General features: G+C 48.3%; 50 protein-coding genes and 1 tRNA gene (2 of these 51 cut by a window edge). 10 read left to right on the forward strand and 41 right to left on the reverse strand.

The window, feature by feature from the left end; translation table 11 throughout:
- The 6 genes from RQP52_RS20705 to RQP52_RS20730 all read right to left on the reverse strand — a co-directional run.
- On the reverse strand, positions 1–748 hold the 5' portion of the coding sequence (locus tag RQP52_RS20705) for an SPOR domain-containing protein (RefSeq protein WP_315953619.1). Its footprint begins 599 nt before the window's first position; 748 of the gene's 1,347 nt are visible here — the first part of the coding sequence; it begins with the start codon at positions 746–748; its stop codon lies beyond the left edge, outside the window.
- A gap of 153 nt (positions 749–901) precedes the next feature.
- Positions 902–2,290: a UDP-N-acetylmuramate--L-alanine ligase gene (gene murC, locus RQP52_RS20710; protein WP_315953620.1), complete on the reverse strand. Its 1,389-nt coding sequence runs from the start codon at positions 2,288–2,290 to the stop codon at positions 902–904.
- 7 nt (positions 2,291–2,297) lie between these two features.
- A complete protein-coding gene (locus tag RQP52_RS20715; protein ID WP_379170969.1) occupies positions 2,298–3,683 on the reverse strand; it encodes a bifunctional folylpolyglutamate synthase/dihydrofolate synthase in 1,386 nt (461 codons plus the stop codon).
- A 61-nt stretch (positions 3,684–3,744) separates the two neighbouring features.
- The gene (locus RQP52_RS20720) at positions 3,745–6,414 is read right to left on the reverse strand and encodes a valine--tRNA ligase (RefSeq protein ID WP_315953622.1); all 2,670 of its coding nucleotides are present in this window, start codon (positions 6,412–6,414) and stop codon (positions 3,745–3,747) included.
- 533 nt (positions 6,415–6,947) lie between these two features.
- On the reverse strand, positions 6,948–8,057 hold the full coding sequence (locus RQP52_RS20725) for a LysM peptidoglycan-binding domain-containing protein (protein WP_315953623.1): 1,110 nt from the start codon (positions 8,055–8,057) through the stop codon (positions 6,948–6,950).
- 110 nt (positions 8,058–8,167) lie between these two features.
- Positions 8,168–9,064 carry an RluA family pseudouridine synthase gene (locus RQP52_RS20730; protein ID WP_315953624.1) on the reverse strand — a complete coding sequence of 299 codons (897 nt, stop codon included), beginning with the start codon at positions 9,062–9,064 and terminating at the stop codon, positions 8,168–8,170.
- Positions 9,065–9,329: 265 nt separating this feature from the next.
- Between RQP52_RS20730 and RQP52_RS20735 the strand changes: the two genes are divergently transcribed.
- The gene (locus RQP52_RS20735; RefSeq protein ID WP_315953625.1) at positions 9,330–10,823 is read left to right on the forward strand and encodes a phosphodiester glycosidase family protein; all 1,494 of its coding nucleotides are present in this window, start codon (positions 9,330–9,332) and stop codon (positions 10,821–10,823) included.
- A 93-nt stretch (positions 10,824–10,916) separates the two neighbouring features.
- On the opposite strand, the gene hemL is transcribed toward RQP52_RS20735, so the two are convergent.
- The gene (gene hemL / locus RQP52_RS20740; RefSeq protein WP_157319224.1) at positions 10,917–12,215 is read right to left on the reverse strand and encodes a glutamate-1-semialdehyde 2,1-aminomutase; all 1,299 of its coding nucleotides are present in this window, start codon (positions 12,213–12,215) and stop codon (positions 10,917–10,919) included.
- A 72-nt stretch (positions 12,216–12,287) separates the two neighbouring features.
- Between hemL and RQP52_RS20745 the strand changes: the two genes are divergently transcribed.
- Together RQP52_RS20745 and RQP52_RS20750 are read left to right on the forward strand one after the other, a co-directional pair.
- Positions 12,288–12,503: a cyclic nucleotide-binding domain-containing protein gene (locus RQP52_RS20745; RefSeq protein WP_315953626.1), complete on the forward strand. Its 216-nt coding sequence runs from the start codon at positions 12,288–12,290 to the stop codon at positions 12,501–12,503.
- A 44-nt stretch (positions 12,504–12,547) separates the two neighbouring features.
- The gene (locus tag RQP52_RS20750) at positions 12,548–12,739 is read left to right on the forward strand and encodes a hypothetical protein (RefSeq protein ID WP_315953627.1); all 192 of its coding nucleotides are present in this window, start codon (positions 12,548–12,550) and stop codon (positions 12,737–12,739) included.
- On the opposite strand, the gene hemG is transcribed toward RQP52_RS20750, so the two are convergent.
- From hemG to lonB, 16 genes are all read right to left on the reverse strand, one after another.
- Positions 12,736–14,202 (reverse strand): protoporphyrinogen oxidase, encoded by a 1,467-nt coding sequence (hemG, locus tag RQP52_RS20755; RefSeq protein WP_315953628.1) that lies wholly within the window; start codon positions 14,200–14,202, stop codon positions 12,736–12,738. The genes RQP52_RS20750 and hemG overlap by 4 nt on opposite strands.
- Entirely contained in the window at positions 14,199–15,146 is a 948-nt protein-coding gene (gene hemH / locus RQP52_RS20760) for a ferrochelatase (RefSeq protein ID WP_315953629.1), read from the reverse strand. The genes hemG and hemH overlap by 4 nt, the downstream gene beginning before the upstream one ends.
- Before the next feature lies 1 nt (position 15,147).
- Positions 15,148–16,212, reverse strand: coding sequence for a uroporphyrinogen decarboxylase (gene hemE, locus RQP52_RS20765; RefSeq protein WP_315953630.1), 1,065 nt, complete (start codon positions 16,210–16,212; stop codon positions 15,148–15,150).
- Positions 16,213–16,409: 197 nt separating this feature from the next.
- Positions 16,410–17,405, reverse strand: a complete 996-nt coding sequence (gene hemB / locus RQP52_RS20770; RefSeq protein WP_315953631.1) for a porphobilinogen synthase — start codon at positions 17,403–17,405, stop codon at positions 16,410–16,412.
- Between the two features lie 27 nt (positions 17,406–17,432).
- Positions 17,433–18,965, reverse strand: coding sequence for a uroporphyrinogen-III C-methyltransferase (gene cobA / locus RQP52_RS20775; RefSeq protein ID WP_315953632.1), 1,533 nt, complete (start codon positions 18,963–18,965; stop codon positions 17,433–17,435).
- Positions 18,966–18,970: 5 nt separating this feature from the next.
- Positions 18,971–19,918 carry a hydroxymethylbilane synthase gene (gene hemC, locus RQP52_RS20780; RefSeq protein WP_315953633.1) on the reverse strand — a complete coding sequence of 316 codons (948 nt, stop codon included), beginning with the start codon at positions 19,916–19,918 and terminating at the stop codon, positions 18,971–18,973.
- Between the two features lie 13 nt (positions 19,919–19,931).
- Positions 19,932–20,663 carry a precorrin-2 dehydrogenase/sirohydrochlorin ferrochelatase family protein gene (locus RQP52_RS20785; protein WP_315953634.1) on the reverse strand — a complete coding sequence of 244 codons (732 nt, stop codon included), beginning with the start codon at positions 20,661–20,663 and terminating at the stop codon, positions 19,932–19,934.
- Positions 20,664–20,668: 5 nt separating this feature from the next.
- Entirely contained in the window at positions 20,669–21,499 is an 831-nt protein-coding gene (locus tag RQP52_RS20790; RefSeq protein ID WP_315953635.1) for a cytochrome C assembly family protein, read from the reverse strand.
- A gap of 33 nt (positions 21,500–21,532) precedes the next feature.
- Positions 21,533–22,936, reverse strand: a complete 1,404-nt coding sequence (gene hemA, locus RQP52_RS20795; RefSeq protein WP_315953738.1) for a glutamyl-tRNA reductase — start codon at positions 22,934–22,936, stop codon at positions 21,533–21,535.
- 156 nt (positions 22,937–23,092) lie between these two features.
- On the reverse strand, positions 23,093–23,629 hold the full coding sequence (locus tag RQP52_RS20800; protein WP_315953636.1) for an S-adenosylmethionine decarboxylase: 537 nt from the start codon (positions 23,627–23,629) through the stop codon (positions 23,093–23,095).
- A 136-nt stretch (positions 23,630–23,765) separates the two neighbouring features.
- On the reverse strand, positions 23,766–24,173 hold the full coding sequence (gene speD, locus RQP52_RS20805; protein ID WP_127455282.1) for an adenosylmethionine decarboxylase: 408 nt from the start codon (positions 24,171–24,173) through the stop codon (positions 23,766–23,768).
- Positions 24,174–24,499: 326 nt separating this feature from the next.
- Positions 24,500–25,087: a non-ribosomal peptide synthetase module gene (locus RQP52_RS20810; protein WP_127455281.1), complete on the reverse strand. Its 588-nt coding sequence runs from the start codon at positions 25,085–25,087 to the stop codon at positions 24,500–24,502.
- A gap of 53 nt (positions 25,088–25,140) precedes the next feature.
- Positions 25,141–25,296, reverse strand: a complete 156-nt coding sequence (locus RQP52_RS20815) for a hypothetical protein (RefSeq protein ID WP_315953637.1) — start codon at positions 25,294–25,296, stop codon at positions 25,141–25,143.
- 34 nt (positions 25,297–25,330) lie between these two features.
- A complete protein-coding gene (yihA, locus tag RQP52_RS20820) occupies positions 25,331–25,999 on the reverse strand; it encodes a ribosome biogenesis GTP-binding protein YihA/YsxC (RefSeq protein ID WP_315953638.1) in 669 nt (222 codons plus the stop codon).
- 23 nt (positions 26,000–26,022) lie between these two features.
- On the reverse strand, positions 26,023–28,368 hold the full coding sequence (gene lon, locus RQP52_RS20825; RefSeq protein WP_315953639.1) for an endopeptidase La: 2,346 nt from the start codon (positions 28,366–28,368) through the stop codon (positions 26,023–26,025).
- 148 nt (positions 28,369–28,516) lie between these two features.
- On the reverse strand, positions 28,517–30,235 hold the full coding sequence (gene lonB, locus RQP52_RS20830) for an ATP-dependent protease LonB (RefSeq protein ID WP_315953640.1): 1,719 nt from the start codon (positions 30,233–30,235) through the stop codon (positions 28,517–28,519).
- Between the two features lie 220 nt (positions 30,236–30,455).
- Between lonB and RQP52_RS20835 the strand changes: the two genes are divergently transcribed.
- Positions 30,456–31,148: an N-acetylmuramoyl-L-alanine amidase family protein gene (locus tag RQP52_RS20835; RefSeq protein ID WP_315953641.1), complete on the forward strand. Its 693-nt coding sequence runs from the start codon at positions 30,456–30,458 to the stop codon at positions 31,146–31,148.
- Here RQP52_RS20835 and RQP52_RS20840 read toward each other — a convergent pair.
- The 6 genes from RQP52_RS20840 to RQP52_RS20865 form a co-directional block, all read right to left on the reverse strand.
- Complete coding sequence (locus RQP52_RS20840) at positions 31,135–31,953, reverse strand: divergent polysaccharide deacetylase family protein (protein WP_379170871.1); 819 nt, start codon at positions 31,951–31,953, stop codon at positions 31,135–31,137. The two genes, RQP52_RS20835 and RQP52_RS20840, sit on opposite strands and share 14 nt — an antisense overlap.
- Before the next feature lie 165 nt (positions 31,954–32,118).
- A complete protein-coding gene (gene ispG, locus RQP52_RS20845; protein WP_315953643.1) occupies positions 32,119–33,216 on the reverse strand; it encodes a flavodoxin-dependent (E)-4-hydroxy-3-methylbut-2-enyl-diphosphate synthase in 1,098 nt (365 codons plus the stop codon).
- A gap of 98 nt (positions 33,217–33,314) precedes the next feature.
- Entirely contained in the window at positions 33,315–34,583 is a 1,269-nt protein-coding gene (clpX, locus tag RQP52_RS20850) for an ATP-dependent protease ATP-binding subunit ClpX (RefSeq protein WP_127455274.1), read from the reverse strand.
- Positions 34,584–34,595: 12 nt separating this feature from the next.
- A complete protein-coding gene (clpP, locus tag RQP52_RS20855) occupies positions 34,596–35,186 on the reverse strand; it encodes an ATP-dependent Clp endopeptidase proteolytic subunit ClpP (RefSeq protein ID WP_127455273.1) in 591 nt (196 codons plus the stop codon).
- Positions 35,187–35,385: 199 nt separating this feature from the next.
- Entirely contained in the window at positions 35,386–36,687 is a 1,302-nt protein-coding gene (tig, locus tag RQP52_RS20860) for a trigger factor (RefSeq protein WP_315953644.1), read from the reverse strand.
- Between the two features lie 110 nt (positions 36,688–36,797).
- A complete protein-coding gene (locus tag RQP52_RS20865; RefSeq protein WP_315953645.1) occupies positions 36,798–37,691 on the reverse strand; it encodes a hypothetical protein in 894 nt (297 codons plus the stop codon).
- Positions 37,692–37,870: 179 nt separating this feature from the next.
- On the opposite strand from RQP52_RS20865, the gene RQP52_RS20870 reads away from it, so the two are divergent.
- Positions 37,871–37,944 (forward strand) — tRNA-Arg (locus RQP52_RS20870).
- A gap of 838 nt (positions 37,945–38,782) precedes the next feature.
- On the opposite strand, the gene RQP52_RS20875 is transcribed toward RQP52_RS20870, so the two are convergent.
- The 3 genes from RQP52_RS20875 to RQP52_RS20885 form a co-directional block, all read right to left on the reverse strand.
- On the reverse strand, positions 38,783–38,911 hold the full coding sequence (locus RQP52_RS20875) for a hypothetical protein (protein WP_258567559.1): 129 nt from the start codon (positions 38,909–38,911) through the stop codon (positions 38,783–38,785).
- Between the two features lie 70 nt (positions 38,912–38,981).
- On the reverse strand, positions 38,982–39,095 hold the full coding sequence (locus RQP52_RS20880; RefSeq protein ID WP_082562468.1) for a DUF4023 family protein: 114 nt from the start codon (positions 39,093–39,095) through the stop codon (positions 38,982–38,984).
- A gap of 46 nt (positions 39,096–39,141) precedes the next feature.
- Positions 39,142–39,498, reverse strand: a complete 357-nt coding sequence (locus RQP52_RS20885; RefSeq protein ID WP_315953646.1) for a hypothetical protein — start codon at positions 39,496–39,498, stop codon at positions 39,142–39,144.
- Positions 39,499–39,672: 174 nt separating this feature from the next.
- On the opposite strand from RQP52_RS20885, the gene asnB reads away from it, so the two are divergent.
- Positions 39,673–41,517: an asparagine synthase (glutamine-hydrolyzing) gene (gene asnB, locus RQP52_RS20890; protein ID WP_315953647.1), complete on the forward strand. Its 1,845-nt coding sequence runs from the start codon at positions 39,673–39,675 to the stop codon at positions 41,515–41,517.
- A gap of 48 nt (positions 41,518–41,565) precedes the next feature.
- On the opposite strand, the gene RQP52_RS20895 is transcribed toward asnB, so the two are convergent.
- From RQP52_RS20895 to RQP52_RS20905, 3 genes are all read right to left on the reverse strand, one after another.
- A complete protein-coding gene (locus tag RQP52_RS20895) occupies positions 41,566–42,216 on the reverse strand; it encodes an XTP/dITP diphosphatase (RefSeq protein ID WP_315953648.1) in 651 nt (216 codons plus the stop codon).
- The gene (gene rph, locus RQP52_RS20900) at positions 42,200–42,958 is read right to left on the reverse strand and encodes a ribonuclease PH (protein WP_157319244.1); all 759 of its coding nucleotides are present in this window, start codon (positions 42,956–42,958) and stop codon (positions 42,200–42,202) included. The genes RQP52_RS20895 and rph overlap by 17 nt, the downstream gene beginning before the upstream one ends.
- A 177-nt stretch (positions 42,959–43,135) precedes the next feature.
- Entirely contained in the window at positions 43,136–44,185 is a 1,050-nt protein-coding gene (locus RQP52_RS20905; RefSeq protein ID WP_315953649.1) for a GerMN domain-containing protein, read from the reverse strand.
- 272 nt (positions 44,186–44,457) lie between these two features.
- On the opposite strand from RQP52_RS20905, the gene RQP52_RS20910 reads away from it, so the two are divergent.
- Positions 44,458–45,420 (forward strand): phosphatidylglycerophosphatase A family protein, encoded by a 963-nt coding sequence (locus RQP52_RS20910; RefSeq protein ID WP_157319246.1) that lies wholly within the window; start codon positions 44,458–44,460, stop codon positions 45,418–45,420.
- A gap of 430 nt (positions 45,421–45,850) precedes the next feature.
- Here the strand turns inward: RQP52_RS20910 and RQP52_RS20915 are convergent, their stop codons facing one another.
- Genes RQP52_RS20915 through RQP52_RS20925 form a run of 3 tightly spaced genes read right to left on the reverse strand, consistent with a single transcriptional unit; the run spans position 45,851 to position 48,279 of the window.
- Complete coding sequence (locus RQP52_RS20915; protein ID WP_315953650.1) at positions 45,851–46,828, reverse strand: MBL fold metallo-hydrolase; 978 nt, start codon at positions 46,826–46,828, stop codon at positions 45,851–45,853.
- 10 nt (positions 46,829–46,838) lie between these two features.
- Complete coding sequence (locus tag RQP52_RS20920) at positions 46,839–47,570, reverse strand: class I SAM-dependent methyltransferase (protein WP_315953651.1); 732 nt, start codon at positions 47,568–47,570, stop codon at positions 46,839–46,841.
- A 31-nt stretch (positions 47,571–47,601) separates the two neighbouring features.
- Positions 47,602–48,279 carry a DUF6483 family protein gene (locus RQP52_RS20925; RefSeq protein WP_315953652.1) on the reverse strand — a complete coding sequence of 226 codons (678 nt, stop codon included), beginning with the start codon at positions 48,277–48,279 and terminating at the stop codon, positions 47,602–47,604.
- Between the two features lie 194 nt (positions 48,280–48,473).
- Between RQP52_RS20925 and RQP52_RS20930 the strand changes: the two genes are divergently transcribed.
- Together RQP52_RS20930 and RQP52_RS20935 are read left to right on the forward strand one after the other, a co-directional pair.
- Complete coding sequence (locus RQP52_RS20930) at positions 48,474–48,695, forward strand: helix-turn-helix domain-containing protein (protein WP_145661635.1); 222 nt, start codon at positions 48,474–48,476, stop codon at positions 48,693–48,695.
- Positions 48,696–48,888: 193 nt separating this feature from the next.
- On the forward strand, positions 48,889–49,074 hold the full coding sequence (locus RQP52_RS20935) for a hypothetical protein (protein WP_127455261.1): 186 nt from the start codon (positions 48,889–48,891) through the stop codon (positions 49,072–49,074).
- A gap of 736 nt (positions 49,075–49,810) precedes the next feature.
- Here RQP52_RS20935 and RQP52_RS20940 read toward each other — a convergent pair.
- The gene (locus RQP52_RS20940) at positions 49,811–51,628 is read right to left on the reverse strand and encodes an S-layer homology domain-containing protein (RefSeq protein WP_315953739.1); all 1,818 of its coding nucleotides are present in this window, start codon (positions 51,626–51,628) and stop codon (positions 49,811–49,813) included.
- 196 nt (positions 51,629–51,824) lie between these two features.
- Between RQP52_RS20940 and RQP52_RS20945 the strand changes: the two genes are divergently transcribed.
- A complete protein-coding gene (locus RQP52_RS20945) occupies positions 51,825–56,177 on the forward strand; it encodes a DEAD/DEAH box helicase (RefSeq protein ID WP_315953653.1) in 4,353 nt (1,450 codons plus the stop codon).
- Positions 56,178–56,297: 120 nt separating this feature from the next.
- Here the strand turns inward: RQP52_RS20945 and nirD are convergent, their stop codons facing one another.
- Both nirD and nirB read right to left on the reverse strand, forming a co-directional pair.
- Positions 56,298–56,630 carry a nitrite reductase small subunit NirD gene (nirD, locus tag RQP52_RS20950; protein ID WP_315953654.1) on the reverse strand — a complete coding sequence of 111 codons (333 nt, stop codon included), beginning with the start codon at positions 56,628–56,630 and terminating at the stop codon, positions 56,298–56,300.
- Between the two features lie 25 nt (positions 56,631–56,655).
- A protein-coding gene (gene nirB / locus RQP52_RS20955) for a nitrite reductase large subunit NirB (RefSeq protein WP_315953655.1) crosses the window boundary here: on the reverse strand, positions 56,656–57,671 show its 3' portion. The gene runs 1,405 nt beyond the window's last position; the window shows 1,016 of its 2,421 coding nt (coding positions 1,406–2,421); its start codon lies off the right edge, out of view; it ends in the stop codon at positions 56,656–56,658.

Genomic DNA, 57,671 nt, shown 5'->3' on the forward strand with positions numbered 1-57,671 from the left:
GCAGGAATGTATAGGATTTAGCCGGAATTTGAACCGGTGTGACAGCGCCAGCCGTTACAGGCAGGCCAGCTGCTTGATCTGTGCCTGTCTTGGTAGCACCGCCCGGCGCTTTCGAAGGAACAGCCGCTACATTAGCGGAAGGAACAGCGATCGTAGTCTTGCCGGGTGCTGTGTCCGTCGCGGCACGGTCGGTTGGCGAAAACATCGAGAGGACAAAAAATCCGAAAGCGACTCCCGTCACGACTGCTCCTGCTACGGAAGTTGCAATACGTATCCAAGGCGCGCCGTTTGACTTCGCATATCTAGCGCCAACTTCCGGTTCTATATAAGGCCCCTTATGCGTCCAACTCGACCACTCATCGCGATTTCGCTCTGTTACCGGCTCTGGTCTTTCGACAGGCACCTCTGCCCTCACTTGCTGTTCCCGAATGGCCTGAGACTCGCGGATAATTCGCTCGACTCTTTCGCCTTCCGTCTCAATCTGGCTGTTCCAGTTGCCGAAATCCGTAGTGAACGTGTTCAGCGCATGCGGTTCAAATAAGCTTTCTACTTGCTCTCTCTCAGCTTGTTGATAGGATGTTATCTCCTCTGAGTTTTGCGTATCATTGGGAGAATTCGTTACTACCTTATATTCTTCTTGATAGAGTGGGATCACCTTTTCTTCAGGACCGGGCACTCGCGAGGCTTTACGATTCGATTCTGCCGGCTCCTTGGCGTCGAAACGATACGTGATTCTTGCTTTACTCATTCCATTCACTCCTCATAAAATGTATTTGGAAACGGACCCGCCGTCATCTTGTCCAAATCTTCTGTTACTAGATTATGATTGAGAGAATTGAAATATGTTTGGTTAAGCAAAAAAAGACCGCCTCCAGCCAATTGGCTTACAGCGATCTTTCCTCTAACCGTTCGTCTCGTATTTCTTGCGCAGTGACTTCGCTAAACCGTCGGCGGCTTTCCAGATATCCCCCGCACCCATGGTCAGCACCAGATCACCTGGCTGTACATGATCGATTAAATACCCAAGAACATCTTCCCTTGTGGCAATGTGCTGAACATTAGGATTGCTGTTGCTCTTGATCAATTCAACTAGTTTAGCTGAATCTACTCCCTCAATCCGCTTCTCGCCCGCAGGAGAATAAATATCGGTAATAATCACCTCATCCGCCTCATCAAAAGAGCGGCTAAATTGCTCAAATAGATAATAGGTACGCGTATAACGTTGAGGTTGGAAAACTGCAATGATCCGTTTGCCTGTTGCTTTGGCAGCAGAAATCGTTGCTTGAATCTCAGTCGGATGATGCGCATAGTCATCAATGACCAGGATGTTTTCTACTTCCCCGAGCACCTGGAATCTACGCTTCGCACCCCGGAACTCTTGAATAGCCTCCGCAATCTTCTCAAAAGGCAGTCCCGCTTCCAGGCATGTGATCAATGTCGCTAATGCGTTATACACGTTGTGCTTCCCTGGTACAGATAAGCTAACCTGCCCAAGCAGCGCACCTTTGCTGTGAACGTTAAACGTAACCTTACGGTCACCTAACGAAATATCGCTGGCTACATAGTCAGCGTCATTATCTATCCCATACGTGACGACTTCGCTTTGAATGGCCGGAATCATTTCACGTAAAAACATATCATCTTGACAAACAATCGCTTTTCCACCAGGTCTTACTTGGCTGAGAAATTGCTTATAAGCTTGCTTTAAATTCTCGAAATCGCCATTATAGTTCTCTAAATGATCAGCTTCAATGTTATTTACTAGAGCAAGGGTTGGATGATATTGCAGGAACGTACCATCGCTTTCATCGGCTTCCGCTACAACGAATTCACCCTTGCCTGCTTTGGCATTGCTGCCGACATTCATGATTTCGCCGCCGATAATATAAGTCGGATCTATTCCGCAAATTTCCATAACCAAAGCGATCATCGAGGAGGTCGTTGTTTTACCGTGTGCTCCTGCAACCGCAATGCCTTTGCGTTCGTTCATAAGTCTTGCCAGCATCTGTGAGCGGTGAATGACCGGAATGTTTAATTCCTCCGCCGCTTGCATCTCCACATTATCTTTGGATAAGGCTGTCGAATAAACAACCAAATCAGCACCTGATACATTGCGAGCTTCATGCCCTATGAAAACTTGCGCACCCTTCGCTTTTAACTTTTCCGTTAACTCTTGGTGTGCCAGGTCGGAACCGGAAATCCGGTAACCCATTTCAAGCATGACTTTGGCAATAGCACTCATGCCGTATCCGCCGATGCCTATAAAATGTACGTGTTCTGCTTGACTCACGCCGTTCTCACCATCCTTTTTCAGAATCGGTTTGATAGGTAATCCAAGAACGAACATCAGAGATTAAATACAGCGTGCCGGATACGACCGCCAGATCATCCTGCTCAGTTCTGCTTGTAAGGAGTTCTAATGCCCGCTTCCAATCGCGCTCAACCACGATATCCACCTGACGGTCCATATCATGAAGAAGTTCACGTGCTAGCTCCGCGAGCATCTCGGCATCCCCTTTTTTATGAAAATCGGGTTCCGTAATGATAAGTGTATCCACCAATGGTAGTATATGCCTGAGGTAGCCCGTATGATTCTTTGTCGAAAGCATTCCCATCATGAGATTCAGCTTTCGGTAGCTATAGACGGTTTGAAGCGCAGCAGCAAGTGTCGCGGCACCTTCAGGATTATGCGCACCATCGAGCAACACACGAGGCTCGTTCGAAATCATCTCAAGCCGCCCCGGCCAGCGAGTCTCTTTCAGCCCTTTGTACAAATCCTCATCATCCACGATGCAGGCATAGTATTGACGAAGCACTTCCAGCGTCATCACAGCCACTGCGGCATTCTTCAGCTGATGTTCACCATTCAGCGAAATCGGCACGCCCGGGATCGGCCGGAATGGCCCCGTGAAATCAAAGGTCTGAAGGTCCAATTGACTCGTCACATTCGCGTAATTGAATTGATCTCCAAGCGAGTAAAGCGTCGCTTTCTTGGCTTTCGCCGTTTGTTCGATAACGCTCCAGCCTTCATGAGGCTGGGCTGCCGTAATAATAGGAACACCGGCCTTAATGATACCCGCTTTTTCAGCAGCTACTTTTTCGATGGTATCTCCCAGAATGTCCATATGGTCATGACCAACATTGGTAATGACGGTTACGACCGGATTCACGATATTCGTGCTATCCAGCCTTCCCCCCAAGCCTGTTTCCCATACTACATAATCGGGATAAGCCACTTTGCCGAAATACATAATGGCGAGCGCCGTAGAAATTTCAAACATCGACGGAGCGCCAAGTTCAGTTTCGGCAATCTCGTCAATAACAGGCTTCATGTCATTCACCAGTCTAAGCAGATCAGCGTCCGGAATGTCCTCACCGTTCACTTGGATACGGTTCGTATACTTTTCCAAATACGGGGACGTGAACGTCCCCACATCATACCCGCATGCCCGCAAGACAGAAGTTAAATAAGCGCATGTAGAGCCCTTGCCATTCGTACCCGCCACATGAATGAATTTCAATCTGCGTTCAGGGTGACCGAGTTTCTCCATCAACATCTGCATCCGTTGGAGTCCCGGTTTGATACCGAGTTTCTCCATCCGTCCGACAATCCAAGCGATCGCTTCTTGCGCGCTTTGGAAAGCAGCCGGATGGTTGTCTTTGAATTCGTTCATCGATCTCATCCTCATTTACTATATGAATCACCTTGTATTCGTAACTAGGCAATCGTTGGTTTTATTGAAATTATCCCTTTAATTCCGCTAAACGAGCAATCACTTTATCACGCTTATCCGCATAGTCCGCCAGCTTAGCCTTTTCTTCCTCGATCACCTTCGCAGGCGCCTTGGCCACAAAGCCCTCATTGCCCAGCTTTTTCTCGATACGTTCAACTTCCCCATGCAGAGTTTGCAGCTCTTTATCCAAACGCACGAGCTCTTGCGCAATATCAATCAGCCCTGCAAGCGGCAAGAACAACTCTGCTCCTGTGATGATTGCTGTCATCGCTTTCTCCGGTGCGCCCATGTCAGCGTCGATTTGCAGCAGGGATGTGTTGCAGAAACGCTTCAGGTACTCTTCGTTCCTTTGAAGAATACTTAGCGTCTCACTGCTTGCCGGTTTGATCAACAGCTCAACCTTTTTGCTCATCGGAACGTTAACCTCGGCGCGGATGTTACGAACGGAACGGATGGCATCCATCAGCAGCTCCATCTCGCGAACAGCATCCGGCGATTCGAACGCCTGGTTCTCAGTCGGCCAGGAAGCAAGCGTGATCGTTTCACCTGCATGCGGCAAATGCTGCCAAATTTCTTCGGAGATGAACGGCATGAACGGATGAATAAGGCGCTGTGTGCGATCAAGCACGTAGGCTAATACGGATTGCGTCTTCTTCTTCGCAGCTGCATCTGTACCGTATAGGCTCAATTTACTGAACTCAATGTACCAATCACACAGGTCATCCCAAATGAAATTGTACAGCAAGCGGCCGGTTTCACCGAATTCATAGCTGTCGATCAGGCGAGTTACATCGCGAACCGTTTCATTCAAACGATGCAGAATCCAGCGATCGGCTGTGCCAAGTTGGCCTGTCAGATCGATATCTTCAGCCTTAACGCCTTCAAGATTCATAAGCGCAAAGCGCGAGGCATTCCAGATCTTATTGGCAAAATTGCGAGCCTGCTCCACTCGCTCCCAACGGAAGCGGAGGTCCTGTCCCGGCGTGCTGCTCGTAGAAATCATATACCGCATAGCATCTGCGCCATATTTCTCAATCACTTCTAACGGATCTACGCCGTTGCCAAGCGATTTGGACATCTTACGACCTTCGGAGTCGCGTACAAGTCCATGCATCAGCACGTCTTTGAACGGAATTTGGTCCGTAAATTCAAGGGCCGTGAAGATCATGCGAGCTACCCAGAAATAGATAATATCATAACCCGTTACTAGAACATTCGTAGGGTAGTAACGTTTAAGGTCTTCCGTATCGTTCGGCCAGCCCAATGTGGAGAACGGCCATAGAGCTGAACTGAACCATGTATCAAGAACATCATTATCTTGTTTTAGATTCGTGCTTTGGCAGTGTGTGCACGCTGAAGCGTCCTCACGGGATACCGTAATTTGGCCGCAATCTGCGCAATGCCAAGCTGGAATGCGGTGACCCCACCATAGCTGACGGGAAATACACCAATCACGCACATTCTCAATCCAGTTCAAATAAGTTTTCTCAAAGCGATCTGGTACAAAGTTGACCCCTTTGCCTGATTTTTGCGCATCGATCGCTTGATCGGCAAGCGGCTGCATTTTTACGAACCACTGTGTGGACAAGTACGGCTCGATAACGGCACCGCTGCGCTCACTGTGGCCTACTTGGTGAACATGCTCTTCAATTTTGATCAGAACGCCTTGTTCTTTCAGATCAGCCACGATTTGCTTTCGGCATTCGAAACGATCTTTGCCTTGGTAAGGGCCCGCGTTCGCATTCATCGTACCCGTTTCATCCATTACCAGAATTTGCGGCAGATCATGGCGTTTCCCTACTTCGAAATCGTTCGGGTCATGAGCCGGCGTAATTTTCACCGCACCGCTTCCGAACTCTTTCTCAACATACTCATCGGCAATAACCGGAATCTCGCGATTTACAATTGGAAGCAGCAATTTCTTGCCGATCAAATGCTGGTAGCGCTCATCCTTCGGATGTACAGCAACCGCCGTATCTCCAAGCATCGTCTCTGGACGCGTTGTAGCAACAACAATGGAATCCAGGCCGTCTGTCGTTTTGTAAGACAAATGGTAAAGCGCGCCTTGAACCTCTTTATATTCAACTTCGATGTCTGATAACGCCGTGCGTGCCGCAGGATCCCAGTTAATAATATAGTTTCCGCGGTAAATAAGTCCTTTTTCATACAAGCTGACGAAAACTTCACGAACGGCTTGTGACAACCCCTCATCCAGCGTGAAACGCTCACGGGAATAATCCAAAGAAAAGCCCATTTTAGCCCACTGCTCACGAATGGTGTTCGCGTACTGCTCTTTCCATTCCCAAACCTTCTCAAGGAACTTCTCGCGTCCCAGATCATAGCGGGATTGGCCATCCTCGCGGAGCTTTTGTTCCACTTTCGTTTGTGTCGCAATGCCCGCATGGTCGGAACCAGGCAGCCAAAGCGTGTCATAACCTTGCATCCGCTTCGTACGAACCAAAATATCCTGCAGTGTGAAATCAAGCGCATGCCCGATATGCAGCATCCCCGTTACGTTAGGCGGCGGAATCACAATGGTGTAAGTCTCCGCGTCCGGACGGCCGCCCGCTTTGAAAAACTCATTTTTAATCCAGTAATCGTACCACTTTCGCTCCGCTTCTTTGGGGTCGTACGTGGTAGGCATTTGCAATTGCTCTTTCGTTTCATTCGCTTCGGTCATAAGATTACCTCCATTACTGTTATCTCTGTTAAATAGGCTTTTAAAGGCCTGTCATTAAGCTCGTCTGCTAGGTTAGATCAAACAAAAAAAGCCCTCCGCCCGCAAAGGACGAAAGGCTTGCTTCCGTGGTACCACCTTTATTCCGCGCAGCTTCAATATGAAGCGCGTGGCTCTCAAACAGATAACGGCTGCGGCCGGCAAATGCTAAGTGAGCTACTCCGCGGATCGCGGGCGCTTCCCGTCACATTCACAACTCCAGGGCGACTTCGTTCGGTTGCTTCCTATGGAACCTTTCAGCGCTGCAGTTCCACTCTCTGAAGGGCATTCCGCCTACTACTCCCTATCAACGTTTCCAATATTACTCAAAAGGATTACATCATATGATATCGAACATTTGAAATAGAGTCAATATATCATTCAAGTATTACCGTTTATGAGTAAAATATGCCGCTTTCAAAAAAGATGTTCCACAACAAATGAAGAGCCCCCAGCCGTGAAAACGGCCAGAGGCTCTTGCCTATGTATCCAGCTTATTATCTAGGGAGATAAATAACCTGCCCTACGGAAATCTCTTGATCGCCGAGCCTGTTCAATAGCTGCAGCTCACGCGGGTTGAGCTGATAGCGCTTGGCAATCGTCTCTAACGTTTCTTCTTTTTGAACGATACACATTTTCAGCTTTCTAAACTCTTGCGAATTCGTTTGGTTTTGAAGAAACAGGCGCTTCCACTCAACGGCGTCTATGCGCGACTCCTCGGCGAGAGCAGCTTGCGCTTCCTCCTCAGCCCGCCTCTTGTCCGTAAGGTACGAGCCCGCTTTCGAGAGAAGCGACTTGAGGCCGTACGGGTTGATATCGACAGCCTCATTGGCCTTCTTCCCGAACGCAACTTTGAGATCCTTTTTCTCCTCCGTAACCACCGTGCTGTCCGAATGGGGGCTCACCTTCAATTCCGTTTGCTCAATATTTACGACTGCCGAGCCGCCGTCCTCACAGTCGTCTTCCTCAATCGACGAAGGCGTTGGCTGCAATGGCGCAGGAACGGGCTCTTCATTTATTGGCATTTGTGTAGGCATTTGTGTAGGCGTTGGCATCTCTTGTTCTATTGGCTCTTGAACTTGGGGAGTCGGCTGCATATAAGGCATTGGAATCGGTTGAATCGACGGATTCTCTTGAATCGGCTGATTCGGATAGTTGGCAGGCGGCGGCTCGTACCGTGGGAAATTAATCTCATGCACGAACGTAACTTCCTCTTCCTCCCGCCAGCTCTCGACCGGAGCCGATACAATTTCGACGCCCTGCAGAGATAACACACCGGTCACATTCAAACTTCTCGCTGATAATAAATCAATGTCAAAATTCTCAATATCCACTTGAATGTCTTCTACACGATGAATGCGATTTAGGGGCAAGGTGATCTCTACCGGAATCAAATGTTCAAGTAGCCGCGGGGCTCCCCCTTCTTCGCTGGCATAGTTGCCTGTAAGCAGCAAGTTTCCTTTAAGGATCGCCTGATTATCCAAAGTAAGCACCTGAATGTGAGGAACCAATTCTACATCATTCAACTCTTGTATCCCCGCCAAATTCTCCTGCAAATGTACACGCTCGTAGATATCGAATCTCAGACCTGGTTGTTGTTCAGACACCGGATTAATCCTCCCTTCCATCAAACCCGGATGCCGAAGGCATTCTCGGATTGCTGGTCCATTTACTTGTTTGTCTTTCTAAGTATATGGGTGGTAAGGGCGAGGCATGACTACATTTTTGATGACGACTCGACTTTGTCCAGCAATTGCCTGAAGTCAAGCGGGAGCGGCGCATGAACCTCAATCAACTTTTGTGTAATAGGATGCTCGAATGTAAGTTTCTCCCCATGCAGGGCCTGACGTTGAAACAAACGGGCGGATCCCCCGTATAAGACGTCGCCAACAAGCGGATGCCCTAAGTGGCTTAAGTGTACTCGGATCTGATGGGTACGCCCTGTTTCCAGTTCCAGTTCCACTAGCGCAGCATGGTTCAATTGGCGAAGCACCCGGTAGTGCGTCAATGCTTGATCGCCGCCTGCTGTCACTCTGCGCTTGCCGGATTGATGGCGGTCTTTGCCGATAGGCGCGTCCACCGTTCCTTGCTTTCTGGTGAAAACTCCTTGTGCCAGAGCAACATAACGACGATCGATCCGCTTATCGCGCATCGCTTCATCAAGCAGAACATGTGCCCATTCATTTTTGGCATATAAAACAGCGCCAGTCGTATCCTGGTCCAAACGATGGATGTGCCGCACGGCGCAGGCTTGACCGGTCGATTCATAATAATAGGCTACGGCAGAAGCCAGTGTACCGCCTTGGCCTGCTTCGGAAGGATGTACCGACATGCCTGCCGGTTTATTAACGACAAGGCAGAAATCGTCCTCAAACAGGACATCAACGTCTTGGCGTTCAGCTCGGAAAGCAGCCTCTTCGTTCGCAAACACATGAAGCCTAACCTGATTGTCTTGCACGCGGATACGCCCTTGGGAAGCTAAGCGCAGGAAGTACTTGCGCGGAACCGGCAGTAACGCAGCGATTTCATCTACAGCACCGGGCTTCAAGGGTTTCCATGTCTCACTCGGAAGAGGAAGTTCCAACCATTCCCCGCTGCGTTTCCAAACGGTCATGAACGTGTCCCTCTATGAAAAGAAATGACGATAGCAAGTAGAATCAGTAGAAACAACAAGGTCAAAGCCATTAAATCTATAGGAAAATCAAAAAAGTAGTAGCGTTTCATGAATCAATAACTCCTTATGGGTATTGGATGACGTACATTTTATTTTAACAATTACCAATATCAATTGCATGCAAAAATATGATAATATAACTCTAGTATTGATTTTTTTCGACATTGAATCATCAAATAGAATACTAGAGCAGGAGAGGAACAACTTGGGCAGTTCAATTTTAGAACATTTTCGCAACTATAGCTGGTTGAAGCGCACTTTACTTGTTATTGCTATATGTACATTCCTTAGTTCAAGCTTTTTGTTTCTGACCCCACCAGGGACATTTATTCGCGAGTATTTAGCCAAAACGGTCATCACCACGCAGCACCGGGATTGGGCCTGGATTTTCGTAGGAGCCCAGCGCAGAGACCAGATGGTTCTTGAAATGCAAAATTTAACAGAAGTGAACTCGGTAGAAAAACAAGACTTGCAAGCTGTTCAATTCAATAAGAACCGTTCCATAGAAAGCCTCGTGAAGGTCGAAGATATTTCCGGTCAATTCTGGAAAGGCAAAAAGATGTATGTTTACGATCCGCGTACGATTCGCGTTGTCGTTCCTGCTAAGCAAGGCGAAGGCGAGAGAATCACCTCGATGGTTCAGCGTACAGGCGCTGTCGCAGGCGTCAACGGCGGCGGATTTAACGATCCGGACGGTTTAGGAAACGGATTTGCCCCAATTGGAGCTATTATGTCCGGCGGTGAAATTCTTTATACCGACCAAGAAGGCAGCATTCCTCAGCATATTGTAGGGTTTACCAAAGAAGGTACGCTCATTATCGGAAAATATACAATTGACGATCTATTGAAGCTAGGCGTTACAGATGCGGTTTCATTCTATCCTCGTGTTATCGCAAACGGCAAACCGCTTATTACAAGCGGAGATGGCGGTTGGGGACGCGCTCCTCGTACGGCTGTAGGCCAAAAAGCCGACGGCACCGTTATTTTCATCGTCATTGATGGCCGTCAAACTCACAGTGTGGGTGCAACCCTGAAAGAAGTACAGGATATTTTCCTGGCAGACGGCGTTATTAATGCAGGCTTCTTGGATGGCGGAGCTTCTTCCGAGATGGTTTACAACGATGAGTTGATCACGAGCCCTTCCAGTCGTTATGGCGAGCGCCGCTTGCCGTCAGCCTTCCTTGTTTTCGATCATCCGGATGAAGTAAAAGTGAAAAACGTTTGGGCGGGACTGACCAACATCGATCCAGGCGGCGCTTACGATCACCCTGATTTCTTGAAAGAACAAGCTGAACTTAAGGCACATCCGCCAAAAGCAACACCGAAACCAACTCCTACACCGTCCCAAAAGCCTGAATCCAGCAGTGATCCAGTCAAGAATGGCGGGACAACGCAGAACCCTTCAGAAACAAATAACGGTTCTGGCAAGCCAAATTCGACGGGGAAACCGCAAACTTCACCGTCGACAACACCTACACCAACGCCGACTCCACCAGCGTCATCGGCAACCCCGACGCCTACACCGGGAACAGGCAGCGGCACAACAGGTTCCGGAGGCTCCTCGACAGGAGCTTCCTCAACACCAAAACCGAGCGCGACACCAACGCCGAGCTCGAACGCTGCGCAAGGCCAGCAGGGTAACAATAACGGTGCGAACCCTTCTCAGCCCGTAACTAGTCCTCCAGTGAAAACAGAATAGGTTTGGGCTACATAAGACCGCCAAAGAGGCTGTATCCGAAGTCATCGATCGTAGATGACTCAGATACAGCCTCTTTTGTCGTTCATCCTGCTTTTACAATCTCTTCAACGCCTCACGATGAGCATCAATCGTCGCCGCGATATCTTCATCCGTATGCGCAGTGGATACGAACATCCCTTCAAACTGCGAAGGTGCAACCGAAACGCCTAAATCAAGCAAATGGCCAAAGTAAGCATTGAATTTCGCTAGATCCGACGTTTTGGCCGTCTCATAATTCGTGACCTTCGTCTCGGTAAAGAACGGACAAATCATCGAACCTACGCGATTAATCGTGCTTGCCACACCGAATTCAGCCGCATTGCGTGTAAATCCGGCTTCCAGCATAGCGGATTTGCGCTCCAACTCCTCGTAGACGTTTGGCTCGCCCAATAGCGACAATGTGGCATACCCTGCTGCCATCGCCAGTGGATTTCCGGACAACGTGCCCGCTTGATAGATTGGACCAGCCGGAGCCATTTGCTCCATAATGTCCAAACGGCCTCCATAAGCGCCTACAGGAAGTCCGCCGCCGATTACTTTACCCAGGCATGTTAAGTCCGGTGTAACGCCGTACAGGCCTTGTGCGCAGTTCTTGTGCACGCGGAAGCCCGTCATCACTTCATCGAAGATAAGCAAAGAACCGTATTGCTTTGTAATTTCACGTAGTCCTTCCAAGAACCCCGGTGCTGGAGGGACTACGCCCATGTTCCCGGCAATCGGTTCCACGATCAGAGCGGCGATTTCTTCACCGAACTTCTCAAACACTAACTGCACAGAAGCCAGATCATTATAAGGCACTGTAATCGTATTGCTTGCAACACTGCTAGGGACACCTGGACTATCAGGCAAGCCCAGCGTAGCTACACCGGAACCCGCTTTGATCAGCAGCGCATCCGCGTGACCATGGTAGCTTCCTTCGAACTTAACGATCTTGTCGCGTTTCGTATAACCGCGAGCCAATCGCAATGCGCTCATCGTCGCTTCTGTACCGGAATTCACCATTCGAACCATATCAATAGACGGCACACGATCGATAACCAGCTGCGCCATTTGCGTCTCCAGAAGCGTCGGAGCACCAAAGCTCGTCCCCTTCTCGGCAGTCGCTTTAATCGCTTCCAGCACGGCAGGATGTGCATGTCCTACGATAAGCGGTCCCCAAGAGCCTACATAATCAATAAACGTATTGCCGTCGATATCCGTAACGCGGGATCCAACACCTTTCTCCATAAACAACGGTGTGAGTCCCACCGATTTAAAAGCGCGAACAGGACTGTTGACGCCACCGGGAATGACCTTCTTGGATTCTTGAAAAGCGGCTGCAGAGCGCGTGTCGATTCTGCTCGAATTTTCCATAATTTAATACCCCCCGTTAAACTTTCTATGCTAAAATGTTGACATTATACCTATAAAAAGGCGGTACCTAACATGCTTGATTATATTAAAAAAGTCCCTTTATTCTCTCGGCTGAACGAAAATCAGCAGAACGCGCTGGAACAGATTTGCATAAGACGCTCTTACAAAGGGAATACCGTCCTTTTTTCTGAAAAAGACATCGGCAACGTTTTTTATATGGTTGTCAGCGGGTCCGTCAAAATCTTCACAACCGGCTGCGCGATACGAATCAGCAGGTCTATGATTTAACCTTTTTAGACGCCAGAACGCGGGTCATCAAAAGCTTAATTACAATGGCTAATAAACATGGCATTCGCTCAGAGAACAAAATCACCATCAAGCTTGTGCTCAATTTCGATGAAATTTCGCAGCTCGCCGGTGTGCAAAAAGGCATCCTCCTGCAAGTGATTCGCGATTTAGAGGAAAAACAAATCTTGGCCATCTCCTCTTCCGATTTCAAGTTGGATCTGGCCAAGCTGCGCTAGACGGAGGCAGATGCAACAGCCTGCTCCTTAGCGGATTGATGTATGATACGATCTGCAAGCTGCCAGGCAGCCTCTTTCCCCTGCCTGATGCAGTCAGGAAGTCCAACCCCATGGAAACCTGCCCCTGTCACCAGAACCTGTGGCATTGCGGTACTCAACTCTTCGCGGAAGCGCGCGATCTGCTCCAGATGACCTACCGGGTATTGGGGCATCGAGTGATTGAGACGTGTTACCTCCGTAAACAGCGGCTCAGCCGTTAAACCGAGCAGGTTACGCAGATCATGACGCGCTTTACTGATCAGCTGCTCATCGGACCACGCGGGCCATTCCTGCTCGCCTGAACGGCCGATGTAGCAGCGGAGCAGCACTTTGCCTTCTGGCGCCGTGTGCAGCCACTTGGCGGAGGTTAACGTGCACGCTGTGATCGTGCTGCCCTCATTTCTCGGAACTAGAAAGCCTGAAGCATCCAGTTCAAACGGAATATCTTTCCGATCAAATGCCATGATGACATTCGCTACGGAAATATAATCAATTTTCTTCAATTCGCTTGCTGCAGGGAAGTGACCCAATATTTGGGCAGCCTGATAAGTCGGCGACGTTACAATCACGCCATCGACGATTTCGCTGCTGCCATCTTCAAATTGAACCTCTGCCTGCTGTCCGACCTGACGAATAGAAGCAACCCCTAACCCCTTTCGCAAGTCCGCTGACTCCAGTGCTGCCACTAGGCCCGAAACAAGCGTTTGGAGCCCTTTCTTGAACGTTACGAAAACCGAATTACGAATCGCTGCAGGCAGGTGTGCCGTTTCTTCCGGAACGTTTTTGCGACTCGCCATCATGCCGAGGATCAAGCTGCGATGCTTCTGCTCCATCGTTCGAAATTGAGGAAATGTTGATTTCAAGCTGAGATTGAACGTATCTCCCGCATAAATCCCCGCTAACAGCGGTTCTACAATTCGCTCCAATACTTCTTTGCCTAATCGGCGTTCCAAAAAATGTCCTAAAGACTCATCGTTCGTTATTTCACGCTTAGGTAAGACCAGATCCAAGGCTGCCCTCACTTTGCCAAGCGGAGAGATAAGGCCTGTTTTCATGAACGGAGTCATTTGTGTGGGAATCCCAAGCACTAAACCCGGAGGCATCCGATGCAGCTTGCCTTGACGTACAATATACGTCTTTTTGGCCTTCGGATTCGTACCGGTAAGCTCCTGCTCAAGTCCGAGATCATACGCCAGATCAATAATAGGCCGCTTCCGGGCAAGAAAGGAGTCAGGCCCCTTTTCAATAACGAAGCCCTCCTTCTCGAGCGTGTGAATTTTCCCACCAAACGCAGCCGATTTTTCCACCACAGAAATACGAAATGGCCTACCTTCCGCTTCCAAACGTTTCTTTAGATAAAAAGCAGCGCTAAGTCCTGTAATCCCCCCGCCAACGATCATGTAGTGAGGTGTAGGGGTACTCATGACTGTTTACTTTCTTCCTGCCATTTGGTGTAAACAACATCGCTTAGTGTTTGCATATATAACGGGTCCGTATTAAGCGATTCCGTTCGTTCCAAATGCAAGCCCAGCTCCTTAGCCAAAGCTTGCGCTTCAATATCAATGTCATAAAGGACTTCCAAATGATCGGATACAAATCCGATTGGGCAGAGCAGGACGTTCTTCACGCCTTCTTCTTTATGAATTTGCTTGAGAACGTCCAAAATGTCAGGTCCAAGCCATGGCATTGCCGTTTGGCCTGCGCTTTGCCAACCGAACTGCCAATTGGTCAACTGTACGCGTTCAGCGATAGCTTTGGAAGTCGCAAGCAATTGATCCGGGTAAGGATCTTTCATCTCGAGAATTTTCTCAGGCAAACTATGTGCCGTAAAGATAACACGGATATCATTCCGCTCCGCATCCGGGAACTTCGTTAGCGCTTTTTCTACCCGAGAGCTCAGAGCATCAATCAATTTCGCATGAAGATGGTAATCCAGCACGAAGCTCATCTTAAGTCCAAGCTCCTCTGCCTTGTCCTTCGCCCTCTTTACATAGCCGCCAACGCTCATCGTCGAGTAGTGAGGCGCCAGAACGACTCCTACAGCCTCTGTGATCCCATCTTTGACCATTTGCTCCACACCGTCTTCTACATACGGCTGAGCGTGCTTCAAGCCTTGATAGCACACAAACTCAACTTCCGGATGCTCGGCGCGCAATGTGTCTTCAAGACCTTTTACCTGCTTATTCGTATTTTCGCGCAGCGGAAAGAACCCGCCTACAATCGCTTCATACCGCGCAGTTAATTCGTGCAGCTGCTCAGGTGTAGGCGGATGCCCGCGTCTAATATGCGTGTAATACGCTTCCACCTGATCAAGACTTTCCGGTGTCCCGTAGGACATGACTAATACACCAACACGACGTTTTGTCATCCTAAACACCACTCTTTTCTGGTTGTTGAGTTAACACGGAATGCGAGTACGCATGAATGAATGCCGTCAAATCTTTGAGCTTTTCCAGCGATGCTTCCGGGAACAACCCATGTCCAAGGTTAAAAATATAACCGGGCTTCTTCATGCCCTCATCCATAATCGCTTTCGCCTGCTGCTCGATGACATGCATAGGAGCCGTCAGGATATAAGGATCCAGGTTACCTTGCACCGCGAAGCGCTCGCCTACCCGCTCACGTCCTACCGGGATCGGAATACGCCAGTCCAAACCGATGACATCCGCTTGCAGATTATGCAAATATGGAAGCAATTCGCCTGAGCTTACGCCCGGGAAATAGATTTTCGGCTCCTTCAAGTGAGACAGCTCCTTGAAAATCCGCTCCATTGTAGGCAGTACATACACTTGGAAATCTGCAGGAGACAGCGCCCCTACCCAGCTATCAAATACTTGAACAGCTTTCGCACCGGCGCCAATATGGGATTTCAAATAAGTAATCACCATGTCACCAAGTTTATCCATCAGCGCAAACCAAACAGCAGGTTCAGAGTACATAAGCTGCTTCGTACGAATATAGCTCTTGGACGGCTTCCCTTCAATCAAGTAGCTGGCAATCGTAAATGGTGCGCCCGCGAATGAAATAAGCGGAACTTCAAGCTCTTTGTCTAAAATGCGGATCGTCTCAATGATATGGGACAAGTCCTTGTCCACATCAATAGGACGCAAACGTTCAACATCCTGCGCCGTCCGAACCGGTGTATGAATAACTGGACCAACATCCTTGACAATATCAAAATCAATTCCTAGCGAAGCAACAGGATTCATAATGTCTGAATATAAAATTGCCGCATCAACACCAAGCTTCTTAATGGGCATCATCGTAACTTCTGCAGCAAGCTCCGGTTGTTTACAAATCTCGAGCAGCGTGTACTTTTCTTTAATTTTCCGATAATCCGGATCGTAACGACCGGCTTGACGCATATACCATACCGGCAGCGTATCCACCTGTTCTTTCCGGCACGCTTTAATAAAATTGTCGTTGTAGCTCATGAGGCACCTTCCTCTGGTTTCCATCTATTCTCATTCATTATGCCCTAATTATACCCCTGTCACAACCGACGTAAGCTTACGTTTTGCGACAAATGTATGACAAAAGAACCACCCGCAACTAGTGTGGCAGCGGTTCAATTTCCTCGGGAAACTGCCTGGCTGTGCCTTCTAGGATGGATGGTTCCAACTTTTTAAAATTAGCTGTTTTTCAAATAACGGGCAATATCTTTGGCAAAGTACGTCAGGATAATATCCGCACCGGCGCGCTTGAAGCTCAGCATGGTTTCCATCACGATCGCCTCTTCATTAACCCATCCTTGCAGGGCAGCGGCCTTAATCATGGAGTATTCAGCACTCACATTATAAGCCACGACCGGCAGGTCGAAATTATCTTTGAGCATGCGGATGACGTCCATGTAAGCAAGAGCCGGCTTCACCATTAAGAAGTCTGCGCCTTCCACAACATCGCTTTCCGCTTCGCGCAGCGCTTCTCTTCCGTTGGCAGGATCCATCTGATACGTTTTGCGATCACCGAATTGTGGTGTGGAGTGAGCCGCATCCCGGAACGGGCCGTAATATGCTGACGCATACTTCACCGAGTATGCCATGATGGGTGTATTTTCATAACCTGCTTCATCCAAACCGGAACGAATCGCATGAACATAGCCGTCCATCATATTCGATGGAGCGATAATATCGGCACCGGCTTTTGCTTGGGAAATCGCCGTTTTAACTAGAAGCTCAAGGGATGCATCATTCGCAACGTCGGCTGCGCCTGTAATCGGATGATGATGAATGACACCGCAATGCCCTGTATCTGTAAACTGACACAGACAAGTATCTGCAATAATGAGCAAGTTCGGGTTCAATTCTTTGATAAAACGCGTTGCTTGCTGCACGATACCTTCATCCATGTAAGCGGATGTGCCTTTTGCGTCCTTGTAGTCGGGAACTCCGAACAAGAGAATGGCTTGGATACCAAGCAATGTAATTTCGTCAATCTCGGCTTTCAGCATGTCTAACGACAGATGATAAACGCCTGGCATAGAAGCAATTTCGGACTTGACGTTCGTGCCATGGGTTACAAAAATAGGCTGTACCAGGTCATTAACGGTCACCTGATTTTCACGAACTAAATTACGAATAGCTGCATTACCACGTAAGCGGCGATTACGAACAATGGGGAAACTCATGAGGATTCTGCCTCCTTATTTAATGCCTTATTTAGGTTGAATCATGCTTTGAACAAGTGAAGCAATAGTGGCCTCTTCAGCCATATACGTAATCGGCAGTCCATATTGACGTACCGTTTCTGCGGTTTTGGGTCCGATACAAGCAATTTCAACACCTTGCAGCAGGGATAAAGGCTCTTCAATTCCAAGCTGTTTCAAGGCTTCAATCAAATTCGTAACGGTGGATGAGCTCGTAAAAGTAATAATATGAATGCTATGATTTTGCAGCAGATGAATGATTTCATCCCCGTCATCCGCTGTGAGCACATTCTCATACACATCAACTTCCGTGACTTGCAAACCAAGCTCGCGCATCTTAACGGGTAAATATTCTCGTGCCAAATCAGCTGTAGGTAACAGGACCTTCTGACCCGCTATCAGATCAGCCTGAATGGCCTCCAGCATGCCTTCACCCTGATATTTACTTGGAAGTACATCGGCAATAATGCCTCGCTCAGCAAGCGCCTCAGCCGTTTTGGGACCAACTGCCGCAATACGGGCATTACCCATTCTGCGAACATCGATCCTCCGCTCGCGCAGCCGGTTGAAGAAAAACTCCACTCCGTTCACACTGGTTAATAAAATCCAATCGTAGGTATGCAGGTCATCTAAAGCCTCATCCAATGCTTGCTGGGCTTCAGGTCGACTTGGCGGCTGCAGCTTGATCACCGGGAACTCGACAGCTTCCCCGCCGAAGTCATCGATCAGATCAACCAGCTCGCTTGCCTGGCTTCTGGCACGTGTCACCAAAATCCGACGGCCAAACAACGGCTTCTTCTCGACCCAAGCCAGCTTCTCGCGCAGCTTCACAACCTCACCGACAATAATGACAGCCGGCGATTTGAATTCAGCTTCTCTCACCTTCTCCGTAATGTCGGAGAGCGTTCCTGTGATGGTTGCCTGGTCTGCCCAAGTGCCCCATCTGACCAATGCTACCGGCGTTTCCGGGGGCTTGCCGCAGCGTATTAATTCACGGCTGATTTGTTCGATATTCGCAACACCCATTAAGAAGACCATCGTACCGATTGCTTTCGCCAGATGCTCCCAGTCCAAGCCGGAGTACGTTTTATTGGGATACTCGTGACCCGTAATAATCGCAAAGGACGACGTGAAATTGCGATGTGTTACTGGAATGCCCGCATAAGCCGGAACGGCTATTGAAGACGTTATGCCCGGAATGATGTCGTAAGTCACATCGTGCTCCGCAAGCAGCTCCGCTTCCTCCCCTACACGTCCGAAAACGCTGGGATCGCCGCCCTTTAGACGCGTAACGACTTTGCCTTGCAAAGCCAAATCTACGAGTAAATGATTGATTTCTTCTTGCTTTAAAATATGTTTGTCCGGAAGCTTGCCGACAAAGATCAGCTCAGCATCCGGTCTGCGATGCTTGAGTAAACGGGGATTCGCCAAACGGTCATAGACAATGACATCTGCTTTCTGAATGGCTTCCAAACCACGAACCGAGATCAGCTTCGGGTCGCCAGGACCCGCGCCAACGAGATAAACTCTTCCCTTGTTCAAGTGGCTCACTCCCTTACCTCAGCTAGGATACGTTCAGCGCCTTGTTCGATCAGCTTGCCTGCAATAAGTTCGCCAAGCGCTTCCGGATCACGCCCGGAAGCCGTTTCCTTCAGCATGGTCGCGCCATCCGGCGTTCCGACCATGCCTGTCAGCGTAAGCAGCGGCGCCTCTAGCCCGCTGCCTTCTTCGCTTACGCTCGCGTAAGCGCCGAGCGGCACCTGGCAGCCTCCGTTGAGTCTGCCAAGGAATGCCCGCTCTGCCCGCACCGCGAGCGCAGTAGGCTCATGCTGGAACTTGCCCAGCAGGTCCAGCACGAAAGCATCGCCGCCCCGGCACTCGATGCAGAGCGCCCCCTGCCCTACGGCAGGGAGGCACTCTTCGGGCGGCAAGTACGCGCTGATGCGATCCTGCCAGCCGATCCGGTGCAAACCGGCTGCGGCCAACATAATCGCATCGAAGTTCTCTTCATCGAGCTTGCGCAGCCTCGAATCAATGTTACCGCGGACCGACTCGATGCGGAGGTCCGGGCGGAGATGCTGCAGCTGGCTGGCACGGCGCAGCGAGCTGGTCCCTACAAGCGCGCCCTGCGGCAGCTCCTGCAGGGAGCCATATCCGCGTGTGATAAGCGCATCGCGCGGATCCTCACGCTTCGGTATCGCTCCAACCACAAGCCCTTCAGGAAGCTCGAAGGGCATATCTTTCATGCTATGGACAGCTATGTCGATCTCGCCGTCCGTAAGCGCCTGTTCGATCTCCTTGACGAACAGCCCTTTGCCGCCTACTTTGGATAGGGTTACGTCCAAAATGCGGTCGCCTTTCGTGACAATTTTCTTAATTTCAAATTGACACTCAATCCCGTGCTCCGCAGCAAGTTGCTTCAAGAGCTCTACCGCCTGTCCCGTTTGCGTTAACGCTAGTGCGCTTTGTCTAGTACCTACAATAATGGTTCTCATCTCTACCCGCCTCCTAAACTCGCTGTCCGAAATCTGTAATCGCTGACCATGAAGGCCGGTCTGTATCCACTTGACCCGCTAATCCATTCGGCCAAGGTCCTCTCTCTATCGCCAAGTAAAGCTTGTCCTTCCAACTGTCGAACGTACCGTCGCGAATTTTGCCCAGCACGTCCCAGTCCAGCATTTCTTTGAACATTCGCTGTCTAGCTTGTTTGTCCGCTATTTTACTTTGAACGAGAAGCCGGACCTCGCTGAGAAAATCAAGATAAATGGCGTATTCCTCACCGTAATTGTTATCCAGTTCCCGAGCGATTTTACGTGCTGCTGAAGGACTTGCTCCCCCGGTGGAAACGGCAATCACCAGCTTCCCTCTTCGCACAACCGAAGGTTGTATATACGAGCTAAGCTCCGGCTGATCAACTACGTTGACCAACTTCCCCTGCGCGGTTGCAATTTCATAGACCTGTGAGTTAACTTCAGCGCTATTGGTTGCCGCAACTACCAGCGTAAAAGGCATTAATTCGCCACTGGTCATCATAGACGGATGAAACGTCTGCCTGTGCAGGACTACTTCCGAATGATTCGCCAGTTCGACTAATCCCTCCGTGAATTCCATGCTGATAAGCGTCACGCGTGCCCCTGCTTCGAGCAAGGAGAAAACCTTACGTTCAGCAACGGGTCCACCGCCGACCACCAAACATTGCCTTCCTGCCAGATTCACCATAATCGGATACGGGTACTTCATGTTCATTAACTCCATATCCAGTCGTGAAAACCGGAAACCAAGTTGGAAACAACAAAGTTAATTACGACAATGAAAAAAGCTGCCAGGTTCCAAGCCGCTAATTTGTAGCCGGAAATCCGCATCGACTTCTGTTGAAATAAATAGAACGCATAGGCCGCCAGCACGAAAAATGAATTAATCACCTTCGGATCATAAAGCAAATTGTGATTCCCCTCCAGGACAACCCAAACCACGCCAAGACTTAACGCCATCAGAAGCAAAGGAGCCCCGATAATGACGGAAAAATACGTATAATGCTCAATTTTCTCAAGCGAAGGCAATCGCATCACGGTTTGAGAAAACTTTTTAGCCTTTAACATATTGTGTAAAAACACATACATGCAAGAGAAGATCGCTGCAATGGAAAATGCCACGTAACTGCCAATCGCCAGGGAAATATGTATAAATAAGAGCTCATCGTTGACGTCCCAACCCGCTTTGATCGGCATGACATTCGGGTTTCCAAATATGTTTAAGGCGAGTATGGCGAAACCAAAAACGTTCACAAAAAACACGAACAATTCGATTCGGAAAAATCGGTTGACCAACAAAGATATGGTTACAATCAACCATGAAAACATAAACAGGACGTCAGTTCCGGCAAATGCCCATTCTGTCAAATGGCTGTATAAATTAATAGCTAAATACACGGTTTGCAGGACCCATACAAATAAAAGGAGCCCCGTCCCCATCCGTTTTGCGCTTCGGTTCGCATTTGCGAAATCCGAAAAGTAAAACAATAGGCTCAGGGCATACATATAAATCATCGCATCAAACAACCAGCTACGAGTTACCATGGCACCTCTCCCAGGCGATTAGCGCCTTTATTCTCAAGATTTTGCCAGAATATCCGCGGTATGTAAGCCGCGTACGGACAGCTTCTCTTCCAGAAGCTGTTTCGCTTCCTGCGCTTTCTGCCCGGCTTCCAGCTCTTGTGCTAATTGATTGGCTTGCTCTTGTTGTTCTAATGTCTCTTCCAGTGCAAATAATTTCGTGAAGAGGTCGAGCGCTTCTTCCCCATGGCGTTCTCCCGCCATTTCCTTAATTCGCAGGATAGGGTCGCGCAGCACTTGGTTCACGATACTTTTGGTTAATTTGCGGATCACTTTGATTTCACGTTCATCGAGATCTGGCAGCTTATTCAGCATGCTTTCCATCGTCTCTTCGTGAATCTGACTGGCTTTCGCCTGAAGAGCGTTAATCACCGGACTTACGCCAAGTGTCTTTGTCCATTGTTCAAACACACCGATTTCCGTTTCGATCATCGTCTCAATCTTGGCGGCTTCTTTCTTTCTCTCCTGCAAATGTTTATCAACGATATGCTCCAGATCATCAATATCATAAAGGAACACATTCGGCAATTCGCTAATTTGCGGATCCAAATCACGAGGCACGGCAATATCCATCATGAACAGTGGGCGCGATTTTCTCTTTTGGACATAAGACTGAATATCGTTTTTGGATAAAACATAACCCGGAGCACCTGTCGAGGAGATAATAATATCCACCTCAGGCAAATACGATGCCATTTTGTCCATGGTGCACGGAATACCGTTGAATTTCTCCGCTAACTCGGCTGCACGTTCAAACGTACGGTTAACGACGATAACTTTGTTAGCCCCGTTCGCATACAAATGCTTAACCGTGAGCTCGCTCATCTTCCCGGCACCTATAATCATAACGGTTTTATTGTTATATGTACCAAAAATTCGCTTACCGAGCTCCACAGCGGCATAAGAAACAGAAACCGGATTATTGCTAATGCCCGTTTCGGAATGCGCCTTTTTGGCTAGTGTAACGGATTGCTTAAACAACGTGTTGAAATAAGAACCCGTCGCTTTCATTTTTTGGGACGATAAAAAAGCTTCTTTGACCTGTCCTAGAATTTGGGTTTCCCCTATCACCATAGAATCTAAACCGCTGGTTACGCGGAATAAATGCTCAATCGCCTTCTCATTTTCATGCATATATAAATGTTTCTGAAACTGAGCCTTGGGAACTTGGAACCACCGCTCAATAAAATGTGTTAAATAATGATTGCACATCTGTGGTCGATCCACAACGGCGTAAATTTCCGTGCGATTGCAGGTGGCGACAATTACACACTCTAGGATGCTTTTTGTTTCTTTCAATTCCGCCAATGCGATCGGCAAATCTTGTTCGGAAAAAGCAAACTTCTCGCGAATTTCAACAGGAGCTGTTCGGTAATTAAGACCAACTGTTACGATATGCAAATGTACCACCTGCCCTTCTTTCATTTTCTATGAACATTATAGCACAGCAAACTATTCAATCCGACAAAATTTTTGAATAAATTATGAATGCTTCGCTATGCTCGTTAGTTTTAACAGCATTCGGCTCGCCTATACCTGAATTGGCAAGAAGCCCATTTATTGAAGCAGCTTTTTGCGGAGAAAAGCCGTTAAATTGCTATCGAGCTCCGCCAGTTTCGTATTTTGGGAAGAGACAATATCCCCATTGGAGGCCATGATTTTCTCATAAACCTCATACATGCTTTTATATTGCAGCCCCGCTTCTTTGAGCGTTTGCAGTTCATCAGGCTTTAGTGCCCGTTCACCGCCGATCTGCAGACGCTGCAAGTACTGCGATAGCTGCATCATACTGGACATGGGAGTGAGGTAGTCCGATCCCCCTGCCGCCAGTACAAGCCGTTCATGCGTGTAGCCCGCAGAGTATAAAGCCTGCTGGCTGGCCGCCAGCTCATCTGTCGTTTTGCTTTGCGCGGCTTCCTCCAGGTAGCTCATTAACAGTTCCATCTGAAATAACGAAACTTGATACAGCAGATGGGATGCGTCATGCTCTTCTTTATGATGGCCAAGCATTTGAGACAGTTGATAGATGGGCCAAATGATGAGAAACAGAACAATACTGTACAGGATTGCTTTTCTCGTTAATTTTCGTCTCACTGTGTTAACTCCCCGCTTCCCTTTTTGGACATGTGCCACGTATGTCGCATGTGCCGCAATAACATTGTATGGGAAGAAGGACAAACAAATAACCACGGATTTCTCCGTGGTCATCGTTATTGTTATGTGCAGAACCCTATTTCACAAGCTCTGCTAGCTTAATTTCAGGAGTTTCTACTTGCAATTCACCCATTCCGCGAACTAATTTCTTCGCATGGAATGTTTCTGGTTTCAATACGGATACCATAAAATCAATTGCTAATTGAGGGTCCACTGTCTCACCGCAAGTATAACAGTCAAGCGCGGCAAAACCTCTCTCAGGATAAGTGTGAATGGAGAGATGACTCTCGGACAACATAACAAGTACAGTTGCTCCTTGTGGTTCAAATTGCTTGGATTGTACAGATAGTACGGTTGCTCCGCATACCTCGGCAGCTTCTACCATCTGAGCCTGCAACCATTCTGCATTGTTCAGAAGTTCGAAATCTACCCCCCAAGTATCTACAGCAACGTGTCTTCCGAAAGTTGAGTATTCAGTTTCCATCTTTCGGTTCCCCCTTCCTAGGAATAAAATGTGTGTAAAAATTTCATCCGCTAGGACCTACGTCATTCACTTCCCGAGGGTATTATCTCTCGCAACATTCAATGTCCTGAGTGAATCCTGGTTCCTATATTGTTTCAACGAGAATAAAAATAACATCTATCGACGAGAAATGCAATAGTTTTTTTTGCCAAAGCCCTTCTCATCTGAACACGCAATAACTAATCTATGTAGAAGGCGTTTAACTTGTTCATTCGACTCAAAAAGTCGTAATTTGGACACAAAAAAGACCCTTAATCGGGTCTTCCATTTGCATGTATATGTGGTTGTTAAGCCTCCAAAATAAACAAACGATGTGTGAGCTCATTGAGGCGAGTGTCGATCTGCTGATGTTCTCCTTGATCCTGCACCATATTGCGCAAGTCGAGAAGATGGTTAATTTGGTCGTAGATCATTTCGATCTCTTGTTCGACTTCTCTCTTTTGGAACATTTCCTGCATGAGGCCAATGGTATCTCGGAACTCATAAATGACCGTTATCAACTGCCCTTTAACTTCTTCAATCTTCACAACCGTGCCGCGTTCATAGTAGTATACCATGGTATAACTGGAATAAATTCGGTTTACCGTTGCGCTTCCTTTAAACTCTGATACAGCTTTTCGCATTAAATTAGCCAGTAAAGTATTACTTAATCTGCAGGATCCTGTACATTCATATAGGCCCGATTTCTTCTCAAATGAAAGGACGATTTCTTGACCTGCACCATCTTGAAAAACAACCTCTTGATTGCCATTTTCCAAAACCTTCACTTGCAAAGTCACTTGATGGTCCACGAACATTTGAAAAAACCTGAACATCTCGGCTTCTGTTAACTGGAGGCAGGTCTTGACATATTCAGTCGCTAACCTTTGTGCCATAAAAATCCCTCGATTCTTTGTTTTCAAGCAATGAACAATTACCTTGTTTATTATTATACTACAAGCGGCATTAATATTCCTGCGTGCATTTCATGATAATCCGCCAAATATTCTGAAAAAACCAAGGAAATACGGAATGCCAGTAAATTTTCCCTAGAAAACCTCACTTTCCTGTGTACTTCTTCTTGATTTCCTCTCTCTTTTGGCATCTTGCTCAACTATACGCAAAAACCGCCCTTAGAATCAGGACGGTTCTCGCTGGCTTGCTTCTTCGTTTGTTTCAATCGTTCCAGCCGAGGCTTCAGCTGCTTCTGCTTCCGGCTCTCCATAAGCAATAGCTTGCTCCAGGATCCCCCACAGCTCGTCCTTCCCGAGCGTGAGCTCTGAAGAGAACATCAGCGGCTGAACGCCTTTATCCATTCCCAATGTTTCTCTCACGATTTTGAGATGTTTGGCCCATTGGCTTTTGGGAATCTTATCTGCCTTCGTTGCAACCACGAGAACAGGCACATCGTTATGTCTTAACCATTCATACATCGCTTGATCATCCTTGGACGGCGGATGTCTTAAATCTACCAACTGCATAACAAGTCGCAACGTTTCACGGTTCAATAAATAATTCTCAATGAACTTTCCCCATTGCTCTCTTTTTGTTTTGGATACTTTCGCGTAGCCGTAACCCGGAAGATCAACAAAATATAAGTCCTGATTCACTTTATAATAGTTCAGTGTTTGGGTTTTGCCCGGTTGGGAGCTGGTCCTGGCCAAGTTCTTGCGGGAGATCAAGCAGTTAATGAGCGAGGATTTCCCGACATTAGAACGCCCTGCCAGAGCAATCTCCGGCAAGGCATCCTCTGGATATTGGCTAGGTCCAACCGCACTGATAACAAACTCAGCTTGATTGACTTTCAAGAATGTTCAACTACTTTCTATGGTTATCCGACGTGAGCTGGCGGTCTATTCTTCACAAGTGCATGTTCGAGCACTTGATCCATATGGCTGACCGGTATAAAGGTCATCTCATCGCGGACACTTTCTGGAATTTCGACGATATCTTTCTCATTATCCTGAGGCAGCAGAATGGTACGAATACCAGCACGATGCGCAGCAAGTGCCTTTTCTTTCAGTCCTCCGATTGGCAGTACGCGGCCGCGAAGTGTAATTTCGCCTGTCATCGCCACTGAGCGGGAAACCGGGATATTCGTCAAAGCCGAGATCAAGGCGGTTGCCATCGTTATCCCCGCGGAAGGGCCATCTTTGGGTATCGCACCCTCCGGGATGTGGATATGGATGTCATTCTTCTCGTGGAAGTCAGGAGCAATCCCAAGCACATCAGCGCGTGTTCGCGTATAGCTGAACGCCGCTTGTGCGGACTCCTTCATGACATCTCCGAGCTTACCTGTCAGCGTCAGCTTGCCTGTACCCTGCATCACGGTCACTTCAATGACCAGCGTATCTCCACCGACTTCCGTCCATGCAAGCCCTGTGACCGCTCCGATCTGATCCTTCTCTTCCGCTACATTGTACCGGAACTTAACAGGACCCAAGTAGTCCTTCAGGTTCTCTTCCGTTACATGCACCGGTGTGGATGGGTCGGACACGATTTTCTTGGCTGCCTTACGGTTCATCCCGGCAACTTGCTGCTCTAAATTACGAACGCCGGCCTCTCGTGTGTAATCACGGACGATTTTCATCAACGCTGCGTCATCAACGACAAGTTGATCTTCCTCTAATCCATGATCTCGCTTTTGCTTCGGCAGCAAATATTTCTTGGCTATCTGCATTTTCTCAATTTCCGTATAGCCTGGGATGTACAGAACCTCCATCCGATCTAATAAAGGACGCGGAATATTGTGAACGGCATTAGCGGTTGTGACGAACATGACGTTGGACAAGTCGAACGGAACTTCAATAAAATGATCACTAAAAGTGCTGTTTTGCTCGGGATCCAGGACTTCCAGCAGCGCCGATGCAGGATCACCGCGGAAATCCATGGCCATTTTATCGATTTCGTCTAATAAGAAAACGGGATTATTGGCTCCGGCATTTTTCATCCCTTGAATGATCCTGCCGGGCATAGCTCCAACATACGTGCGGCGATGGCCGCGGATCTCAGCTTCATCCCTGACACCGCCGAGCGAGATGCGTATAAACTGTCTGCCCATTGATCTTGCGATAGAGCGGGCGATGGACGTTTTACCGACCCCTGGCGGACCGACCAGACAAAGAATAGGACCTTTCAGCTTCTTGACTAGCTTCTGCACAGCTAAGTACTCCAGCACGCGTTCTTTCGGTTTCTCAAGTCCGAAATGATCCTCATTGAGAATGTCTTCGGCGGTGCTCAAATCAAGATCATCTACAGTCGATTTGGACCAAGGCAGTCCGAGCAGCCAATCAATGTAGTTGCGAATGACGCCACCCTCTGCAGAGGTTGCCGGCATTTTCTCCAGACGGTCGATTTCTTTCTCAACCTTCTCGCGCACCTTGTCAGGCAGCTCAGCTTCCGCCAATTGGCTCCGCAGCTCATCAACTTCGCCTGCGCGGCCTTCCTTATCGCCAAGTTCCTTCTGGATCGCTTTCATCTGCTCGCGAAGGTAATATTCCTTCTGCGTTTTTTCCATTTGCTTTTTGACGCGTTGACTGATTTTGCGCTCCAGTTCAAGCACTTCTCGCTCATTATTGAGAATATTCAGCATTTTCTCAAGCCGCTCGCGCACATCCACGGTCTCCAGAATGTCTTGCTTATCCTTGATTTTGAGCGACAAATGACTGCAGATGACATCAGCTAAACGGCCTGGCTCATCGATATCAGATACAGCTGCGAGCGTCTCTGGCGTCACCTTTTTGGATAAATTGATATAATGCTCGAATTGATTCAGGACGGTACGCATCAGCGCATCAATCTCTGGATCCGTTATTTCTTGCTCAGGCAGCTCTCTGGCTGTCACTTCGTAGTATTCATCATTCACGAGGTACTCTACAATCTCAGCACGCAACACGCCTTCTACTAAGACACGAATCGTTCCATTCGGCAGTTTCAGCATTTGCCGCACCTTAGCAATTGTCCCGATGCGATAAATATCTTCTTTGGAAGGCTCTTCAATGTTGATCTCAGATTGAGAGCAGAGGAGTATCATGCTGTCATCCACCATTGCCCGCTCTAATGCTTTAACCGACTTTTCCCGCCCTACATCCAGATGTAGAACCATGCTCGGATAAACCAGCAGTCCCCTTAGAGGCAATAGCGGCAATCTGCGCACCTTGATTTTTCCGGGTCCCATCCTCTGCACCTCCATATATAGGGAGCTCTGAGCCCTGCTCAAAGTCTCTCATTATTGTATTCATCCGTTGCCCTTTACATTTTATCAAAACTGCACAGAAAACACCAATTAGTACCTAACGCGGCATGTAAGGTAATCGCAGCTGAATTTAGGAATCAATCGTATGCTGTGAATTCGCATGCAGAATCGGCAAAGTCGATGAAGCAATTGTTCTTTCTGCGGCAACAGGCATAGGAATGACATTGTCATGAAGCTCAATTCCCAGCGCAGCACTCAAAACTTCCTCAATGGATTCCGCAGCAATGACCTCTACGCCTGGCAAATCGGCAAACATCTCCTGCCAATTTTCCTTCGGGATGATGACTTTGGTTGCTCCAGCTTGGAATGCTGCCTCCACTTTCGCGACTACGCCGCCTACCGGTTTGACTTTCCCATGTATGCTCATTTCACCCGTCATGGCCAGTTTGTTATCGACTGGAATCCTGTGTATCGCAGATGCGATAGCTGTTGCCATTGAAATACCGGCAGAAGGCCCGTCAATCGGCACACCACCGGGAAAATTAATATGCAGATCATAATCGGAGGTGTTAAATCCGAGTTTGCGAAGGACTGTCAGCACGTTTTCTACTGAGCCGCGAGCCATGCTTTTTCGGCGAATCGTCCTTGATCCTCCTCCCATTTCTTCTTCATCCACCACACCTGTGATGTTGAATTTCCCTGTACCTGCGACAGCGATCGGAATAGCTGATACTTCAATCTCAAGCAAGGTACCTAAATTAGGACCATAAACAGCTAACCCGTTAACAAATCCAACTTGCGGTTGAGCAGGTATTTTGCGTTCAGGTCTGGGAGGAATTTGTGATGAATTTACAACCCATTCTATGTCGGAAGCCGTAATTTCATCTCTTTTATCCGACAAAGCAATACCGGCTGCAAGTTGAATAACGTTCACAGCTTCCCTACCGTTCGTTGCATACTTCATGACAACCCCGACGGCAGCTTCACATTTCTTAAAGCCGATCTTATCCAAAGCTTTGCGTGCAATCTCTCCGACTTCTTCCGGTAAAAGAGGGCGGAAAAAAATTTCCAGACACCGTGACCGAATAGCCGGTGGAATTTCGCTTGGCGTACGGGTCGTAGCCCCCACTAAACGGAAATCCGCAGGAAGGCCATTTTGAAATATATCATGGATATAACCTGGAATATTCGTATCTTCCGAGCTGTAATACGCGCTCTCAAGAAATACTTTACGGTCTTCCAGCACCTTTAATAATTTGTTCATTTGCGTTGGGTGCAATTCACCGATTTCATCGATGAACAGAATGCCCCCATGCGCCTTGGTCACAGCGCCTGGCTTTGGCTGCGGAATTCCCGCAACGCCCATTGCACCTGCACCTTGATAAATGGGATCGTGAACAGAACCGATTAAGGGATCGGCGATCCCTCTCTCATCGAAGCGAGCTGTTGTCGCATCAATCTCCGTGAACTTAGAATCCGCGCGGAATGGAGATTCTTGATTTTTCTTCGCTTCCTCCAAAACGACGCGGGCAGCAGCGGTTTTACCAACACCCGGAGGGCCATAAATGAGAACATGCTGTGGGTTAGCACCGCACAGAGCAGCTTTCAAAGCCTTCAAGCCTTCCACTTGGCCAACAATATCCTGCATGGAGGAAGGTCTCGTTTTCTCCGATAACGGCTTTGTCAGTGAAATGGATCTAAGCTTTCTGAGCTTCTCCAATTCTTTTCTGGATTCTCTATCGACAGCAGTACGATTCGTCTGTTGGTTACGCAGTAAATTCCAGAAATACAGCCCGATAACAACCGCAAAAAACACTTGAATTACCATTAAAATAATACTTAGACTCATTTGTTTTACCTCCTTAGAGTTTTGCCTAATGCAAAATAGCATCCATAAGTTCGCCTTTGCTTTTGCTTTAGCAAAACGTTCGTAAACCTTAGCGATAACTTCCATTATTCCCGTGTAAAAGAAGGTTAATCCAATCCATGCAAACTTTTGAATGACGTATGTAAGCTCCCTTTATGAAGAAGGATAAGAGATGACCTTTCATGCAAAAGGATGTGGCATTTTGAAGCGCTTATTGACGATCGTCCTACTTTTTCTTTTCCTCCTCGCAGCAGCAGGCTCTGATGCTTATGCTTTTGCAGGAAATCCTCTGCTCCCTTATGCCGATATCATTATTGATGTAGGCCATGGCGGCGTTGATTCCGGAGCTAGATACGGCAAATACCAAGAAAAAGATATGAATTTAGCAATCTCTAAAAAGACGTACAAACTACTTCAGAAAAAAGGCTACCGTGTCATTATCAACCGAACCGATGATTATGCCTTGAGCCAAGATAATAAATGGTCCTTTGGAGGAAGACACCGCAAAGATTTAGCACAACGATCCGGAATAGCCAACACGATTAAGCCTAAAATGATGCTCAGCATGCATATTAACTGGTCGGGTAAACCAGATCGACGAGGGCCTCTTGTTTTTCACCAAAATCGATCCGAAAGTATCCTGTTTGCCAATCTGCTGCAAAACTCACTTAATCGTGTGTACGGCTCAAAGGAATTGCCTATTCTCGGAAAAAAATATTATGTGCTCCGAAATACCAAATATCCGGCTGTGATCGTGGAGTTCGGCTTTATTTCGAATAAATCCGACCGTAAGTTGCTGAGCAGCTCTCACCATCAAGCCAAACTCTCAGATGCCGTTGCCCGGGCTGTAGATGAATACTTTGGGATGGTTAATAATTCTACTATCTCGCGTTAAGATTCACCGTTTGCGAAAGAGGAACGAAGGTTGCTTCCTTTTGAATAGTTGGAATAGCCTCTTTGATGACTTGAGCTGTTTTCTTGCCTGGAGGGCCTACATGCCCAATTGCAATAACCAGCTCTCTGTCTTTCACAAATTTCTTGAACTTTACCATCTGCTTGCTAATGTGGCTGTAGGTATAGAGGTCGTCAAAAAACAGCTGATTTTCCGAAAATGGAACGCCCTTCTGGCCCGCCAATTTCCCTATCAAGCTATGCGGTGTCGTGCGGCTGTCCAGTAAAATGAGATTTTTCTCTTTGCAGATATCAACAAGAATATTCATGACTCTTTCATCGGCTGTCGCTTTAGAGCCCATATGATTATTGATCCCTATCGCATAAGGGACATCCTCTATTGCCGCTACGATCCGCTTATGAATCTCATCGTTGGATAAGTCCGTTGTAATGGCTCCCGGACCAAGCCAACTCTTCTTACCTCGCACCGGCTCCATAGGCAGGTGCAGGATGACCTCATGGCCTTTGTCATGTGCTAATTGAGCGTCTTGCTTGGTAGAGGGCAGAAAAGGCATCACAGCTACTGTAAAAGGGATGGGCAAATTCAACATTTCGGTTGTGCCTTCCATATTGTTGCCAAAGTCATCAATGACAATGGCCACCTTTTTCGTCTTTGATTCAGCAACAGGCTGATTTGGGTTCAGGCTATCAGCAGCGCCGGAATGTACGGGCAGCAGGAACAGCGAAATCCCCATCGTAACTGCCAAGGAAATTCGACGTGTTGCAGCGTTCTTTTTTAACAAAATCATGGTCATTCTCCTTCATCCATAGTAAAACTTACGCGAATTGAGCAAGCTTTCCAGTTCTCTCATTATGCTTCTCTTGAGCCCCAAATATGCGTGCGCTGAATAACAAAAAGCCGTTAAGATCCCCTAGCAAGGGTTCTTAACGGCTTTACTTATGTTAAATAAAAATTAGTGCTTACGACCAGGAATGACGCCTGTTTCTTCATAGGCTTTGACGATGATATCAATTTCTTTCTTCAACTCATCGAGCAGTTCGGCTTCCGGCACCTTACGGATCATTTCTCCATAGCGGAACAGCATGCCTTCACCACGAGCGCCTGCAATCCCGATGTCCGCCTCACGAGCCTCTCCAGGACCGTTTACGGCACAGCCTAAGACGGATACTTTAATTGGCACCTTAATCTTGGCAATATAGTCCTCCACCTCGTTAGCAATCGAGAACAAGTCAATGTCAAGACGTCCGCAAGTCGGGCAGGATACCAGCGTTGCTGCGTTCGTAATTAACCCGAACGTTTTGAGAAGCTCACGCGCCACCTTAATCTCTTCAACCGGATCCGCGCTAAGCGAAATACGCAGCGTGTTCCCGATGCCCATGTTGAGAAGCGTTCCAATACCCGCGGCGCTTTTCACTGCGCCCGTAAAGAGCGTTCCCGCTTCCGTAATACCAAGATGGAGAGGGTAGTTAAAAGCTTTCGCAGCTAGTGAATAAGCGGCAATCGCCATCGGTACATCCGAAGCTTTGAGGGAGACGATAATATCATGAAAATCTAATTCTTCTAGAATGTTGATATGAAATAAGGCACTTTCCACCATAGCTTCCGGCGTTGGATAACCATACTTCTCCAGAAGATGGTTCTCCAGCGAACCTGCATTTACACCGATTCGGATTGGAATCCCGCGCTCTTTACAAGCCTTAACCACGGCCTCAACCTTCTCGCGGCGACCGATATTGCCCGGGTTAATCCGCACTTTATCGATCCCGTTCTCAATCGCAGCAAGCGCTAGACGATGGTCGAAATGGATATCGGAAACTAGCGGAATATGGATCTGTTTCTTAATTTCTTTAATCGCTTCAGCGGCTTCCTTATTGTTCACGGTTACGCGAACCAATTGGCAGCCTGCTTCTTCCAGACGAAGAATTTCAGCAACAGTGGCTTTTACATCCGCTGTTTTCGTCGTACACATGCTTTGCATGATGACTTCATTGCTGCCGCCGATGGTCAAATCGCCTACTCGCACGGGCCGCGTATCTTTTCTATGGAACATTATGGTTTCTCTCCCCATGACACCAAACATCCTCCGCTCCAATTTCCTGCATAAGGAAACCGGATTGGAGGCTGTGTGTTCGTTAATGAAATTATGGGTTACGCACTTTCTTCTTTTTTCTTGCCTGACGCTTGTGAACCGTCTTTCGTTGTCAGCACAGGCGTAAGCTTGTTCTGAACAGTCTCCTTAGAGACCACACAAGAAGAGACATCGGTTCTTGAAGGGACTTCAAACATCACGTCAAGCATAATGCTTTCGATGATGGCTCTCAGACCGCGCGCTCCGGTATTCCGTTTAATCGCTTCTTTCGCAATGGCGTCAAGCGCCTCTGCGTCGAATTCGAGTGAAACGTTATCCATTTCGAGCATCTTCTGGTATTGCTTCACGAGCGCATTTTTCGGCTCGGAAAGAATACGAACCAGTGCTGCTTCATCCAGCGGCTCTAGGGTAGAGATAACCGGCAGACGGCCTACGAATTCCGGAATCAATCCGAATCTGAGCAGGTCTTCTGGAAGTACCATGGACAGATACTCGCCTGGTTTCAAATCTACTTTAGCTCCGTCTGTGCTGAAGCCGATCACTTTTTTACCGATTCTGCGTTTGATAATTTGCTCTAGGCCATCGAAAGCTCCGCCGCAAATAAACAGAATGTTGGTTGTGTCGATTTGAATAAACTCTTGATGCGGGTGCTTGCGTCCGCCTTGAGGAGGAACCGATGCAACCGTACCCTCGAGAATTTTGAGCAAAGCTTGTTGAACGCCTTCACCAGAAACGTCTCTTGTAATAGACGGGTTCTCGGATTTGCGTGCTACTTTATCAATCTCGTCGATGTAGATAATGCCGCGTTCTGCTTTCTCCACATCGTAATCTGCAGCTTGAATCAGTTTGAGCAAAATGTTCTCAACATCTTCCCCTACATAACCCGCTTCCGTCAATGAAGTTGCATCCGCGATAGCGAAAGGAACATTCAAGATTTTGGCAAGCGTTTGAGCAAGAAGTGTTTTACCGCTTCCTGTTGGTCCTAGAAGAACGATGTTACTTTTTTGAAGCTCAACATCTTCCAGTTTGTTTTGTGAATTGATACGTTTGTAGTGATTATAAACCGCTACCGCAAGTGATTTCTTCGCTTGTTCCTGGCCGATGACGTACTGGTCCAAAATGTTGCGGATTTCCTTCGGTTTCGGAACATCCTTCAGATCCAGTTCTTCCTCGTGACCTAGTTCTTCTTCCACAATCTCCGTGCAAAGCTCTATACATTCATCACAAATGTAAACTCCCGGACCTGCAACAAGCTTGCGAACTTGGTCTTGGGATTTTCCACAAAAGGAACATTTGAGTTGGCCTTTTTCATCGTTAAATTTAAACATGGGATCACTCCTTTATTTCAAGTCGTTTCGAGTGATAACCTCGTCGATTAACCCGTATGCTTTCGCTTCTTCAGCGCTCATAAAGTTATCCCGGTCGGTGTCTCTTTCGATCTTTTCAAGCGGCTGTCCCGTACGATCCACATAAATCTGGTTGAGTTTTTGTTTCGTTTTGATAATCCAATCCGCGTGAATCTTAATATCGGTCGCTTGACCTCTTACACCGCCGAGCGGTTGGTGTATCATAACTTCAGCATTCGGCAGCGCGTATCGCTTGCCTTTGGCGCCTGCTGTTAACAGCAAGGAACCCATACTAGCGGCCATACCTACACAAATCGTAGATACATCCGGTTTAATAAATTGCATGGTATCGAAGATACCCATTCCAGCTGTTACAGATCCACCTGGTGAGTTGATATATAAGTGGATATCCTTTTCGGGATCCTGAGCAGATAAAAAAAGCAGCTGGGCAATGACCAAATTAGCCACATCATCATCAATGGCAGTCCCAATGAAAATAATGCGGTCCTTAAGTAGACGCGAGTAGATGTCGTAAGAACGTTCCCCACGTGCCTCTTGTTCAACAACCATAGGAATAAGACTCATTGTACCAACTCCTTTTGTGGCCAAAGCCATGTTTTCCAAATTGGGATTCAGTAACAGTTTAACATGTTTGAGCAGCAAAGTCATTTTTTCAGAAGACTGCTATGTATTCAATGAATTTCTTATGTTTGTAGGCAGTTTGGGGCTAAAATAGGGTAAAAGAAAGGCACGTTGCTTACGTACGTGCCTTTACTTACCTTATTTATACTGCTGCGGAAACATGCTTGCTATTTTCAAGCAAGAAGTCAACCGTTTTTCTAATCACAAGATCATTGCTCAGACCTTCTAGGCTGCCGTTAGAAGCAAACAGCTCACGAAGTTCTGCCGTTGATTTTTGGTAGGATGGTGCATATTTCTCAAGTTCCGCGTCAACTTCTTCGTCGGAAACTGTGATGTTTTCTGCAGCTGCAATGGCTTCAAGAACAAGGTTGTTACGAACACGCTTTTCAGCATCTTCTCTCATTTGATCTTTCAGCACGCTCTCGTTTTGACCGGAGAACTGGAAGTAAATCTCAAGCGTCATGCCTTGGGAGCGAAGACGTCTTTCGAATTCTTTCACCATTACATCAAGTTCTGCTTCTACCATGGATGCTGGAATTTCAAGATCAGCGTTAGCCGCAGCCTTATCAACAACAGCTGTTTCCAGAGCAGCTTCTGAATCTTTTGTTTTGCGCTCTTGAAGACGGTTTTTCAATTCTTCTTTGTACTCAACAAGCGTGTCGAACTCGCTCACATCTTTAGCGAACTCATCATCAAGTTCCGGCAAGTTTTTGCGTTTGATATCGTGAATTTTCACTTTAAACACAGCCGCTTTGCCTTTCAGATCTTCGGAGTGGTAGTTCTCAGGGAAAGAAACGTTAACATCTTTCTCTTCGCCTTTACCAAGTCCTACAAGCTGCTCTTCGAACCCTGGAATGAAGGAGTTGGAGCCAAGCTCAAGGGAGTACTTCTCTGCTTTTCCACCTTCGAATGCTTCGCCATCAACGAAACCTTCGAAATCAAGAACAACTACATCGCCGTTAGCTGCTTGTCCTTCTTCAAGAACAACCAATTCAGCATGACGTTGTTGCAGACGGGAAAGCTCGCTGTCCAGTTCTTCGTCCGTTACGTTAGCATCTACAGCTTCAACTTCGATGCCTTTGTAATCGCCAAGTGTTACTTCTGGTTTAACAGTAACCTTCGCTTTGAATTTAAGAACTTGTCCTTTGCCGAATTGCTCTACGTCTACTTCCGGACGATCAACAGGCTCGATTTTAACCTCTTCAATCGCTTGTACGTAAACTTCTGGCAAAATGATGTCTAGTGCATCTTGGTATAGGCTTTCTACACCAAATTTAGCTTCAAAGATTGAACGTGGCACTTTCCCTTTACGGAAACCTGGTACATTTACTTTCGCGGATACTTTTTTGAAAGCTTTATCCAATGCATCTGCGACGCGCTCTGCGCCAACTTCCACTTCAAGAACGCCTACGTTCTTCTCTATTTTTTCCCAACTTGCTTTCATTTTATGCTTTCCCCTTCCAAAAATGTACGATGACATATTTTCACGTTACGCTCATTATAACCATTCTATTATAACATATAACAAATTCATTTCAAGGCGACCTTTCGCCCCTAAAACGGATCGGGGTTAAACTGCTTCACAAACGCCTGCAGCACGAGATGCGCCCGCTTCCATTGCAGCGCCATCGATCCTACAATCCCGTAATTATCTAGCAATTCCTCTTTGTTAACAGAACCGAATAATCGTTCTTGCAAAATCGCGTGCAAGGCGGATGCCCATACGTCAACGGCTCCTTCTTCAGCTTTCAGCAAGTCTGAATAGATGGCTGTTCCATAGGCATAGGCCAAAAATTCCTGCCAAGTTTGTTTGGCAAAATAAACAAAATCCGGCTGGCTTATTTCACTAATATCCCCGACTCTGCGAATCATATCACGAATTTGGGATGGAAAATCCTCCGGGCATAGCGGTGTCTCCTCGATCTGGACGGCAATCCTGTTCCCGTTTTTGGGAAACTCAATGAATCCTTGCTCCCCCATTTGCTTAAGCGCCTGCAGCGCCTTGAACTGGATGTGCGGGTGCCGAGGCTTTTCGCTAAGCCATTCCTTGATAGCCGATCCTATTACGGGCTGATCGATAAAACCCAATTGTTCAAGACTGCTTACTTGCTGTTCCAAATTACCTTCTTTGAGTAAGTCCAGCAGCTTCAAGGCATATGCACCATCATCTGACGACTTCTCATGTATGTATTGCCTTAATAAATCCTCTTCTTCCTCTAAATCCTCTTCCGATGGACTCGGCATAGGGAATAACTCTTCTGGAAACATGGTTTGCAACCAAATCCGCAATGCTTCCCACTGCTCGATCTTATCCGATTGGGCAGCTGGAAATTGAAGCAGAAATGTTAGCAGTTGAAGAGCATCACTATACTGTTCGTTTCTTAAAAACTTGGTAAGTTCCTCTTCGTAATATTGCTCTGTTTTCGGAAAAAGAATAACATTATTCATCGACAACTCGGTTATGTGGATCACCTCAGAAATCTTGGTCTGCTGGTGACAGTTTACTTGATTGTTCGGGTGATTGCAAAATAATTTTAAAACAAGTGTTGACTTCTCTCAAAAAGATATGATAATATAACTCTTGCTTCGCCAAACAGCTACACGCTGCTAGGTAAGAAGAGGTCCATGTCTCAGTAGCTCAGCTGGATAGAGCACACGCCTTCTAAGCGTGCGGTCGGGGGTTCGAATCCCTCCTGGGACGTATTGCAAGGAGAGAAGATCGCGAGAATTCGCGATCTTTTTTTGTTTTGAGGTAAGCAAAGCTTACCCCTCATTTATTTGTGCCGAGCACTCACCCTATGAAATTTGCTGCCATCGCTTTGAGTGTCTCTTAACAAACTAAAATACGGAGGAGAAGTTAACTTCTCCAACGGTTCTTTCCTCCCCAATGGAGCTACAGGGCGCTATTTCATCAAAATAGCCACTTTTTCATGCGGAGGGGAACTGTGGGTCCCTATTTGTCCGTTTTCTTCGAGAAAACGGGATTAGATGGTCAAATAAGGCCCTGTAGTTCCGCTAAAAGCGGAAAAGGGCTGAATTTGCTAGAATAGCGGCCTGTTGTTCCTCTAAAATGTATCGTTGAACAACTTAACGTTAGTATGAGATGCCAACTCCGCCAAGTGTCACAGTAACGCTGAATTTTTTAGCGGCGACTAGGTTCTCCACCCCAAAAATTCGCTCCTAAGGGGCTCTAAACAAGCTAAACTGTCTAGGAGAAGTTAACTTCTCCAACGGTTCATTCCTCCCCAACGGAACTACAGGGCGCTATTTAATCGAAATAGCCACTTTTTCGTGCGGAGGGGAACCGTGGGTCGCTATTTGTCCGTTTTCTTCAAGAAAACGGGATTCGGCGCTCACTTAAAGCCCTGTAGTTCCGCTAAAAGCGGAAACGGGCTGACTTTGCTAGAATAGTGCCTGTAGTTCCCATAAGGTGTATCGTTGAACAAAGCATATCTGCATAGAATTACATAGAAAAAGCCGCCAACCTACGGTTGCGGCTTTCTGAATCATTATTTTATCACGCAAAAAAATTCCCGTTCTTACACAGAAGGCCGATTCGGCTGATGATGACCAGGCTCCGTTGAATCCAAATTAGACTGCACGCGTGAAGACTGTTTCGAATGATCGATCGTGCTTTGCGCTTTTTGTTTCATACTTTTTTTGCCCATGATGAATTCCCTCCTAGTAAGGTGAGCCCGTAGAGTGATCTCTACAGGCTCTTGTTAATGCCATTAGACTTTAGTGCTTCTTGTGAGGCAAGTTACTGCCTGGCTGACCGTCACCTTGTGTCCTGAAATTCTTCGCGGCTTTCCTCTGCTTGTCGTGCAGCTTGCTAATGAAATGACTATCCATGAGCATTCGCCTCCTGAAGAAAGAATGGCACTACCCCTTTAGAATGTCACGCAAGGTCAAGATTTAAACGCATGGCTAAATTTAGAAGAGCGCCTCTAGCTTCTGCATCTGTTTTGACTCTTTCATAGAGTTCCTCGAAATTACTCCGATTTGCAATAAATTCAGGCTCTGTTTTAATAGCGACTTGCGTCCAATTAATGAGCAAATTCTCCGCTTGTGTCAGTTCATTATAGGCACGGTGCAGGCCAACACGTTCAATGATATCTTCCAGTTCAGCCTGTCCGACTTCTTGGCCCGCCTCTTTCAAATCGGCAATCCGTTTATCTGCTTGATTACTAATTTGCAAAAAATGCTCCCTGGAGGCTAGATAATCGATTTGTGCTTTGGAATGTTTCTTTTTCATGGCCATCACCTTTACTGTTTAGTAATAATAATTCATTAATAATAACAGGCTTGGATTTAAAACACAAAATCTATCCAATGACATTTCTCGCTATTCTTGGACAGACATTATATATTCCCAATTTGCATACCCTTTATCATCATGCTCTCTTCATAAAGAAAGGAAGGAACGTCTATGTGCGGAATAACGGGTTGGATAGATTGGCGGAAAGACTTGACCGGGTACCCGTCCATTCTAGAAAATATGACGGAAACGCTCCATTTGCGTGGACCGGATGCTTCTGGCACCTGGATCTCACAGCACTGTGCCCTAGGCCATCGACGTCTTAGTGTAATGGATCCGGAAAACGGCGCTCAGCCCATGATCCGGAAACAAGGAGACTACACCTATACGATCGTATATAATGGCGAACTTTACAATGCCCCCGAGCTGAAGAAAGAGCTCGAACTGCGCGGACATCATTTTCGAACAACCTGCGATACCGAGGTGCTGCTTGTTGCCTTCATTGAATGGGGGCGGGCTTGTGTAGACCGTCTGAATGGCATCTTCGCCTTCGCAGCATGGAACGACCAGGAGCAATCCCTCTATTTGGTCAGAGACCGGCTTGGCGTAAAGCCGCTTTTTTATTCTCATCAGAACAGTGTCCTTCTATTCGGTTCTGAGCCAAAAGCGATCCTCGCTCATCCTGACTTTCAAGCGGAAGTTGGCGCGGAAGGGTTGGCCGAAATCTTCGCAGTAGGTCCTGCACGCACACCGGGACATGGCATTTATCGCAATATGTCGGAGCTGAAACCGGGACAATGCGCTATTTTTGACCGCAACGGCTTATCCATCAGAACGTACTGGAAGCTGGAAAGCCACCCTCATCCGGATGATGTGGCAGCAACGGCGCTTCAGGTTCAACAACTGCTGAGCGACACGGCCCAGCGGCAGCTCGTCTCCGACGTACCGATCTGTACGCTGCTATCCGGAGGGCTTGACTCCAGCGCCCTAACTTCACTTGCCGCGGAGCATTACAAAGAAAGCGGAAAAGGCGCTCTGCACACTTTTTCTGTCGATTACAAAGATAATGATAAGCATTTCAAAGCCAATCTCTTTCAACCAAACTCCGATGCACCTTGGATTAAGCGGATGACAGAGCATCTTGGCACTGAGCACCATTATATTGAGTTCGATACGCCTGAACTAGTGGAATCCCTGAAAACAGCCGTTTTTGCCCGGGATACGCCGGGGATGGCTGATGTTGACGGATCCCTTTATTTATTTTGCCGGGAAATCAAAAAGGAAGCTACGGTCGCCATTTCGGGCGAGGCTGCGGATGAAATCTTTGGCGGATATCCTTGGTTCCACAACGAAGAAGCCCTCTCCGCCAATACGTTCCCTTGGTCCCTGAAATTGCCTAACCGGGTCGATCTGCTGGCACCTGACTTAGTTGATTGGATTAAGCCGGTTGAATATGTCAGCAATCGTTATCAGCAGGCCTTAAGCGAAGTACCGCGGTTAGCGGGAGAAACGCAGCAGCAAAACCGGATGCGGGAAATGTCCTACCTCAACATCACACGATTCATGCCGACTCTTCTCGACCGCAAAGACCGCATGAGCATGGCTGTCGGGCTTGAGGTGCGTGTTCCGTTTTGCGATCACCGTCTTGTGGAGTATGTCTGGAATATTCCTTGGGAAATCAAAACATCCGGGGACCGGGAAAAAGGCATTTTACGAAAAGCACTCAAAGGCGTTCTGCCTGATGACGTCTTAACCCGCAAGAAAAGCCCTTATCCAAAGACGCACAACCCAAATTATTTAACCGCTGTTCGCAAATGGGTGCTGGAAATTTTGGATGACCCCGGCTCACCGCTGCTGCCTTTCATTGATGTAAAAAAAATACGGGCACTCGCCAGCTCCGACACGAACGACTTCGATCTCCCATGGTTCGGCCAGTTGATGACGGGACCTCAGCTGTTCGCGTATTTGGCACAAGTGGATATGTGGTTGCGAAACTATAAAATATCTATTCGTTAATATAAAAAGGCCTGCTGTCCACTGTTAATGTGGGAGCAGGTCTTTTCTTTAGGATTCATTTTGATCAGGAAGCCTATCCAGGAATAATCGTAAAGCTTTGGCGCGGTGACTAATTTCATTCTTCTCTTCCACCGTCAGCTCCGCCATCGTTCTTCCCAGAGAAGGAATATAAAACAGTGGATCGTAGCCGAAGCCACTCTCGCCGCGTTGTTCCGCTATAATGTAACCGGGGCAAGAATCCTCGGCCTCAATGGTTTCATTCGCCACTGGATCGATAAGCGCAAGGGCACAAACAAAGGCAGCCTCGCTTAGAAATCTCGGATGTCCCGCTTCCATTGGCAACCCATCAGCCGGCGCGGACTCGCTCAAAGCTTGAAGCAGTTTCTGATTGTTGGCTGCATCCGTTGCGTTTTCACCGGCATATCTAGCCGAATAAACACCGGGATCACCGCCGAGCGCCTTCACGCACAAGCCTGAGTCGTCAGCAAGGACGGGAACATGAAGATGCGCCGAAATTATCTGTGCTTTGATTCGCGCATTCTCCGCAAACGTCTTGCCGCTTTCGACGATTTCCGGAAGATCCGTATAATCGGCCAAACTGCGGACCTTGTACCCTTTTGGGCCAAAAAGACTTTCAAACTCCTTGACTTTCCCCTCATTGCGGGTTGCAATCACAACGATATTACTTCGTAGCCGCATGTTGTACACCCCGAATACGATCCGCTATAGGGCCTAGCACTTTAGACTGCTCTTCAATCATCGTATGAATCCCTGATTCTGCAAGCGCAAGCAGTTCATCCAATTCCTTGCGTGAGAACGGAGAGTCCTCGCCTGTTCCTTGGATTTCTACAAATTGACCTTGCCCTGTCATGACAACGTTCATATCCACTTTAGCCTGCGAATCCTCTTCATAGTTGAGGTCTAGACGCGGTGTTTGTCCGATAACGCCAACAGAAACTGAAGCCAAAAAGTCGTTAATCGGAAACTTCGCCAAGTTTTTATCCGTCGCCAGCTTGTTGATCGCGAACGCCATCGCTACGAATGCACCGGTAATCGAAGTGGTCCGGGTACCTCCATCAGCTTGGATAACATCACAGTCCAGGGTGATGGATCTTTCGCCCAAAGCTTCTAAATTAACGACGGAACGCAGCGCCCTGCCGATCAAACGCTGAATTTCCATCGTCCGCCCACCAAGCTTGCCTTTGGCCGCTTCACGTTGATTTCTAACTTGCGTGGCGCGAGGGAGCATGGAATATTCCGCGGTTACCCAACCTTTGCCTTGTCCTTTCATAAAAGGCGGGACACGCTCTTCAACCGTTGCTGTGCAAATCACTTTTGTATCCCCGACCTCAATGAGCACCGAGCCTTCAGCGTGTTTTATATAATGAGGGGTTATTTTCATAGGGCGCAATTCTTCATTTGTTCTTCCGCCAATTCGCATAAATCGTGTTCTCCTCCTGTCGCTTCCAAGGGAAGCTGAATACTCTCGCCCCATTGTAACAAAGTAGCCGGAGAAAAGCACCCTCAACAAGAACAATGATACCCGGCTGATCAAAAGGATGCGAAAACCTCTATGCAAGATTCCTTGCATAGAGGTCTATGAAGCGACGCAAGCTGATTATGACTTGGTCGGATTAATATGAGCAGGTCTCGCTACTGGCTTCGTATAGTTCTGAGTGCTATCCGAAGATGTAAATTTCACTGCGCCATCTACTTTGATCTGAACTTGCTTAAAGCCTGTATTCTCCGTCAACGAAAGAATAACTGACTTCAGAGCATCTTCAGGCGCTTTCTGGTCAGCACCCAGCAGCTTATTCGAGAAGTCAACCGTGATCAAAGCATCCGCCGGGTTAATGCTCTTCACTTCCGTTGCGGCGTTCAGAACGCTAGCCAGCCCTTTCTTCTGATCAGGTCCTTTGATCAGCTGATCTACAACGGCTTTAGCTATATTATCCGTTCTTTTGACGAGCCTTGTTACAGGTACATAATATTTATAGTTTTGATCGTTTTGATTCAGGAAGTAAAGCGTGACCGGTGTGGATTGCCCGAATTCCGCGTCTTCTGCCTTCTCAAGGTTAATCCCCATTGAACGCGCTAGCGGAGTATCAAGCGGCGTCTTGCCTTTTGGCATCTCTTTGAGATCCTTACCTTCAACACGGAGTTGTACTTTCTCTACCGTTGGGAAATTCGTCAAATTCCAAGTGATCGCTTCTAATATTTTTCTTTCATTTTGCTGATCATACGTGAGAAACTCTTTTGAAAAATCGACAATGGCGCGTTTGTCTGATGTTACATTTAAGGAGATGACTTTCGTTCCTTTTGGCAGCAAGGCCTGGAATCCGGATGGGAGTAAACTGGAGACCGGACCGCCATCCACCATGTACTCAAGCGTCGTCTTCGCAACCGACACCGATTTCGGTAATCCCAGACTAATCGGAGCGACGAAGCCTTTGGCATCCTTCACATACACCGTCATTTGGGATGAATTATCGTCGATCATATCGATCGTGACCGCAGCTGATGTCGTCTGAACGTCTGCTTCCGCACCCGTGGTCGGAGGTGCATCAATGTCAGCTTTTTTCCCAGTGCCCAGGACCGAACATCCTGTGGTCAGCAAGGCAATCACCCCCGCGATAGCGGCTGAACGAATCCAATGTTGATGTTTCATTTGCTTATTTCCTCCTTCGAGTTTTCGCAGAAGCCTCTTCTGAAGCGTCTGCCGCTGATTTCCTTTTCGGCATGGCCTGTACATTGCTTTTTCGTATTATTATGTATACGGGGATTTGTCCGATTTATAACTACTTTTTGTCCACATGCTCAAAAAACTAGTCCCAAAAAGCCTCCATCCTTTTTCTGCTGAATCCATGCCTTTTCGGCATCTTAACGCGATATGCTATACTTGTAAAAATAGACAGATTTGATCTAACTGGAGGCGCACAGATGAGAACATTCCTCAAAGATAAAACGCTCATTTTCAACGAATTCCGGGATGAAGTATTCAGTCACTATCCACAAGCCGTCATCGAAGAGGCTGTTGCCCGCCTGCTCGTGGAAATCAAGGGCATCAAAAAAATCCCTTACGAGACCATCACCACGACTTTATTAGGTGTTTTAAGCAAAACAGAAACTTACAATGTCATGACTACACTCATGGAGCTGCAAAAAAAGGTTAAACATGACTCCGAGCTGTTAGCAAGCATGAAAGACCCTGCCTACAACGTACATCGAACCATTGCCATGTCAATCTGTGGCTTGTATGGCAGCGGTGCAGCCTCCCTTTTCGGCTTCATGGATTGTAAATTCCGCTTTTTCTTTCCGACCAAACGTCCTAAATCGTTTATTTCAAAAGGAATTTGCGCGATTGTCGCTTCAACAGCAAGTGTTATCATTTCGGAGAATGTAAAAGTCGATTATTCGCAGCGCAATCTCGCTCTCCTGGCTGAGAGAGGTGTCCAGCTTGAAGATATGGTGGAAATTTTGGATCAACTTCAACGTCCCTACAATCCTGACATGGAGCGCAGCCTATGCGAAGAACACATTGTCGCTGTACTGCGCAAACAGCAGACCTTCCATGCGCTGCAGTTGGCGATTAAAATAGACACCGCCGTCGAAGCCGGCGAATTCAATCCGCAGTATAATCATATTGTCGGGCAAGACGAAGGGCTTTTCGGAGTAGATGAAAGTATCGCAACCGCTGTGCCGCTGATGTATGGAACGATTGCGCTTACGAATTTCGGCTACTTGGACAAAGAGAAAATCGGGATCATTAAAGATCTGGACAGCGATCATTCCGAGGGGAAATGCAATACGTTTATTGATGATATGGTTTGCGGCATTGTGGCTGCTGCCTGCGGCCGATTAGCGCATAATAATATTCCTACTTACAGTAAACCTTTGAAGTAGGGTGAGGAATGATGGCGGAGAAGATGAAGGCGGGGATGGCCGCGTGATTCAATCTCGCGGGAGATGCCGAGGAGATGAAGGCGGGACCGCCGCGCGATCCGAACTCGCGGAGATGCCGAGAAATTGAAGGCGGAGAGCTGTTTGAACGAGTCAGCAGTAGGTTAAGGGAACTACAGGTCGCTATTTACGGGAAATGAGCGATTTTTGAATGATAGAGGAACTACAGGGGCGTTATTTAGTCTCAAACTGCCGGATTTCAGCCAAAATCCAGAAAAATAGAGGAACGTAGTTCCCTTCAAACCGCGAAGTGACTGTTTCTCTCGTAAATAGCGGACCGTAGTTCCCTCCAACTTGGGATAGGGTCGTCGCCAATGACAAAAAAGCACATCAACATCCGCTCAACATAGGGATGTGATGTGCTTTTATTCATTTAGCGGGTGGCTGCTACGTAGCGCACAAGCTCCGCGGCCGGATCGACCTGCTGAACGCGGCCCTCCGCCTCCAGCAAGATGAGGTGAGCGATCGTCTCCGACAACGCGAACCTCATCTGATGCACGCTAAGCCGGTCGCCGAAGGTCGCGCGGCACACCTCATAAGCGCTAAGCGGCGCGCTTAGCTGACCCTCCATGAGCGCAAGCCGCTCATGATGATGGCGCACCAGCTCCTCGGTGCGTGCGCCAAAGCCGGACCAAGGCTCCCGGTGCCCCGGGTAAGCCATCTTGACCGGCAGCCTGCCGATCTCCTGCAGGCTGCGCAAGTACTCGCCGAGCGGGTTCTCTTCCACCTGCGGGAGGAAGGAAACGTTCGGCGATATTTGCGGCAGGACGTGGTCGCCGCAAAAGATCACCTCCGCCTCAGCGTCGTAGAAGACCAAGTGACCCGCGGCATGGCCGGGGGTCTCCATGGCTTCGTACACGCGGTCCCCGAGGCGCACAGGGCCTTCACGCAGCAGCGTAACCTGCGGCTGCGGGGAAACCAAATCGACGAAGCTCACCATGTGCTTCGTCATCTCCGCCAGCCCGGCTTCCGGGAAGCCGTGCCGGGCAAAAAGATCCAGCAGCCGCGCCGACATCGGTTGCTCCGGCCCCCACAGGAGCTGCACTTGTGCATAACCGGTCTCCGAGAGGAGAACCGGTGCGCCCGTGCGCTCCTGGAACCAACCCGCCATCCCGTAGTGATCGGGATGGTGGTGGGTGAGCACGATCTGCTCGACGTGCTCGAAGCCGATCCCGCGCTCCTGCAGCACCTGCAGCCAGAGCGCTTCCGCATCCGGGGTATGCAGCCCCGGATCCATGACCGTGTACCCTTTGCTGCCGCGAATCAGGTAGGCGTTCACCCATCGGAGTGGAAAAGGCAGCGGCACCTTCACTTGAGTAATTTCATCTGTATGTTCGGTTACGATGTTCATTGGTGAGTCGTCATCCTTCCTTATGCCCTACAAAAATCATCCGGCAAGATACATCAGCCTCATACGGATGACCGTCATAACTGCCGTATACGTGATCAATATGTAAACCTGCTTTTTGCAGCATTGCTTCAAACGCCACTCGGTCGTACAATTTCACCTGTTCCAAATACTTCCGCTCCGGAGAGCCCTCCTGCGATATCACAATTCGCTTACGCACGCAGCCATCTTCAATGGCTCTCGTTTCGAGAATTTGAATGTCTCCCTCCGTGCGCTGCGATTGTGGTACAAGATGAGCTTGAACATAAATCGGATTCAGGAAATCGATAATAAAACGACCGCCCTCTTTTAGAAGACGATGCATCTCGTAAAACACCTTGGCATTCTGTTCTTCCTCATCAAAATATCCAAATGAAGTAAATAAGTTCACAACCGCATCAAACTGACGCCCCAAGGGAACTTCCCGCATATCACCGCGCACCCATGTCACACGCTTCTGCTTATCCAGTTCTGCCGCTTCCGTCAAAAGCACTTCAGACAAGTCAACCCCTGTGATTTCATATCCAAAATCAGCCAGTGCCAAGGAGTGACGTCCCATCCCACAGCACAAATCCAACACTTCGGCCCCTTGCTTTAGGTCAAGCCAATCGATCATTTTTTTCACTTCATGATAAGCGCCTTGCATATCCCGATGCTTATAAACTAATAAATAATCATTTCCAAAGCTTTCCTGATACCAAGCCATTTTATCACCTGCAATTTCTATTTATAAAGTTTTAAAAAGAGTCCAATTTCTGCTGTACCCGGCGCAAGCTTTCTGCGGCTTCTTCCGTACTAAAGTTACCTGCTTCGAGCAACTTTTCTTCGGTATTCAGCAGTGTTTTATAAAAAGCAACACCTTGCCGTAGGAACTCCGATTGGTCCGGATGGTCCTCCATATAATGAAACAGCACGTCCTCTGCCTTCGCGTAGTCGCCTTGTTTTTCATAATGGGCAAAAAGCAACCTCTTCATATCCTCCGGTACTATCCATGCCTTAAGCCGATCCAGACTGGTTTGTATGCGAGCAGCCACTTCTACGTTCTCATCATCCCTAGGACTAACTTCGGGAGAAAGAGACAAGTGCAGCAGTAAATCGAGAGATTTTACATAGGCATGGTAGGCCCCGTCCATTTGTTCGTGCTGCCTCAGCAGATCTCCGTGACCGACGAACATATCCCCAATGACCATCGCCTTCGCCGTATCCAAATTTCCATGATAGGAGAGCAGCTCCAGGATATCCTTGCTTGATAAAGCCTGTAACGAACGAACATTGAGCCCGAGCAAATGCCGGCTGGCTTCGTCCAACAGCTGCTGGGCATCCGCCAGTGGAATATGTTCCTTATTAAAAAGAATGCGATGCAGTACCTGAGTCATCTGCTCAATCTGCCGCATAAAATAATCACGTTTGAACATAAGAAACCCTCCTTTGCCCAAATGATATACCTCGTTTCAGCTTACCACGCCTCGGATAGAAACTCAAAAGCGGATGTCGCCTATTTTTACATATACACCGCACCATTGGCAGCAGCCCTTCATAAACTAATTTTGACTGTATCCCTAAACCTTGTATTTCCCAATACCCGAGCAAGGAGGGGTGACACACATCCATGGCCAGCGACCACAAAAACAAATTTCTACTTACGAACCGCGAACGCGAAGTATTCGAACTATTAGTGCAGGACAAAACGACGAAAGATATCGCACAGCAGCTTTTTATCAGTGAAAAAACTGTGAGAAATCATATCTCCAATGTCATGCAAAAGCTGAACGTAAAGGGTCGTTCACAAGCGGTTGTAGAACTGATCAAGCTTGGGGAATTAAAGATCTGATTCCGTCAGCAAAGGGATCCATGTAAGCCTTCGAGGCCTCCTATTGGAGGATTCGAGGGCTTTTATGTTATTCGCGCGCGCTTTAAAAAGTGAACGTTTTGTTAACCCAACATTTCGACAGTAAATGATCCTTAGCATGTACTATGATAATAACTAACAAGTACATTACACCTTTAGGGGGCTATTTCAATCCATGATCGAAATGATTACCGAGCAAAAAAATGTGTTTTCCTTGTCAGAACTCCTGAATGTGGAACCAGGCATTCTCTTTCGGCTCTGCCAGTATATTGAGTCAAGGGGCCATCATTTCACGAAGTCAGAAGAAGGCGCCTTCCAATTCAATGATAATGATATTGCTGTTATTTTAGCCCATTATTAATGGGCTTTTTTGTTGCCTTGTGGTCGATTGGGCGGTGTGAGGCCTTGAGAACAGGGCTACGGTCTTAGTGGCTTGTGAGAAGGCCTTTTTGACCTCTCGCACGGCATGCTTATTGTTTCTGAGAAAGTAATAGCAGTTGAGCCTACTTTTTGGGAGACATCAGATTTCCTGTTCCATGTATAAGCTGAATGCACAAAAAAACTGACGAACCAGCCTCCGTCAGGTTGTGAAGCTAGCTACTCTACTACCCCACCATCCCATCACGCTACCCACCATATCTGCCAACTTCCACTCAACTGCCAATAACAAATTTAAAAAACCTAGCGGGAAACCTACTGAGGCATTACTCATGAGAACTCGAGTCCTCAATATCAGAGGAAACCGGATCGCTTCGCTTTGCAGCCGGGCTTGGGTAACCGCATAGGTTAAGCTTGTTTTTCAACGCTAACGTGGTCAGTTTGCGTGTCTAGCATACGTTAACGTTGTAAAACAACGTAACAACCTCCATCCAACCAAGAGACTGGCCTCACGCTAGAGTTAAGCTTGTTTTTCAACGCTAAGCGGTCAGTTTGCGCGCCGAGCATACGTTAACGTCGAAAAACAGTGTTACAGTCAGCAATGGCGAGGCTAGTCGCAATCGATGCCATAGTCGCGTCAAAATAAAAAGAAGCCCCATCCAGGGCTCCTTTTTCTCTCTTTTTCTAACCTCTTCCCTATCTCCCTCAATCCACCACTATCACTTTATCGTAATAGAAGTCACTACCTTATTCGCACCCTTCAGCTGAACAAGCCGTCCTTCCTTAAATAACGTCAAGTTGCCTACGATAGTCACACTGGAAGCAACTTGATACACGGTCGTCTGATCCTTGCCATTAATCGATTGCACGATAGAAATCGTGGCGAGCTCGCCTTGCGCATTAAGAGTTGTTCCTTTCAATTTCCCTTGCAGATCAAACGGTAAATTCTCGTCAACCCTTTTCGTTACTTCAATATAGATGACTTTATTGTCAGAGGTGCGGATATCGACCTCGTCGCCTACTTTAAGGTCAATGGCTCTAACCTTCACGCCGCCACGATAGACGATGACATCCGGGTGCAAAGTAAAAGCGGTTGTAACTCCCGATTTCGTCAGCTTCAGCTCGCTATTGTTAACAACAGCGCTAACGGTGCCGTTGTTCGTGATAGGCTGCACCATTTTGGTCACTTCAATATAAATGACTTTGTTCTCGGAGGTGCGAACGTTGACTTCATCCCCAATTTTCAGCTCGGTTAGAGCCACTTTCAAGCCATTGCGATATACAACGACATCCGGATGCAGCTTTATTTCAAAATTCACATTGTCTTTCTTGAGCTTCAGTACGTTGTTACTCACCGCTGCCGTGATCGTTCCGTTATTCGTAATCGCTTGCGCCGTTTGTGTTACTTCAATAAAAATAACTTTATTGTCCGAGGTCCGAACGTTCACTTCATCGCCGACCTGCAGAGCGGAAGCCGCAACTTTGACGCCATTTCGATAAATAACGATGTCTGGATGCAGCGTATAGTTTGTTGTAACACCAGATTTGGTAAGCTTAAGGATATTGTTGTTCACAACGGTTGTGACCGTACCGCTACTGGATATCGGAACAACCGGTTTGGTTACCTCCATATAAATAATTTGATTGTTAAAAGTCCGCACACTCACTTCGTCTCCAGCCTGCAAAGCCGAAGGACTGATTTTCACTCCGTTTTTGTAAATGTAAACGTCCGGATACAAGGCATAGGTTGATGTCGTACCTGAAGTTGTCAATACTACTGCGTTCCCGTTAACAACACTTTTTACCGTTCCCGTCAGTGTGTTATTTCCTTGATCAGGCAATTGTCCGCCTGTACGGTCAAGCAATGCGGCAAGTTGAGCCCGAGTAACCGGCTGATTCGGCCTGAACGTGTTATCCTCAAAGCCATCTACCAGGCCTTTTTCAATGGCCACAGCAACATAACCTACAGAACCTGCAGGAATCTGCTTCGCATCTTTGAACGGCAGGGCCGTGTTCATTTTGGCTTTCGCCTGAGCGTCCAGCTTCAGTGCTTTGACCAAAAGCGTCGTCGCCCATAGCCGATCGCCTTCTTTTTGAGGCTGAACAGAGTCGTCATTTTCGGAAAACAGGTCATTTTCCAGTGCAACAGCAACGTACCCTACCGCCCATGCCGGAATTTGATTGGCATCTTTGAAATTGAGATGTGTACTCATTTTGGCTGAAGATTCTGCTTGGCTGCGAAGCCCCATAAGCCGGACGGCTGCTGTAATCGCTTCAATGCGTGAAACCGTGTTTTGCGGTTTAAAGGTACCATCCTCATACCCCTCAAATACACGCATGGATGCTAAACTCGCGATATAGCGTATGGCCCATTCCGCGGTTTTCAAATCGTTAAAGGTGAGATGGATTTCGACCTTTCCGTCATCTTTCCGATTGCCGTTACCGTCGCCATTCCCATTGTCTTTAGCTAGAACAGCTGTGCTGCTCCCCATGATTGTTACGAAAGCAAGGCCCGTCGCAATTACTTTTTTGAGCATCAAGCTTGACTCACACTCCTTCGCCATAGATAACCAAATGTATCAGATTAATTCGTTGAATTGGTTATTTTTAGGAGGGTAACCCTATATTTTACTTTCGCAATTTCTCACAACACCCCCCTCACGGGCACATCATTGGCGAAAGCGCCTACATTATGCTATGTTGGAAGAAATTATGAGCAAGGGAGCGAACGAAATGACGGCACATGCAGAGGGACCTCTGTCTCTTTTTCATCCGATTCTGAAGGAGTGGTTTATTTCACGCTTCGGCGAACCCACCGACGTACAGAAGCAGGCGTGGAAAGAGATAACTGCCAGGAAGCATACCCTCATCTCCTCCCCTACGGGTTCAGGTAAAACATTAGCAGCCTTACTGCCTTGTATGGATCGTATTGTGAAAATGAAACAGGCTGGCGGCGAGCCCTACATCCCAGGTGTACGTGTACTGGTCGTTACGCCGCTAAAAGCGCTGAATAATGATATTCATGATCATTTGTTTCATTTTATGGCGGAGATTGAGGAGCTTGCCGCCTCATTTGAAAAGGACACCGCTTGGCACGGACTGCGTGTCGGCGTCCGCACCGGCGATACTACGCAGAGCACGCGAGCTTCGATGTTGAAGCATCCGCCAGATCTGCTCGTGACCACACCGGAATCCCTCTATCTGCTGCTTACCTCACCGCGCGCGAGAGAAATGCTCAAGAGCGTGGAACAAGTCGTCATCGACGAGATTCACGATCTGGCAGCGGACAAGCGCGGCATGCATTTGTCGTTGACGCTGGAAAGGCTGGAAGTGTGGTGCGGGCGATCCGTTCAGCGGATCGGCGTCTCAGCCACACAAAAGCCGATCGAACGCGTCGCACGGTATCTCGGCGGATGGGAAGCCGGCGAGCCGCGCCCTGTCGCGATTATCGAGAGCAAAGCCGAAAAGCACTACGCCCTGCAGGTGGCGATGCCGAAGCCGGCGCGAGCCGGAGCGGATAAAGAGGCCATCTGGACGCCTCTTGTAGAACGTGTGCTGCAGCTAATGGAAGGCTGCCGCACGGTACTCATCTTCGCCAACAGCCGCAGGTTGTGCGAGCGGTTAACCCTGCGTCTCAATGACCATGTCGGTCATGAGATCGCGCGAAGCCATCACGGCAGCGTAGCCCGCGAGATCCGGCTCGAAGTCGAGCGCCAGCTCAAAGCCGGCGAGCTTCGCTGCCTGGTCGCCACGTCGTCGCTGGAGCTCGGCATCGACGTCGGCCATGTCGATCTGGTCATCCAGATCGACTCGCCTTTCACCGCTGCGGCAGGCATCCAGCGGATCGGCCGCGCCGGCCACGCCGTCGGCAGCGTCAGCCGCGGCGTGCTGCTGGCGCGCAGCCGCAGCTTGCTGCCAGAGCTCGCCGTGCTCAGCCGGCGGATCGCCGCGCGCGACATCGAGGCCATCCGCATCCCGCGGGGCAGCCTCGATGTCCTGGCGCAGCAGCTCGTCGCGATGGCGTCGCTTGGCGACGAGCTGGATGTCGCGCTCCTGGCGCGCCTGCTCGCACAGAGCGACTCCTTCCGCGAGATGCCGCGGGAGCGGTGGCTCGCGATGCTGGAGGTGCTCGCAGGTTTATACCCCTTTGCGCGTCCGCTCATCGCATGGGACCGCGAAACCGGCCGCTTGGAACGCGTAGCGGCTTCGCAGATGGCCGCGCTGACAGGCGCGGGCACGATTCCACAGAGCACGGCTTATCCCGTGCACCATAACGAAACCGGCCTTCATCTGGGCGAGCTGGATGAAGAGTTCATTCACGAATCGTCGATCGGCGACGTATTCCAGCTTGGTACGGCTTCATGGCGCATCGTTCGCAAGCGCCCGGAACGCATTTATGTGCAGGAAGCCGAAAACCGGTACAGCGAAATCCCTTTCTGGCGCGGGGAGACTGGCGGGAAATCCTATCAGCTCGGAGTTCAAACGGGATTGCTTTGGCGCGAGCTGCGGGATCGGTTGAACGCGCAGTCTCATACAAAGGGAGATATCGATGTCCAAGAATGGCTCATGGAGCAGTATTTTTTCGATACAGAAGCCAGTCATGCCCTGATTGGACTCATTCGCAATCAAATTGCGGTCAATACAGTACCGACCGATCAAACGGTTGTTATCGAAACTTTTGCCGATGAACAGAACCAAACACATTATGTGCTGCACAGCTTATTTGGACGGAAAGTAAACCGGACTTGGCTTATGGCGCTTGAGAAACATCTGGGCCACAACGGACACCAGGCCATCTATACAAATGCCAAGGACAATGGCATCGAACTGATTTTCCCAAGCTATCAAGAAGCGGTTACGCAGGCTATCATGTCCCTTTCTTTTAATGAAGCTGAACAATTGGTTATCGGAGCTGTCGCGGAGTCCGGCATGTTCGGTGCGGCTTTCCAGCGGCTTGCGGAAACTTCCCTGCTGCTTTCCCGCAGCTTTACACGAATGCCTGCTTGGCTCAAGCGGCTTCGCGGCCAAGAGCTGATGAAAGAAGCGCTGCCCTACAAAGAGCGGTTTCCGCTCTTTCAAGAAGCCATGCGTGAATGCTTGGAAGAGCATGTCGATTTGGAGCATCTGCGGAGTATCCTGGACGGGATGCAAGCAGGGGACATCCACTTTGCGGTTCATCGCAACCACTTCCCTTCACCGCTAGCCGCTCAATTTCAATCTGATTACGTCGCCCAAAAAATCTATGAATCAGACAGCCTATCTCAGGATTTGCAAGTAGAATTACTAGGCTTCAGCCGGCAGATGGCTGCCGATATTTTTGGAGCAGAGACTGTTCGTAACGCGATAAATCCTCAAGTCCTGGAAGACGAAGATACCAAGCTTTCCAGGACGGATGAAGCATGGATGTCAGCTCAGCAAGTCTTTCGTTATTTAAAAGAGCGCGGAGACGCCTCCCTCACCGAACTCGTCAAAGCTGGTTCAGCTTCCGAATCCTCCGTCAAGGCTTGGCTGCATGAATTGCTTGACCAAGGAAAAGCGCAATTAGCCTCCTTCTCCGGCGAGACGCGTTACATATGCCGCGATGAAGTGGCCTTTTATTCTTCGCTCACCGTAGATCCTCTTGCCAGAACGTTTATCTTCCAAAGATATGCGGACGGTCGGCTGTCTTTCACCGCTGAGGAGCTCTCGGATCGCTACGAGTTGAAAACGGAGACGATTGAAAGCTGGATTGGGGAAGCTGTCGCTTCCCGCTTATTGGAGCCTGCACCTTTCGCCGATCCTGAAGTGGAGTCGCTTTGGACAAGCAGCAAGGTCGCTTCCCGCTTAGTACGCCAATCTCTGCAGATTCTCAGACGCGAGAACTCAGCTATTCCTCCGCTCACCTATCTGATGCACATGCCGCTCATGCGCAAACTTATTGGGAGAACGGACGTTCCCGGCATCGAGCAGCTGCGGGAAATCATCACGGATTTGCAGGGCTTCTTCCTGCCTGTATCACTCTGGGAATCCGTTTTCTTCCCGACAAGGCAGTTATCCTACCGGAAACAGGACCTGGATATGTTATGTTCATCAGGTGAAGTTTTCTGGATAGGCCACAAGGAAGAGGGGGAAAAAGAAGGTCGTATCGCTTTCTTTCTAGCAGAAAGTTCCACACTTTTCGAACCCTGCCTTGCCGGGATGCACCATAGACCTGTCTCTTCTCCAGAACTCTTGAGTCTTATGGAAACCAAAGGGGCTGTATTTCTCAGCAAACTTGGCCTTGAAACCGGAAAAGCCCCTTCCTTATTATTAGAAGAGTTGCTCCAGCTTGTCTGGGATGGTCAGGCGGCCAATGATCAGTTCGCACCGCTGCGGCTTCATGCCACGGGCGCTTCCTCTTCGAAGAAAGGGGACAAATTCCAATCAGGACTTGGCCGTTGGTATGCCCTAAGCACACTGCATAATGCAGCCTTCGATAAGCAATCCTCCGCTATGCAGTGGACGCATCATCTGTTAGAGCGTTATGGTCTCATTACCAAAGATCTCGTCTCTGCGCTTTGCCCCTATCCATGGGAGGCGATTCATACCGCCTTGCGTCAATTGGAAGAGTGGGGGCTTGTCGTCCGAGGGCTGTTCATCACCGATTTGCATGCTCTCCAATTTGCGACCAAAGACTTTATTCGACTGCTGCATCAGCCAGTGGCACAAGGAACTAACCATTCCTCTTCTTTCACGCTAGTTAGCGCTGTCGATCCAGCTAATCCTTGTGGGCTGCTTGTCCCTTGGCCTGAAAGACCCGGTATTTCCTTCTCGCGCAAAACCGGCAATTATTTAGCTCTCAAAGGCAGCGAGTGGTTGTATTGGATCGAAAACAACGGGAAGCGCATCTATCAGCTAACTGCACAAAGCCATGATTTGGCGGAGACTGCCCACGAGCTCAAGCTCATGTTCCGGCAATTGCTGAAACAACACCAGCTGCGCAAAATCGTCATTGAGACTTGGAACGGTGTCCGTATTTCCGATGCGCCTGAACAGGAAATTTTGAGACTTCTTGGCGCAGAAAAAGACCGCACCAACTTAGTTCTTTGGCCTAGCCAACTAAGCTGATACGGTCCTCTATGTCCGTTCTACTTGTACAGCACATATTTTGAACTCCGGCATCCGTCTCGTCGGTCGAGTGCTCATACCTCCAATGGAAGGGCACGAACACGATGCGAGGCTGGATGCTCATACCAGAAAACCTATGAAAACAGTGCCATTATGAACTTTCGTCGAATAGGTTTGCACACAACCCGTATCCGGGGCTTGCACGAGCCCCGTCGAAAGTTGAATTTTGCGATCATGCATGGGGCAGAAGACGTGCTCGTCACAGACAATACCTTCCGCAAGCACGCCTGCTTTATGCGGACAACGGTTTTGAATGGCTGTGAGCTTGCCGCTTTTCATCTTGAAAAGGGCTACTTCCTCCCCTTGATACCGAATCGTTTTGCCTGTATTCACCGCTAAATCCTCATAAGTTACGGCCTCAACCCAAATCATCTGCTCTTCTTGTGTCTTCATGGTCTTCTCCTCCTGAGTGATTTCGTTAGGTAAGCTCGACGACTTCATAGAGATCGCGTTGAATTTTTTTGCTATCGATGGCTTGCTTCCATGGGTCCTTCGTAACGGCAAGCGCTTGGTCAATCCGGGTGCACAGTTGTTTGCGCTCTTCGTCGTTTTCAACGACAGCACGAATATGCTCAATTCCCAGACGGTGCACCCATTCGCTTGTACGCTCGCCGTATTTCCCGGTTTCGCGATAATATTGCAGATAAGCTTCGGTATATTCAATAATGTCTTGTTCTGTTTTCACTGTTGTTAAGAGATCGCCGACGCGCACCTTCACACCGCCGTTTCCTCCGGCATACAACTCCCACCCGCCATCGACGGAGACGATGCCCAAATCCTTGATACCGGATTCCGCGCAGTTTCGAGGACATCCTGATACCGCGAGCTTCACTTTGGCCGGTGTATTTAAGCGCTCAAAACGTTTCTCCAGCTCGATGCCCACCGCCATGGAATCCCCTGTACCGAACCGGCAGAACGTGTCGCCGACGCAGGTTTTGACCGTACGCAGTGCTTTACCGTAGGCATAACCGGAAGGCATATCCAGCGCTTCCCACATGGCCGTCAAATCTTCCTTTTTCACGCCAAGCAAATCTAGCCGTTGTCCGCCCGTGAACTTCACAGTCGGAACATTGAATTGCTCCGCTACTTCGGCAATACGCTTCAATTCCGTCGGATTCGTTACGCCGCCATAAATCCGTGGAACAACGGAGTAAGTACCGTCCTTTTGAATATTCGCATGCATACGCTCGTTAACGAAGCGCGAAGTGCTATCGTCCTTATACGTTTCAGGGCTAACCATGCCCAGGTAGTAGTTAAGCGCAGGGCGGCATTTGGAGCAGCCCTCTTCATTTTTCCAACCAAGCACGCTCATGACTTCACGTACATGCGACAATCCTTTTTCGCGGATCGCTTCGACAACCTCATCCCGTGTATGTTCCGTGCAAGAACAAATGGATTCTTTAACGGCATTTTTATCGTAGGAGGAGCCTAATG

The organism is Paenibacillus violae (assembly GCF_032461945.1).
In the GTDB taxonomy this organism is placed as follows: domain Bacteria; phylum Bacillota; class Bacilli; order Paenibacillales; family NBRC-103111; genus Paenibacillus_E; species Paenibacillus_E violae.

What these genes read in the sequence shown, in the direction of transcription:
- RQP52_RS20715 (WP_379170969.1), bottom strand. Translation starts at nt 3,683, where the DNA reads ATGAGATCGATGAACGAATTCAAAGACAACCATCCGGCTGCTTTCCAA.
- hemL (WP_157319224.1), bottom strand. Translation starts at nt 12,215, where the DNA reads ATGGAAAATTCGAGCAGAATCGACACGCGCTCTGCAGCCGCTTTTCAA.
- RQP52_RS20940 (WP_315953739.1), bottom strand. Translation starts at nt 51,628, where the DNA reads ATGCTCAAAAAAGTAATTGCGACGGGCCTTGCTTTCGTAACAATCATG.
- lon (WP_315953639.1), bottom strand. Translation starts at nt 28,368, where the DNA reads ATGGGACCCGGAAAAATCAAGGTGCGCAGATTGCCGCTATTGCCTCTA.
- hemG (WP_315953628.1), bottom strand. Translation starts at nt 14,202, where the DNA reads ATGAGTACCCCTACACCTCACTACATGATCGTTGGCGGGGGGATTACA.
- RQP52_RS20790 (WP_315953635.1), bottom strand. Translation starts at nt 21,499, where the DNA reads ATGGTAACTCGTAGCTGGTTGTTTGATGCGATGATTTATATGTATGCC.
- RQP52_RS20930 (WP_145661635.1), top strand. Translation starts at nt 48,474, where the DNA reads ATGGCCAGCGACCACAAAAACAAATTTCTACTTACGAACCGCGAACGC.
- speD (WP_127455282.1), bottom strand. Translation starts at nt 24,173, where the DNA reads ATGGAAACTGAATACTCAACTTTCGGAAGACACGTTGCTGTAGATACT.
- RQP52_RS20915 (WP_315953650.1), bottom strand. Translation starts at nt 46,828, where the DNA reads ATGAACATCGTAACCGAACATACAGATGAAATTACTCAAGTGAAGGTG.
- clpP (WP_127455273.1), bottom strand. Translation starts at nt 35,186, where the DNA reads ATGAGTCTTATTCCTATGGTTGTTGAACAAGAGGCACGTGGGGAACGT.
- RQP52_RS20840 (WP_379170871.1), bottom strand. Translation starts at nt 31,953, where the DNA reads ATGATTTTGTTAAAAAAGAACGCTGCAACACGTCGAATTTCCTTGGCA.
- hemH (WP_315953629.1), bottom strand. Translation starts at nt 15,146, where the DNA reads ATGACAAAACGTCGTGTTGGTGTATTAGTCATGTCCTACGGGACACCG.
- RQP52_RS20875 (WP_258567559.1), bottom strand. Translation starts at nt 38,911, where the DNA reads ATGGGCAAAAAAAGTATGAAACAAAAAGCGCAAAGCACGATCGATCAT.
- RQP52_RS20730 (WP_315953624.1), bottom strand. Translation starts at nt 9,064, where the DNA reads ATGACCGTTTGGAAACGCAGCGGGGAATGGTTGGAACTTCCTCTTCCG.
- clpX (WP_127455274.1), bottom strand. Translation starts at nt 34,583, where the DNA reads ATGTTTAAATTTAACGATGAAAAAGGCCAACTCAAATGTTCCTTTTGT.
- hemC (WP_315953633.1), bottom strand. Translation starts at nt 19,918, where the DNA reads ATGAGAACCATTATTGTAGGTACTAGACAAAGCGCACTAGCGTTAACG.
- asnB (WP_315953647.1), top strand. Translation starts at nt 39,673, where the DNA reads ATGTGCGGAATAACGGGTTGGATAGATTGGCGGAAAGACTTGACCGGG.
- RQP52_RS20880 (WP_082562468.1), bottom strand. Translation starts at nt 39,095, where the DNA reads ATGGATAGTCATTTCATTAGCAAGCTGCACGACAAGCAGAGGAAAGCC.
- RQP52_RS20865 (WP_315953645.1), bottom strand. Translation starts at nt 37,691, where the DNA reads ATGAATAATGTTATTCTTTTTCCGAAAACAGAGCAATATTACGAAGAG.
- ispG (WP_315953643.1), bottom strand. Translation starts at nt 33,216, where the DNA reads ATGTTCCATAGAAAAGATACGCGGCCCGTGCGAGTAGGCGATTTGACC.
- RQP52_RS20935 (WP_127455261.1), top strand. Translation starts at nt 48,889, where the DNA reads ATGATCGAAATGATTACCGAGCAAAAAAATGTGTTTTCCTTGTCAGAA.
- RQP52_RS20810 (WP_127455281.1), bottom strand. Translation starts at nt 25,087, where the DNA reads ATGGCACAAAGGTTAGCGACTGAATATGTCAAGACCTGCCTCCAGTTA.
- RQP52_RS20905 (WP_315953649.1), bottom strand. Translation starts at nt 44,185, where the DNA reads ATGAAACATCAACATTGGATTCGTTCAGCCGCTATCGCGGGGGTGATT.
- RQP52_RS20920 (WP_315953651.1), bottom strand. Translation starts at nt 47,570, where the DNA reads ATGGCTTGGTATCAGGAAAGCTTTGGAAATGATTATTTATTAGTTTAT.
- RQP52_RS20910 (WP_157319246.1), top strand. Translation starts at nt 44,458, where the DNA reads ATGAGAACATTCCTCAAAGATAAAACGCTCATTTTCAACGAATTCCGG.
- RQP52_RS20720 (WP_315953622.1), bottom strand. Translation starts at nt 6,414, where the DNA reads ATGACCGAAGCGAATGAAACGAAAGAGCAATTGCAAATGCCTACCACG.
- tig (WP_315953644.1), bottom strand. Translation starts at nt 36,687, where the DNA reads ATGAAAGCAAGTTGGGAAAAAATAGAGAAGAACGTAGGCGTTCTTGAA.
- RQP52_RS20815 (WP_315953637.1), bottom strand. Translation starts at nt 25,296, where the DNA reads ATGCCAAAAGAGAGAGGAAATCAAGAAGAAGTACACAGGAAAGTGAGG.
- RQP52_RS20895 (WP_315953648.1), bottom strand. Translation starts at nt 42,216, where the DNA reads ATGCGGCTACGAAGTAATATCGTTGTGATTGCAACCCGCAATGAGGGG.
- nirD (WP_315953654.1), bottom strand. Translation starts at nt 56,630, where the DNA reads ATGAAGACACAAGAAGAGCAGATGATTTGGGTTGAGGCCGTAACTTAT.
- lonB (WP_315953640.1), bottom strand. Translation starts at nt 30,235, where the DNA reads ATGAGTCTAAGTATTATTTTAATGGTAATTCAAGTGTTTTTTGCGGTT.
- hemE (WP_315953630.1), bottom strand. Translation starts at nt 16,212, where the DNA reads ATGAGCTACAACGACAATTTTATTAAAGCGTGCCGGAAAGAACAGGTG.
- RQP52_RS20785 (WP_315953634.1), bottom strand. Translation starts at nt 20,663, where the DNA reads ATGAAGTACCCGTATCCGATTATGGTGAATCTGGCAGGAAGGCAATGT.
- RQP52_RS20945 (WP_315953653.1), top strand. Translation starts at nt 51,825, where the DNA reads ATGACGGCACATGCAGAGGGACCTCTGTCTCTTTTTCATCCGATTCTG.
- rph (WP_157319244.1), bottom strand. Translation starts at nt 42,958, where the DNA reads ATGCGAATTGGCGGAAGAACAAATGAAGAATTGCGCCCTATGAAAATA.
- RQP52_RS20750 (WP_315953627.1), top strand. Translation starts at nt 12,548, where the DNA reads ATGGCTAATAAACATGGCATTCGCTCAGAGAACAAAATCACCATCAAG.
- RQP52_RS20745 (WP_315953626.1), top strand. Translation starts at nt 12,288, where the DNA reads ATGCTTGATTATATTAAAAAAGTCCCTTTATTCTCTCGGCTGAACGAA.
- RQP52_RS20885 (WP_315953646.1), bottom strand. Translation starts at nt 39,498, where the DNA reads ATGAAAAAGAAACATTCCAAAGCACAAATCGATTATCTAGCCTCCAGG.
- RQP52_RS20925 (WP_315953652.1), bottom strand. Translation starts at nt 48,279, where the DNA reads ATGTTCAAACGTGATTATTTTATGCGGCAGATTGAGCAGATGACTCAG.
- hemB (WP_315953631.1), bottom strand. Translation starts at nt 17,405, where the DNA reads ATGAGTTTCCCCATTGTTCGTAATCGCCGCTTACGTGGTAATGCAGCT.